The 57,671-nt window shown below is 41.2% G+C and carries 48 protein-coding genes and 1 pseudogene (1 of these 49 only partly in view); 26 read left to right on the top strand and 23 right to left on the bottom strand.

Features of this window, described 5'->3' with window-relative positions:
• The first annotated feature begins 160 nt into the window (after positions 1–160).
• From LX92_RS03580 to LX92_RS03610, 7 genes are all read left to right on the top strand, one after another.
• Complete coding sequence (locus LX92_RS03580) at positions 161–889, top strand: type III pantothenate kinase (protein WP_109648880.1); 729 nt, start codon at positions 161–163, stop codon at positions 887–889.
• Entirely contained in the window at positions 890–2,179 is a 1,290-nt protein-coding gene (locus LX92_RS03585) for a hypothetical protein (protein ID WP_109648881.1), read from the top strand.
• A gap of 35 nt (positions 2,180–2,214) precedes the next feature.
• Entirely contained in the window at positions 2,215–3,585 is a 1,371-nt protein-coding gene (locus LX92_RS03590) for a tetratricopeptide repeat protein (protein WP_170117785.1), read from the top strand.
• Between the two features lies 1 nt (position 3,586).
• A complete protein-coding gene (gene lptC, locus LX92_RS03595) occupies positions 3,587–4,195 on the top strand; it encodes an LPS export ABC transporter periplasmic protein LptC (RefSeq protein ID WP_109648882.1) in 609 nt (202 codons plus the stop codon).
• Positions 4,188–4,391 carry a hypothetical protein gene (locus LX92_RS03600; RefSeq protein WP_109648883.1) on the top strand — a complete coding sequence of 68 codons (204 nt, stop codon included), beginning with the start codon at positions 4,188–4,190 and terminating at the stop codon, positions 4,389–4,391. The genes lptC and LX92_RS03600 overlap by 8 nt, the downstream gene beginning before the upstream one ends.
• Positions 4,392–4,393: 2 nt before the next feature.
• Positions 4,394–5,683 (top strand): hemolysin family protein, encoded by a 1,290-nt coding sequence (locus LX92_RS03605; protein WP_109648884.1) that lies wholly within the window; start codon positions 4,394–4,396, stop codon positions 5,681–5,683.
• Between the two features lie 92 nt (positions 5,684–5,775).
• Positions 5,776–7,896: a SurA N-terminal domain-containing protein gene (locus LX92_RS03610; RefSeq protein WP_109648885.1), complete on the top strand. Its 2,121-nt coding sequence runs from the start codon at positions 5,776–5,778 to the stop codon at positions 7,894–7,896.
• A gap of 53 nt (positions 7,897–7,949) precedes the next feature.
• Here the strand turns inward: LX92_RS03610 and LX92_RS03615 are convergent, their stop codons facing one another.
• Complete coding sequence (locus tag LX92_RS03615; protein ID WP_109648886.1) at positions 7,950–8,858, bottom strand: GYDIA family GHMP kinase; 909 nt, start codon at positions 8,856–8,858, stop codon at positions 7,950–7,952.
• Positions 8,855–10,177 (bottom strand): hydroxymethylglutaryl-CoA reductase, degradative, encoded by a 1,323-nt coding sequence (locus tag LX92_RS03620; protein ID WP_109648887.1) that lies wholly within the window; start codon positions 10,175–10,177, stop codon positions 8,855–8,857. Before LX92_RS03620 ends, LX92_RS03615 begins: the two co-directional genes overlap by 4 nt.
• A 156-nt stretch (positions 10,178–10,333) precedes the next feature.
• Between LX92_RS03620 and LX92_RS03625 the strand changes: the two genes are divergently transcribed.
• From LX92_RS03625 to LX92_RS03635, 3 genes and pseudogenes are all read left to right on the top strand, one after another.
• The gene (locus LX92_RS03625) at positions 10,334–12,502 is read left to right on the top strand and encodes a S9 family peptidase (RefSeq protein ID WP_109649067.1); all 2,169 of its coding nucleotides are present in this window, start codon (positions 10,334–10,336) and stop codon (positions 12,500–12,502) included.
• Between the two features lie 15 nt (positions 12,503–12,517).
• Positions 12,518–13,756 (top strand): annotated as a pseudogene (locus tag LX92_RS03630) (peptide MFS transporter); the annotation flags it as partial.
• Positions 13,757–14,386: 630 nt separating this feature from the next.
• A complete protein-coding gene (locus LX92_RS03635) occupies positions 14,387–16,171 on the top strand; it encodes a peptide MFS transporter (RefSeq protein ID WP_109648889.1) in 1,785 nt (594 codons plus the stop codon).
• Between the two features lie 10 nt (positions 16,172–16,181).
• On the opposite strand, the gene LX92_RS03640 is transcribed toward LX92_RS03635, so the two are convergent.
• The 5 genes from LX92_RS03640 to surE all read right to left on the bottom strand — a co-directional run bounded on the left by LX92_RS03640 (position 16,182) and on the right by surE (position 21,086).
• On the bottom strand, positions 16,182–18,206 hold the full coding sequence (locus LX92_RS03640; protein WP_109648890.1) for a ComEC/Rec2 family competence protein: 2,025 nt from the start codon (positions 18,204–18,206) through the stop codon (positions 16,182–16,184).
• Positions 18,207–18,208: 2 nt separating this feature from the next.
• Positions 18,209–18,766 carry a C40 family peptidase gene (locus tag LX92_RS03645; protein ID WP_109648891.1) on the bottom strand — a complete coding sequence of 186 codons (558 nt, stop codon included), beginning with the start codon at positions 18,764–18,766 and terminating at the stop codon, positions 18,209–18,211.
• Positions 18,767–18,799: 33 nt separating this feature from the next.
• The gene (gene lpxB, locus LX92_RS03650) at positions 18,800–19,912 is read right to left on the bottom strand and encodes a lipid-A-disaccharide synthase (protein WP_109648892.1); all 1,113 of its coding nucleotides are present in this window, start codon (positions 19,910–19,912) and stop codon (positions 18,800–18,802) included.
• A gap of 1 nt (position 19,913) precedes the next feature.
• Complete coding sequence (locus LX92_RS03655) at positions 19,914–20,198, bottom strand: hypothetical protein (RefSeq protein ID WP_109648893.1); 285 nt, start codon at positions 20,196–20,198, stop codon at positions 19,914–19,916.
• 114 nt (positions 20,199–20,312) lie between these two features.
• Positions 20,313–21,086: a 5'/3'-nucleotidase SurE gene (surE, locus tag LX92_RS03660; RefSeq protein WP_109648894.1), complete on the bottom strand. Its 774-nt coding sequence runs from the start codon at positions 21,084–21,086 to the stop codon at positions 20,313–20,315.
• Between the two features lie 205 nt (positions 21,087–21,291).
• Here surE and LX92_RS03665 point away from each other — a divergent pair, with 205 nt between their 5' ends.
• The 4 genes from LX92_RS03665 to cas2 all read left to right on the top strand — a co-directional run bounded on the left by LX92_RS03665 (position 21,292) and on the right by cas2 (position 24,663).
• On the top strand, positions 21,292–23,487 hold the full coding sequence (locus LX92_RS03665; protein ID WP_109648895.1) for a carboxy terminal-processing peptidase: 2,196 nt from the start codon (positions 21,292–21,294) through the stop codon (positions 23,485–23,487).
• Between the two features lie 344 nt (positions 23,488–23,831).
• Complete coding sequence (locus LX92_RS22965; protein ID WP_317047046.1) at positions 23,832–23,963, top strand: GIY-YIG nuclease family protein; 132 nt, start codon at positions 23,832–23,834, stop codon at positions 23,961–23,963.
• On the top strand, positions 23,960–24,172 hold the full coding sequence (locus LX92_RS22970) for a hypothetical protein (RefSeq protein WP_317047047.1): 213 nt from the start codon (positions 23,960–23,962) through the stop codon (positions 24,170–24,172). Before LX92_RS22965 ends, LX92_RS22970 begins: the two co-directional genes overlap by 4 nt.
• 185 nt (positions 24,173–24,357) lie before the next feature.
• On the top strand, positions 24,358–24,663 hold the full coding sequence (gene cas2 / locus LX92_RS03675; RefSeq protein WP_394340337.1) for a CRISPR-associated endonuclease Cas2: 306 nt from the start codon (positions 24,358–24,360) through the stop codon (positions 24,661–24,663).
• 622 nt (positions 24,664–25,285) lie between these two features.
• Here the strand turns inward: cas2 and LX92_RS03680 are convergent.
• Both LX92_RS03680 and msrB read right to left on the bottom strand, forming a co-directional pair.
• A complete protein-coding gene (locus LX92_RS03680) occupies positions 25,286–26,737 on the bottom strand; it encodes a sugar porter family MFS transporter (RefSeq protein ID WP_109648897.1) in 1,452 nt (483 codons plus the stop codon).
• A 503-nt stretch (positions 26,738–27,240) separates the two neighbouring features.
• Complete coding sequence (msrB, locus tag LX92_RS03685) at positions 27,241–27,702, bottom strand: peptide-methionine (R)-S-oxide reductase MsrB (protein WP_109648898.1); 462 nt, start codon at positions 27,700–27,702, stop codon at positions 27,241–27,243.
• Positions 27,703–27,858: 156 nt separating this feature from the next.
• On the opposite strand from msrB, the gene LX92_RS03690 reads away from it, so the two are divergent.
• Positions 27,859–28,671, top strand: a complete 813-nt coding sequence (locus LX92_RS03690; RefSeq protein ID WP_109648899.1) for a DNA/RNA non-specific endonuclease — start codon at positions 27,859–27,861, stop codon at positions 28,669–28,671.
• Here LX92_RS03690 and rodA read toward each other — a convergent pair.
• The 7 genes from rodA to LX92_RS03725 all read right to left on the bottom strand — a co-directional run bounded on the left by rodA (position 28,668) and on the right by LX92_RS03725 (position 36,563).
• Complete coding sequence (gene rodA, locus LX92_RS03695) at positions 28,668–29,951, bottom strand: rod shape-determining protein RodA (protein ID WP_109648900.1); 1,284 nt, start codon at positions 29,949–29,951, stop codon at positions 28,668–28,670. The two genes, LX92_RS03690 and rodA, sit on opposite strands and share 4 nt — an antisense overlap.
• A complete protein-coding gene (gene mrdA, locus LX92_RS03700) occupies positions 29,941–31,809 on the bottom strand; it encodes a penicillin-binding protein 2 (RefSeq protein ID WP_109648901.1) in 1,869 nt (622 codons plus the stop codon). Before mrdA ends, rodA begins: the two co-directional genes overlap by 11 nt.
• A 69-nt stretch (positions 31,810–31,878) precedes the next feature.
• Complete coding sequence (gene mreD, locus LX92_RS03705) at positions 31,879–32,385, bottom strand: rod shape-determining protein MreD (RefSeq protein ID WP_109648902.1); 507 nt, start codon at positions 32,383–32,385, stop codon at positions 31,879–31,881.
• Positions 32,378–33,190: a rod shape-determining protein MreC gene (gene mreC, locus LX92_RS03710; protein WP_109648903.1), complete on the bottom strand. Its 813-nt coding sequence runs from the start codon at positions 33,188–33,190 to the stop codon at positions 32,378–32,380. The genes mreD and mreC overlap by 8 nt, the downstream gene beginning before the upstream one ends.
• Before the next feature lie 76 nt (positions 33,191–33,266).
• Positions 33,267–34,295 (bottom strand): rod shape-determining protein, encoded by a 1,029-nt coding sequence (locus LX92_RS03715; protein ID WP_109648904.1) that lies wholly within the window; start codon positions 34,293–34,295, stop codon positions 33,267–33,269.
• Positions 34,296–34,350: 55 nt separating this feature from the next.
• Entirely contained in the window at positions 34,351–35,880 is a 1,530-nt protein-coding gene (gene purH, locus LX92_RS03720; RefSeq protein ID WP_109648905.1) for a bifunctional phosphoribosylaminoimidazolecarboxamide formyltransferase/IMP cyclohydrolase, read from the bottom strand.
• Between the two features lie 230 nt (positions 35,881–36,110).
• Positions 36,111–36,563 carry a GAF domain-containing protein gene (locus tag LX92_RS03725; RefSeq protein WP_109648906.1) on the bottom strand — a complete coding sequence of 151 codons (453 nt, stop codon included), beginning with the start codon at positions 36,561–36,563 and terminating at the stop codon, positions 36,111–36,113.
• A gap of 131 nt (positions 36,564–36,694) precedes the next feature.
• Here LX92_RS03725 and LX92_RS03730 point away from each other — a divergent pair, with 131 nt between their 5' ends.
• The 5 genes from LX92_RS03730 to LX92_RS03750 all read left to right on the top strand — a co-directional run bounded on the left by LX92_RS03730 (position 36,695) and on the right by LX92_RS03750 (position 42,978).
• Positions 36,695–37,108 (top strand): HYC_CC_PP family protein, encoded by a 414-nt coding sequence (locus LX92_RS03730; protein WP_146197793.1) that lies wholly within the window; start codon positions 36,695–36,697, stop codon positions 37,106–37,108.
• Positions 37,109–37,204: 96 nt separating this feature from the next.
• Positions 37,205–37,771, top strand: coding sequence for an AraC family transcriptional regulator (locus tag LX92_RS03735; protein WP_109648908.1), 567 nt, complete (start codon positions 37,205–37,207; stop codon positions 37,769–37,771).
• Between the two features lie 73 nt (positions 37,772–37,844).
• Positions 37,845–40,340, top strand: a complete 2,496-nt coding sequence (locus LX92_RS03740; protein ID WP_109648909.1) for a heavy metal translocating P-type ATPase — start codon at positions 37,845–37,847, stop codon at positions 40,338–40,340.
• Positions 40,341–40,360: 20 nt separating this feature from the next.
• Positions 40,361–42,604 carry a TonB-dependent receptor gene (locus LX92_RS03745; protein ID WP_109648910.1) on the top strand — a complete coding sequence of 748 codons (2,244 nt, stop codon included), beginning with the start codon at positions 40,361–40,363 and terminating at the stop codon, positions 42,602–42,604.
• 17 nt (positions 42,605–42,621) lie between these two features.
• A complete protein-coding gene (locus tag LX92_RS03750; protein ID WP_109648911.1) occupies positions 42,622–42,978 on the top strand; it encodes a heavy-metal-associated domain-containing protein in 357 nt (118 codons plus the stop codon).
• A 214-nt stretch (positions 42,979–43,192) separates the two neighbouring features.
• Here the strand turns inward: LX92_RS03750 and groL are convergent, their stop codons facing one another.
• The 7 genes from groL to miaB all read right to left on the bottom strand — a co-directional run bounded on the left by groL (position 43,193) and on the right by miaB (position 50,005).
• A complete protein-coding gene (groL, locus tag LX92_RS03755) occupies positions 43,193–44,824 on the bottom strand; it encodes a chaperonin GroEL (protein WP_109648912.1) in 1,632 nt (543 codons plus the stop codon).
• Positions 44,825–44,930: 106 nt separating this feature from the next.
• Positions 44,931–45,209, bottom strand: coding sequence for a co-chaperone GroES (locus tag LX92_RS03760; RefSeq protein WP_109648913.1), 279 nt, complete (start codon positions 45,207–45,209; stop codon positions 44,931–44,933).
• Positions 45,210–45,351: 142 nt separating this feature from the next.
• Entirely contained in the window at positions 45,352–45,711 is a 360-nt protein-coding gene (secG, locus tag LX92_RS03765) for a preprotein translocase subunit SecG (RefSeq protein ID WP_109648914.1), read from the bottom strand.
• Between the two features lie 5 nt (positions 45,712–45,716).
• Positions 45,717–46,664 carry a hypothetical protein gene (locus LX92_RS03770; protein ID WP_109648915.1) on the bottom strand — a complete coding sequence of 316 codons (948 nt, stop codon included), beginning with the start codon at positions 46,662–46,664 and terminating at the stop codon, positions 45,717–45,719.
• 73 nt (positions 46,665–46,737) lie between these two features.
• Positions 46,738–47,259 carry an LptE family protein gene (locus LX92_RS03775; RefSeq protein ID WP_109648916.1) on the bottom strand — a complete coding sequence of 174 codons (522 nt, stop codon included), beginning with the start codon at positions 47,257–47,259 and terminating at the stop codon, positions 46,738–46,740.
• 2 nt (positions 47,260–47,261) lie between these two features.
• Positions 47,262–48,536 (bottom strand): sigma-54 interaction domain-containing protein, encoded by a 1,275-nt coding sequence (locus LX92_RS03780; protein WP_109648917.1) that lies wholly within the window; start codon positions 48,534–48,536, stop codon positions 47,262–47,264.
• A gap of 26 nt (positions 48,537–48,562) precedes the next feature.
• On the bottom strand, positions 48,563–50,005 hold the full coding sequence (gene miaB, locus LX92_RS03785) for a tRNA (N6-isopentenyl adenosine(37)-C2)-methylthiotransferase MiaB (RefSeq protein WP_109648918.1): 1,443 nt from the start codon (positions 50,003–50,005) through the stop codon (positions 48,563–48,565).
• Positions 50,006–50,138: 133 nt separating this feature from the next.
• Here miaB and LX92_RS03790 point away from each other — a divergent pair, with 133 nt between their 5' ends.
• The 6 genes from LX92_RS03790 to porL form a co-directional block, all read left to right on the top strand.
• Entirely contained in the window at positions 50,139–50,867 is a 729-nt protein-coding gene (locus LX92_RS03790; RefSeq protein WP_109648919.1) for a hypothetical protein, read from the top strand.
• Positions 50,868–51,026: 159 nt separating this feature from the next.
• Entirely contained in the window at positions 51,027–52,271 is a 1,245-nt protein-coding gene (locus LX92_RS03795; RefSeq protein WP_109648920.1) for an LVIVD repeat-containing protein, read from the top strand.
• 120 nt (positions 52,272–52,391) lie between these two features.
• Positions 52,392–54,893: a type I DNA topoisomerase gene (topA, locus tag LX92_RS03800; RefSeq protein ID WP_109648921.1), complete on the top strand. Its 2,502-nt coding sequence runs from the start codon at positions 52,392–52,394 to the stop codon at positions 54,891–54,893.
• Between the two features lie 2 nt (positions 54,894–54,895).
• Positions 54,896–56,053, top strand: coding sequence for a formimidoylglutamase (locus tag LX92_RS03805; RefSeq protein WP_109648922.1), 1,158 nt, complete (start codon positions 54,896–54,898; stop codon positions 56,051–56,053).
• A gap of 119 nt (positions 56,054–56,172) precedes the next feature.
• Positions 56,173–57,528, top strand: coding sequence for a T9SS ring complex lipoprotein PorK/GldK (gene porK / locus LX92_RS03810; protein WP_109648923.1), 1,356 nt, complete (start codon positions 56,173–56,175; stop codon positions 57,526–57,528).
• Positions 57,529–57,639: 111 nt separating this feature from the next.
• Positions 57,640–57,671, top strand: partial view of a type IX secretion system motor protein PorL/GldL gene (gene porL / locus LX92_RS03815; protein WP_109648924.1) — the start only. It continues 622 nt past the right edge of the window; 32 of the gene's 654 nt are visible here — the first part of the coding sequence; it begins with the start codon at positions 57,640–57,642; the stop codon falls past the right edge of the window.

Consider the following 57,671-nt stretch of genomic DNA (forward strand, 5'->3'; position numbering starts at 1 on the left):
ATCGAACCAGGGACACATGGATTTTCAGTCCATTGCTCTACCAACTGAGCTAAGGCACCATCTCTTTTAAGAGGGTGCAAATATAATTTCAAATTTAGGATATACAAACAAAAATGAAAAAAAAGGTGATTGTTTTTTTTCAATTGCAGATCTTTGTGTCATGAATCTGATAATTGATGCCGGTAATAGCTTTGTGAAATTGGCTGTTTTTGATAACGGCTCATTGGTTTATGATGTAAGTGTGAAGCTTGTTGATTTCGTTGAAAGTGCAAAGGCTATCTATCATAAATATCCACAAATAGAATGGACCATGGTGTCCTCAGTGGTTTTTTTGGATAAAAAGGATGTTGAGGCTTTAGCCGTTTTTTCAAAAGTCCATGTGCTCGATCATAAAACCAAAACGCCATTTAAGAACCAATACGGTACTCCGGACACTTTAGGGGTAGATCGTATAGCCTTGGCTACTGCGGCGTTTTACCACATGCCACATAAGAATGTTTTGGTGATTGATGCCGGTAGCTGTATTACCTACGATATTCTTAACCATAAAGGGGAATATTTGGGCGGTGCCATTTCCCCGGGTTTGGGGATGCGGTATAAGGCGCTGAACCAACAGACTTCAAAATTGCCCTTATTGACCCCAAAAGCTCCCGGGGATTTGGTAGGGAACACCACCGAATCTAGCATCCATAGTGGGGTGGTGAATGGTATTTGTGCCGAATTGGATGGGGTTATTGATCAATATAAACTTAAATTTGAAGATTTAACAGTCATTTTAACAGGAGGGGATGCCCAATTTTTGTCTAAACGATTAAAAAATACCATATTTGCCCTTTCCAATTTTCTACTAGAAGGTTTAAATAATTTGCTAGACTACAATAAGCGCTAAATGATCAAAAAAATTGTAATTGCAATAGTATGCATTGCGTCGACCGGACTGTATGCTCAAAATGGTTCAGTTTCTCCTTACTCTTATTTTGGTATCGGCGATATACAATCCAAAGGAACTATTGAAAACCAAATGATGGGAGGAATCGGAATGTTTGCCGACAGTATCCACCTAAACCTTAAGAATCCTGCCGCCTATAGTGGTCTGGGTATTAAATATGGGGAGGATTTTGGAAATACAACCTACACCGTCGGATTGTCCCATAATAGGCTGAGTTTTGCAAACAACATTGAAAGTCAGAGCAATTCCGTGACCAATCTGGAATATATTGCCGTAGGTATGGCTCTTAAAAAAGGCTTGGGTATTGGTTTTGGGATCATGCCCTATTCCTCTGTGGGATACGATATGCTATCGGAAAGCACCAATGGTAATGATGATAGGGTATTGAACCGCTACTATGGTGATGGGGGATTGAATAAAGTATATTTTTCCATTGGCTATGAATTTATGGATGACCTGAGCGTTGGGGTTACGGCCAATTTCAATTTCGGTACGCTAGAGAACAATCGTGTACAGACCGTTGAGGATGTGCAGTACGGTACCTTGGACAAACGAAGTTCCAAGGTTAACGGAATGGATTTTAATTATGCGCTGAATTATACCCCGTCTTTTAAGGATAAATACAGGTTGTTCGCATCGGTTAGGGTAAATACACAAGCGAATCTCACCTCCAAAAACACCAAGGAAATAGGGTCCTTTGCTGTAAATTCTGGCGCGAACATCGAAGTGGTTGATGTAAATTTGGACGCTTTAAACCTTAGGCACACTGAATTAAAGGTGCCAACGACAACCACCTTGGGGCTGGGTTTTGGAGAAGATAGGAAATGGTTTGTTGGTGGGGAGTACAGTTTTCAAGGAATGGGTTCTTTTACAAATGATTTTGTTGATGCCCCTAATTTGAGGTATCAGGATGCCAGTTCATTTGCTTTCGGAGGGTTCTATATCCCTGATTATTCGGCCTTCTCGGGCTATTTTAAAAGAATGACATATAGGGCGGGTTTACGTTTTGATAAAACAGGAATGCTCTTAAAAGAACATGAAATAAATAACTTTGGCATAACTTTTGGGTTTGGGTTACCAATGCGCGGAAGTTTTTCTAATCTTAACCTTGGTTTTGAGGTGGGTAGAAAAGGGACTAAATATGATAATTTGATAGAAGAAAATTACTTTAAAGTCAATGTAGGACTATCTTTGAACGATATTTGGTTCCGTAAGCGAAGAATAAATTAAGAAAAATTTGTACATTAACCACTAAAATTAATAATATGAAAACGAAACTTTACTTCACAGCGATGATGCTTTTAGGATGCGTTGGAGTAAGTAGCGCACAGGCACAGAATCAGGAGTGCATGACTAATTTGTCTATTTACGTTGAACACGCGAAAGTCAAGAATTATGAGGCTGCTTATACACCATGGAAAATGGTTTATGAAAATTGTCCGGATATCAACTGGGCCAATTTCGCCTACGGGGAAAGAATCTTGAAAGATCGTATAAAAAAATCAACAGGCGCCGATAAAGACGCCAATATCCAGGAATTATTGACGCTGTATGACAACAGTATGAAGTATTTCCCTAAAAAGGCTTCGTTAGCTCCTGTTATTATCGATAAGGTTTTGTTGAAATATGATAATAAAATGATTGGTGATGAGGAGATTTATAGCCAATTGAGTAAAGCTTTCCATGAGGACAAGCCTAACTTTAAAAACCCAAAGGCGCTTTATCTTTATTTCTCCAGTTTGGTTGATTTGCACAAGGCGGGTAGTAAAGACCTTCAGGAGGTTTTCGATGTTTACGATGATGTAACCGAAAAAATCGAGGATGAGAACGTTAAATTAACCGATAGGATATCAGCGTTACTTCCCAAAGAGGAGGCCGGTACCTTAACAAGTAAAGAGAAAAAGCAATTAAAGGCAGCTACTACCAATTCAGAGTCATTTGGTAAGATCGAAGGTAGTATAGATTCCAAATTAGGTGATTTGGCCGATTGTGGCAACTTGATTCCTTTATATCAAAAAAGTTTCGAAGAGAAGAAAAACGATATCAACTGGGTAAAAAGGGCTGTGGGTAGAATGTTCAACAAAGAATGTACTGATGACCCTATGTTCAAAAAGTTATTTGAAGCCCAAATGGCACTTGATCCATCTGCCGATGCCTATGTGTACGGAGGTAACCTTAAGCTTAAGGCTGGTGACCGTAACGGTGCGGTAGCCGATTTCAACAAAGCCTTGGATTTAGAAACCAATGCTAGAAAAAAATCGAACATTGCCTATAAAGTGGCCACGGTTTTTAGAAGAAGTAGTAAGTCTACGGCTAGGAGTTATGCCCAAAAGGCAATTGATGCCAATCCTTCAAACGGTAGGGCGTATTTGTTGATTGCCAACTTGTATGCAACTAGTGCCAATGATTGTGGTTCAACGCCATTCGAGAAAAGAGCGATTTACTGGAGAGCGGCGGAAATGGCAAGAAAAGCAGGAAGAGTGGATCCTTCACTTAGTGGAAGGGCTAACCAGTCTGCAGCTAGTTACTCTGCAAAGGCACCTTCAAAAACAGATATCTTCAACTCTGGAATGGCTGGTAAAACGGTTACCTTCAAGTGTTGGGTAGGTGGTAGTGTAAAAGTTCCTAATTTGTAAGATGAAACAATCTTTTGGATTTTTCTTAAAGAGCATTGCCCTGGGTTTTTCCGGGGCAATGCTTTTTTTTTCCTGTGCGGATAACTATAAGAGGGTGGGGGAAGAAGCCTTGCCGTTGGTATTCCCACAAGGTGTCGCAGAAAATTTTTCCTTTAGATATTCCGAATCGAATAATGTGATGGGCAATGAGGATATTGACACCACTAGGGTGATATCGGTGTTGTCGGGGCCTATTACCGAGAATTATGAAAATCTGGAATTTCCTTATCGCACGTTCCCAAAAGGGATTGTAGTGGACATTTATGATGAGGATAAGAACAAAAATAAAATAACCGCGGATTATTGTATTCGGTATTCTTCCACAGGATTGATAGATTTGCGTGGTAATGTTGTTTTGGAGACCCATGACGGAAAGAAGTTGGAAACGCCACAATTGTATTACGACCAATCCAACGAGTGGGCGTTTACACAGCATAAATTTAAATATACAAACCCTGAGGAAGGCACGGTAATGGACGGTGAGGGTATGGATTTCAATAAAGACTTCAGTTTTTTAAATGCACATAAAACCTATGGTCTAATGACTATAAAAGAAGAAATCAATGATTAAGATATTAAAATATACAGAGTATTTATATTTGGTAGTAGCCATTTTCTCGATTTACAGAATAGTTACGGATTGGAATGTGAACCGTGAAGGCACCTATTTGTTTATGTTCTTTGCTATTGTGTCTATCGGAATGTTCTTCTTTCGAAGAAATTATCGTAAAAAGTTCGAGCAACGGAAAAAAGATAACCAACTTTAAAAATGGAGACATCCATTGTAATCATACTTCTTTCTTTGGTGTTTTCAGCCTTTTTTTCGGGCATGGAAATCGCCTTTATTTCGGCGAATAAAATCCATATTGAGATAGAAAAGAAGCAAGATAATTTTTTGGCCAAGGTGCTCTCACGTCTAACGAAAAGGCCTTCCAAATTTATTGCAACCATGCTCATCGGTAACAATATTGCACTGGTGGTGTACGGGATGTTCATGGGGGAATTGCTTATGAATTGGTTTTTGGGCATGTTGCCTGTCAACAATAGCTTTTTACAGCTTATATTGACTGATTTCAGCCTGCTTACCCAAACCATCATATCAACCCTTATCATATTGGTTACTGCGGAATTCTTGCCGAAGGTCCTGTTCCAGATCTATGCGAACAACCTTTTAAAGGTGCTGGCGGTGCCTGCCTATTTTTTTTATGTGCTGTTTTCCATTATTTCCGAGTTTATTATCAAGGTGTCCGATTTTATATTGAAAACCTTCTTTAAGACCGAAGGGGATGAGACCCAACTTGCGTTCAGTAAGGTAGAACTTGGGGATTATATCAGCGAGCAAATGGGAACTGTTGAGGAAGAGGATGAGGTAGACTCCGAAATACAGATTTTTCAAAATGCCTTGGAGTTTACTTTGGTCAAAGCGCGGGAGGTAATGGTGCCACGTACCGAGATTACTGCAGTGGAATTACACGAGAACACAAAAAATCTGACCCGGTTGTTTACCGAAACGGGCTATTCAAAAATACTGATCTACAAGGGTACTATCGATAACATCATTGGCTATGTGCATTCGTATGAGCTTTTTAGTAAACCCAAGACCATAAAGAGTATTTTGAGGCCGGTGGAGTTTGTTCCCGAAACCATGCTCATTCACGATATTTTGAATGTATTGACCAAAAAACGGAAAAGTATTGCTGTGGTATTGGATGAATATGGGGGTACTTCAGGAATAATGACCGTAGAGGACATCGTTGAGGAACTCTTTGGTGAAATTGAGGACGAGCATGATACGACCGATTTGATCGAGGAACAACTCGATGAAAATAATTATAAGTTCTCTGCCCGATTGGAAGTCGATTATGTGAATGAGAATTATAAATTGGAACTTCCCGAGAATGATGAATATGAGACCTTGGGGGGGCTTTTGGTCAATGAAACCGGGGAAATACCCGAAAAAGATTCCGAAATAAAAATCGGGAAATACCTGTTTACCGTTTTGGAAGTCTCCAACACAAAGATCGATTTGATAAAACTTGGTGTGGTAGACGATGAATAAACCCGTAGTAACCTCATTTTAGGCATGTTTTACTTTTTAATAATTCAAAAGAAAATGGTAATTTCGCAAACTGATTTTAAACAAACCATATAATGGCAATTTTAGAGAATATAAGAAAGAGGACCACCGTATTGATATTGATCATAGGTTTAGCGCTTTTTGCGTTTGTCATATCCGGGGTATTCACAAAAAACAATATGTCTGGCGGAAAGATAGGTTCTTCTGTTGCGGAGGTAAATGGGGATGAAATCTCGATTGATGATTTTAGAAGAAAGGTGGAAGTGGCATCGAACAGATATGGTTCCTCAGGGTCATCGATGATGGTCGTGAACCAAGTGTACGATCAAGAAGTAAGGAATGCCATTTTAGGCCAACAATATGAGGATTTGGGGATCGATATCGAGAAGGATCAGATCATGAACTATATCAAAACGATTCCTGCCTATAATCAGAATCCACAGTTTATGGATGAAAATGGGATTTTTGATGAGAATAAATTTTTGGATTTTATTGCAGAACTTAAGGCAAATAGTCCTTCACAATACAATCTATGGTTGCAAGACGAGCAATCGATCATTCAAAATGCCAAGCAGCAGACTTATTTCAACTTGGTGAAGGCCGGTCTGGGTGTAACACTTAAAGAAGGTGAATTGGATTATAAGTTGGCCAACGATAAGGTCGATATCAAATACGTTCGAGTTCCTTACACATCGATTGCGGATAGTACTATCGCTATTTCCAAAAGCGAGATACAATCCTATATCAAAGAACATAAAGAGGAATTCAAACAAGAGGATGCCCGTGATATCCAATATGTTTATTTTGAGGAAAAAGCTTCTGTCGAGGATGTGGAAGCAGTAAGACAGGAAACGATTAAATTATTGGATGATACCGTTGAGTACCGTAAGGATACCGACAGAATGGATACCATTCCAGGATTTAGGAATACCAAGGATATTGAGGATTTTCTAGATCGGAAATCAGATATAAAATATGATACCATTTATAGGGCAAAGAAAGATTTACCAACAAATGTTGCCGATACATTGGTAGCACTTGAGGTTGGGGAGATTTTTGGTCCCTACCGGGATGGGGATTATTTCAAGGTGTCTAAAATGATCGATAAAAAAATCAATGGATCGGCAAAAGCCAGCCACATTTTGATTTCTTGGAAAGGAAGTCAAAGTGCCGGAGAGAATATTACAAGAACCAAGGAGGAGGCAGAGGCCAAAGCCAAGGAACTTTTGGCAGAAGCCAGAAAAAAGGATGCTGTGTTCGTACAATTGGCAAGGGATAATTCCGATGGACCTTCCGCGCCTAAAGGTGGTGACTTAGGGTATTTCCAAGAAGGGGCGATGGTAACCACTTTCAACGATTTTGTCTTTAGTAACAAAGTAGGTACCATTGGTCTTGTTGAAACCGATTTTGGTTTTCACGTCATAAAAATCGATGATAAGCAAGATGTATACCGAATAGCAACTTTGGCAAGGGAAATAGAACCTTCGGAGTCAACGATCAATAATTTGTTCCAAGATGCGACCAAATTTGAAATGGACGCTATTGCAGGGGATAAATCATACGCCGATTTAGCCAAGGAAAACGATTATCAAGTTCGTCCTGTGAATAAAATCAAGGTAATGGATGAAAGTCTGCCAGGCTTAGGTTCACAAAGGAGTATTGTACAATGGGCCTTTAAGGAAGATACCGAAGTAGGTGACATAAAAAGATTCAGTGTAAACAATGGTTATGTAATTGCACAAATGACAGCCCAATATGAAGAGGGACTTAAATCCGTTGAGGATGCCTCTGTCACTGTTTTGCCGATTTTGAGAAAGGAAAGAAAGGCAGAGCAGATAATAGCCGCCAATAAAGGTAAATCCATGGAAGAAGTTGCCAAGGATAATAGCCTGTCTGTTTCCAATGCCTCGGCATTGACGGTTAAGGCGCCGACCATTCCAGGAGCCGGTCGTGAGCCAGCTGTAGTAGGTACGGCGTTTGCTATGAAAGTGGGTGATACGTCAGATTTCATCAAAGGGGAAACCGGAGTTTATCTTATTTCAGTGACCAATAAACAGGATGCCCCGAAATTGGATAACTATAGTACGTTTGCCAATGCTGTTAAAAATTCAAATGCAGCAAGGGTAAATACAGCCGTATACAATGCGTTGAAAAATGTTTCGGACATAGAGGACAACAGGTCTATATTCTACTAAGAAATACAGGTTTATATAGAAAAAAAAGTCCCAACCATACGTTGGGACTTTTTTTATAATATCATTTCTGAATAAGGTACAATCGTATGATATCCCTTTTTGCTAAAATAGCGCATTAAGTTAGGGTCCCCAACGGCTAATATGAAGTCTCCTCCCCATGCTCCTAGGCTTTTTATGCTCCTAGGGTAATCCGGGAAAAGTTCTTGTTTTACACTTGGCGTCTGCAATGTTTGGGAAATCACCGATTCGTGAAGGTCCAAAAGGGTTTCAAAAGTAGTTATGTCGGTACACCCCACTATTTTGGAGGTTAGGTCCCCGATAACCCGGACCAATTCATTTTTATTGTACGTTCGACTTCTGTAATCCGATATGCCTTCCCTGCTGTTCTGTTTTTTATTGAGATAAACGAAGAACAGCTGCGTTTTGAAACTAGGATTGAAATCTACTTTTTCCACTAAGGGGGAGACTTCGTCAAGTTGGTACGTTATAGGGGTGTTGTGTTGTGCACATGCAATGTCATAACCGCTACCACCAAAGGTGTTTTCCAGTAAACGGTAAGGGTCTATATGCGCCCATTGGGCAATATTGTTGATAAGGGTTGAAGAAGACCCTAGGCCCCAGTCCTTTGGGAAAGTCAGTTGGGTGTTTAGGTTAAAGCCTTCACCGATAGTTAAAAAGTCGGGGCGCAAATGCTTCGTTTCAACAAGGATTTCAAGTGCGGTTTTCGATATTTTGGCATCGGTGGAACTTATTTCTTCCATCGTTTCCGAATGAAATTCCGCCGTAAACCAAACTTTACCCTCCTTATCCAGACTTTTCCATGAAATGATTTTTGTTTGGGTCGGCTCAACCGTCAGTACCTGTCCATACTTGGTGGGTAGGGCCAAAGCTTTTGCCCCGTCAAGAACGGCATATTCCCCGGTCAGCAATAATTTGCCATTACTGTAAAACTCTTGCCTCATGAATTGTTCCTTAACTTTTTGAAAGCGGCAACTACAGCGCTATGACTAACAGTGTGGTTTTTGAAATGATCGACGATCTTGTTCTTTTCTGGTTCGGTCGCCCCAAGTTGGTTTAAAATATTCAATAAGTGCATTTTCATATGACCCTCCTGAATACCTGTGGTAACAAGGGAACTAACCGCAGCAAAGTTCTGAGCCAATCCGGCAACCGCGACGATTTGCATGAGTTCCTTGGCTGTTGGCTTTTGAAGTATTTCAAGTGCTAATCCCACCAAAGGATGTAGATTGGTCAACCCACCGATAGTGCCCAAGGCCAATGGTATTTCAATCCAGAACTTAAAAATCCCGTTCTCCAAACTGGCGTGGGTAAGGCTTTTGTAGGTGCCGTTTTTTGCCGCAAAGGCGTGGGCCCCTGCTTCCACGGCCCTAAAATCGTTTCCCGTGGCCAAAACTACGGCATCGATGCCGTTCATAATGCCTTTATTGTGGGTAACCGCCCTATGGGGCTCTACGTTGGCAATGTTTACGGCCCTGATCATTTTTTGGGCGAATTCCTCCGGGGATATGGTTTTGCTCAGTTGTAAGTCGTCAATAGCACAAGTCACTTCAGCCCGTACCAAGCAATTGGGGACGTAGTTCGAAAGTATACTCATGACAATTTCAATCTGCTTTTCCGATTCCGTAAAAAACGGGGATGCCTTGGCTTGATTCGCGAAGGTGTCGGCAAATTGTTCCAAACAGGTGTTGATGAAATTGGCTCCCATGGCATCCATGGTATCAAAGGTGCAATGCAATTGGTAATAATCCTTGAGTTCGGAAGTTTTGTTGCGTAGTTCGATATTGGTGATGCCCCCGCCTCTTTTTTCCATATTGGAAGTCAAGGTTTTGGTGTCTTCGATTAGTTTTGGTTTTACCTCGTTGAAAAAGGCTTCCAAATGGGCAGGATTTCCTGAGTACATAAAATGTACTTGGCCCACTTTTTCGGTCCCGATAATCTCTGTTTTGAATCCTCCACGGTCTAGCCAAAACTTAGCGGCCTTGCTCGCAGCGGCGACTACTGAGCTTTCCTCAATGGCCATGGGTATGGCGTACAGCTTGTCGTTGATCAGGAAATTTGGGGCTATACCCAAGGGTAAATAATAGTTGGTAATCGTATTCTCTATGAACTCGTCATGCAATTTTTGCATTTCTGAATCAATATTCCAGTATTGCTTCAGTAATTTTTTGGTTTTTTCCGGGTCATGTGTATATTGTTCGGCAACCCAGTCTATTTTTTGTTGTTTTGACAATTTAGAGAAGCCTAAAATGGGATCGGTCATGGTTAATTTGGTTTGTGGCTGTAAAGATAGTCAATACATGGGTATTCACTGGATGCCTAAGAACCCCGAAAACCCGTAGCTTTTTGGCCTTAAAGTTTAATTAATTGTAAAATAATCACTAAACTTGACTGAATTTAAATGGATATCTTTACAAATATGAACAAACGCCATATGCTCTTGCTTTTAATGGTTGGTTTTGTGACCATTACATTTGGGCAAGGGAAGAAGAAAATCACCATTGAAGAAATTTATAGGGGGGCTTTTAGGACCAGTAGTATGGAAGTGCTCCGATCTATGGAAAACGGAGCGCAGTACACCTTACTGGATTATGATCGATCTAACAGCGCCACGCGTATTGATAAATATGATTACAAAACCTTGGAAAAGGTTGAAACGATCGTAAGTTCTTCCGAAAGTGACCATGTACCCGGTTTTAGCTCTTATACGTTTAGTAAGGATGAAAAAAAGGTCCTATTGGCTACGGAGCTGGAATCAATCTATAGGCACTCTACCTTGGGTATATATTATGTGTATGATATAGGTTCGAAGACTATAGTCAAGGTGTCGAACTCGAAAATACAAGAACCGTTGCTTTCACCTGATGGCACTAAAGTGGCCTATGTTATGGCCAACAATATTTATATTTTTGATATAACGGGCGGAACGACCAAACAAATCACTCAGGATGGCGTAATAAATAAGGTCATCAATGGTGTTACCGACTGGGTCTATGAAGAGGAATTTGCTTTTGTCAGGGCTTTCGCTTGGAATTCAAACGGTACTAAAATCGCATTTCTTCGCTTTGATGAAACTGATGTTCCTGAGTTTTCAATGGATGTATATGGACAGGACCTCTATCAGCGACAGTATGTCTTTAAATATCCAAAGGCAGGGGAGAACAATGCATTGGTTTCCCTTCATATGTTCGATGTAAAATCTGGAAATACCTCTAAGGTCAATTTGGACGACCCGTACTATATTCCACGCATCAAATGGATGAACAATGCAAATCGTTTAAGTGTTATGACACTGAACCGCCATCAAGATCATTTGAAATTATATGCGGTGAATGCTAAGGATAATTCCGTTGACGTGCTTTTAGAGGAAAAGGACAAAGCCTATGTCGATATCAATGACAATCTCACTTTTATGGCCGATGATAGTTTTATCTGGACCAGTGAGAGGGATGGGTATAACCATTTATACCTATACGCATCGGACGGTAAACCAATGAATCAAATAACCAAAGGGGATTGGGAAGTGACCGATTACTATGGGTATGACCAGAATGAGGATAAGATCTATTACCAGTCCACGGAGAATGGATCGATCAACCGGGGGGTATATAGTATCGAGAGCAATGGGAAAAAGAAAAAGGCACTGGCAGTGGAAACAGGAACGAATGCGGCATCCTTCAGTGCGGATTTCTCATACTTCATAAATACATATTCCAGTGCGACAACGCCATACCGATTTACCTTGCACAAGGCGCTGACAGGCGAAAAATTAAAGGATATAAAAGATAATGAAGCGCTGGTCGAAAAACTCAAAGGGTATGATGCCTCCCCCAAAGAATTTTCAACATTGACAGTCAATGGAAATGACTTGAACATGTATATGATCAAACCATCCCATTTTGATGCTTCGAAGAAATACCCCCTATTGTTATTCCAATATAGTGGTCCTGGCTCCCAATCGGTGGCCAATCGCTGGGGAAGTGCAAACGATTATTGGCATCAGATGTTGGCTTCAGAAGGGTATGTCATTGCCTGTGTAGATGGTCGGGGAACAGGATTCAAGGGGCGTGACTTTAAAAAAATCACCCAAAAGGAATTGGGGAAATATGAGGTCGAAGATCAAATCGCCGCTGCCAAACAACTTAGTGCACTTCCTTATATCGATGAGGGGCGTACAGGAATTTGGGGATGGAGCTATGGCGGTTTCATGTCTACCAATTGTATTTTAAAGGGCAATGATGTCTTCGAGACGGCTATTGCCGTGGCCCCTGTTACGTCATGGCGGTTTTATGATACCATTTATACAGAACGTTATATGCAGACTCCACAAGAGAATTCCAGTGGCTATGATGATAACTCTCCGTTCAACTATCCCGAATTATTAAAAGGCAACTATCTTTTGGTACATGGCTCAGGGGATGATAACGTGCACGTTCAGAATACCATGCGAATGGTAGAAGCCTTGGTTCAGGCGAACAAACAGTTCGATTGGGCGATTTACCCCGATAAAAACCATGGGATATATGGTGGGTATACCCGAATTCATCTATTTACAAAAATGACCAATTTCATTAAAGAAAATCTATAACCAAATCAAAGATATATGGCAGTAATTGATAAACCAGGACATCGGAAAGAACTTTTTGGCCACCCAGTAGGGCTCTACATATTGTTTTTCACCGAAATGTGGGAGCGATTCTCATATTATGGGATGCGTGGTATCTTGGTGCTCTATATTGCAACATCGGCGACTGCAATCGATCCAGGATTAGGTTGGTCTAACAAGGATGCAATTTGGCTTTATGGCTGGTACACCATGTTGGTCTATGTCGCTTCAATACCTGGAGGTTGGATTGCCGATAAGTTTTTAGGTCAGAAGAAAACGGTAATGATTGGCGGATTGCTACTTTGTGTGGGTCATGGAACATTGGCCATACCACAGGAATGGGCCTTTTTTACTGGTTTAATTTTAATTATTTTAGGGGTTGGTGGCCTAAAGCCAAATATCTCGACCATGGTCGGTGGTCTTTACCAAGAAGGGGATATTAGAAGAGATAGTGGGTTTACCATATTTTATATTGGCATTAATATAGGAGCCTTCCTTGCAAGTATTTCTGTAGGATTGGTCGCATATTATTATGGATGGCACTATGGTTTTGGACTTGCGGGAATAGGGATGTTATTAGGTCAGGTTGTATTTATTTGGGGGCAGCGTTTTTTAACTGGAGTTGGGGAATTTAGTGGCGGCAAAAATGTTTCTGAGAAGGAACGTATTGCAGCTAAAAGACCATTGAGTAAGATTGAAAAGGATAGGGTCCTTGTACTGTTGATTTCCTTTTTAATCGTGATTGTTTTTTGGGGAGCATTTGAACAAGCAGGAGGTTTAATGAACTTGTATACCGATGCCAAAGTGGATAGGTATATTGGACTAAGTGGGCTACAAGAAATTCCTGCTGCCGTATTCCAATCTCTAAATGCCGGATATATTATCATTTTCGGAACCATAGTAGGTGGTTTTTGGATTAGGTGGAAAAAAAGCGGAAAGGAATCTTCTTCTCTCTTTAAGATGGCTATTGGCACTATTATCATGGGACTTGGTTATGTTTTTATGATGTTCGCATCTAAGGAAGCTAGTGTTGAGGTTTTTGGTAAGGCAGCCATGGTATGGATCTTTTTAGCATATCTTTTCCATACTTTAGGTGAACTTTGTACCTCACCCGTATCACTTTCATTTATCACCAAACTTGCTCCAATAAAGTATGCTTCTATTATGATGGGAGTCTATTTTGCGGCTACAGGATTTGGAAATAAACTAGCAGGAAGTATTGGGGAATCCTCTCAGCTGCATCCTTATCATGGGGAAATGATTGTTAGTAAGGAGAATATTCTTCCTTTTATCTCTAGAGATACAATGAAAATAAAAAATCATGATAAAAAAATTGTCAAGATATATGATTACCCCATTAATGAGGACAAAAATTTTAGTATTAAAAGTGAGGTTTATTTGGATGATGATGCAGTTGTGTTCCAAGAAATGGGTTCAGGGGAATCACTAAATAATCTATTTAGCTTAAATGATAGTGAGAACATATACTTAAATAGATTAAAGGAGGTTTTAAGAGAGAATAAAGCCATTAGTAGTAATCCCTATCACGCCAAACTGATATTTGAAAAAGATAAGGATGCCGCTCAAAATTTAAAAAATAAAGGGGATGGTAATAATTATGAGGTTTCATTTGTTCTTGAAGAGGAACAGAGTGAGCAGGAGTTTAGCACTTTTATGTGGTTAACCATTTTCACTGTTAGTTTTGGAATTCTCTTATTGTTATTCTTGAAAAAATTGAAAAAACTTACCCATGGCGCGGAAGATAATGAACATGAGATTTTGGATAATGAACCTTTTGAACTTGCTGATCCTGATTTTAATGAAAAGGGTTAGCCTTTAATTAGTTGGATTTTAACAAAAAGATGTATGAATACCGATATTGAAAATTTATTCAAGGACAAGGTTCTTGGGCATCCTGCAGGATTGTTTGTTCTTTTTTTTACTGAAATGTGGGAGCGTTTTTCATTCTATGGAATGCGTATTTTGTTAGTGTTGTTTCTTACAGCCCCCATCGTTAGTGATAATCCGGGATGGGAATGGCCTCGTGAGCATGCCTTGGCACTGATAGGCACCTATGCTTCCTTGCTATATTTGACCCCCATTGTTGGAGGTTATATAGCCGATAAACTTACAGGATATCGTATTGCCGTGGTCATCGGTTGTACGATTATGACCCTTGGACATGCTTCCATGGCCTTGGAAACAACCGCAACGTTTTATTTGGGTCTGGCCTTATTGATTATTGGTACAGGGTTTTTTAAACCGAACATTACGTCGATTATCTCTGAAATGTACAAGGGCAAGGAATCCAAGAAAGATGGGGCCTATACGATTTTCTATATGGGGGTTAATGCAGGTGCTTTTTTCGGAATGATGCTTTGTGGTTATTTGGCTGAGAACATTGGGTGGTCTTGGGGCTTTGGCCTTGCGGGTATATTCATGTTTTTCGGTATGCTCCAGTTTCTATTGGCAAAAGATCTGTTCGGTAACGTTGGTGCCAAACCTTCAAAAAAACATGAGGTTGAACTTCCACAGAATATAAATGAGGAAAGTCCAGCTTTGGCAGCGGAAAAAAATGTCGATGAAAAATTGAATCCGTTCACCCTCTTTGACTATATATTAATCGGGGTATCCGCTATTGGTGGATTATTGTATTTGTTCAATGACCCATTGGCTAAGATTGAGGATATAAATTTGATTCCTTTCACCATGGGAGGATTGGACGGGTCTTCTGTTGTTATTTTGACCGCCCTTGTCCTGTTTTTGGTGCTCTTGGTTTCTCGGGTATCAAGATATATCCCCATTGTCCGTGATCGGATTATCGCAGTGGCCATCTTTGGCCTGTTTACCGTATTCTTCTTTGCTGCTTTTGAACAGTCCCTAGGATCAATGACTTTGTTCGCAAGGGATTATACAAATCGGGATTTGGTAGGTTCTTCGGCTATGATATTCAAGGTAATCGATGGGCTATTGACGACGGTGCCGTTGATGATTATCACCTGGGTATTATTCCTGTTGTTTAAAAAGACATATTCAAGAATTGGACTCTCCAATATTGTTTTGGGATTGGCCTTTGTTGGCATATGGATTTTGGTCATTTATAGATTGATGGATAAATTTTCCCAAGAAGGTAACCAAATAGATGCTTCTTGGTTCGGGATTTTAAACTCCTTTTTCATTATAACGCTGGCGCCGATGTTTTCACGCTGGTGGGAAAGTAAGTACAACCCAAGCGCCGCTATGAAATATGGAATGGGATTGATTTTACTTGGATTGGGTTTTGGGATTTTAGCCTACGGTACCATGGGAATTCCACAAGGAGCGAAAACGGCCTCGGTAAGCATGATATTTTTAATATTGGCTTATTTGTTGCATACCATGGGAGAATTGTGCCTATCACCCGTTGGGTTATCCTACCTTAGTAAATTAGTACCACCAAGAATGATCGGTTTTATGTTCGGTATATGGTATTTGGCCATTGCCATTGGGCAAAAGGCGGCAGGGACCATGGGAGGTATGATCGATAAGATTTCGGAGGAATACTCCCTGAGTATTTTCTTTTTGATATTTACCCTCGTTCCGATCGGGGTCGGATTTATATCCATCTTATTGAATCCAGTGCTTAAAAGGTTGATGCACGGGGTACGCTGATTTATAAGGCTTAGTCTAGATCCAATTCAAAACAACCCTGTTCCCCAGTATAGTGGATGGGTAGTTTTCGTTGTGCACAGGTGGCTTTCCATCGATTTATATAGCTGCGGTAATTACTTCCATCGGCAATCACGGCCTTGGGTTGTAAGCTGTCGATGAGCCTCTCAAGATTTATTTTTGGGGATTGGGTCAACAATACATAATCGGGTTGCTTATCCCATTGGGGATATACACCCAAACTATCGATTATGAGGAATTTTCCATTCTTCAGATTGAAGGAATTTACGGTAGGTTGAAAGTTTATAGCTGCGATATTTTCCCCTATCTTATAATCGGTCACGATTTTTGCCGACGAAAGACTGTCCGTTGTATAAACGGTGAGACAATCCCCAAAACGATGCATCACAATCGAATTCTTTGTTTGATGGGCCACCAAAAGTTGTTCCTTACGCTGGGTTTGGTGTTGCTTGTACAGAGACCAAATCTGTAAGGGGATAATACAGACAAGAACCGCACATAGTTTTCGGTAGGTGTATTGGTGTAAGAGCCAAATCAATGCGATTAAAAAGGCATAGGTCAAAACCAGTTGTACCAAATCAAATGAAATATTTCGAAAAATAAAAGCCTCCTGTTGGGCTACCCAATCGATGACCGTGTTCATTAATCGAATCATATTATTGTACAGGATTATTGATTGGTCTGGTGCCAGGTCCATGATCACCAAGGCAATTACGATTATCCCCATGCCCAATATCAATCCTAGGAAGGGTACGATCAGGATGTTGGATAGAAAGAAAAGTCCTGGAAATTGATGAAAGTAATACAGGCTGATGGGTAATACCCCGAGTTGGGCGGCAATACTGACAGAAAGCAATTGCCATATTTTCTTCGCCAACCAGTGCTTGGGGCGCCAGATTTTTTGTAAAAGGGGATATACCCATACAATCGCCAATACGGCGGCATAACTCATCTGAAAGCCAACATGGAACAAAAGTAGGGGGTTAATGACCAAGAGGATGAAAAACATGGATAAGGCAAGGATGTTGAACGTGTTACTTGGTCTGTTCAAGTAGAGGGCATAGGCTACAAAAGAGAACATGGTTACCGCCCTGATCACTGATGCCGATAAGCCGGCGAGAAAAGCAAAACCCCATAAAAGCACAACAATGACAAAGAGTTTTACTTCCTTTCCCTTTCGAAGTAGCTCCAGCGGTCGAAGAAGAAACTCCAAGAACAACAGGAGTATTCCGATATGTAGCCCAGAGACGGCCAGTATATGAACGGCACCCGCATTTTTATAAGAGGTATAGGTACTTTCCGATATATGACTTCTTTGACCTAAAAATAGGGCTTGGATAATTCCATATTCATCCTTTCCAAAATTAGCCTGTTTTAGTTTGGTGCTTATGGTATTCCTCAAGGTGGTTATACCTCCTAAAAAGGTCTTTTTCGGATGCTTTAATACGAACGAATTGTAGGGGCCTGTTTTTAATTGGTGGTAGATTCCCTGAAGCTCCATGTAATTTTTATAATCGAACTGATGCGGGTTCAGGGATGGGGTTATTTCCTCCTTTTTTGCCAGGACAACTAGTTCGTCGTCCACGTTCAGGGACTTTAGGGTTGAGTCTCTCGGTACGGTTAAGAGTATCTTTCCGGATACCTTGGTTGAATTCAATTCCAGTACGTCGGCAACAAACCGTTCTGAAAAAGACGAAGGGGCGAGTACTTGGGTCACCTTTAATTTCCATGTTTCTTTTTTAGTATCATGGACATTCGAATAATGATGAACGTCGTTTTTGGGTTGGGCAATACCAATGATAAACACCCCAAGGCATAAGGTTGTTATAGCCGCAAATAGGCCGAAGACCGGGTTTTTGGGGTCCTTTTTCCCGAAAAACAGAAAACCAAGGATGGTAAGGGACAATAGGGTTAAGGTTAGGGGAAGTGAAACCCCCATATCAAAAAAATAGCCAGTTGTGATCCCTAAAATCAAAAGCAGTGTCAGCTTTATAGGGATAAATTGCAACAGTTTCATTTTTATAGCACCCTAGTTGCTTTTACGAAAGCATAATTCCAATATCCTTCACGCAGCGAGGAAACAATGACCCCTCGTGAGGTTGAGGCATGTATAAATTTAATATCGTCATTATCAACAGCGACCACCAAGCCTACATGGTTTATTTTTTTTGCCTTGCGGGAGGTTTTAAAGAATAGGAGATCTCCTTTTTCAACTTGGTTTACCCGTATTCGTTTTCCTTGGTTGGCCATGGCTGAGGAAACCCGGGGAAGGGCTACATCATTTTTCTTGAAGGCAACATAAAGAAGTCCGGAACAATCCATGCCTTTTTTGGTTGTACCGCCGTATTTGTAACGTACCCCCGAAAAAGTTAGGGCTGTATTGATGATCCGGTTGACCTTGGATTCGGATGAATGGTTTTCGGTGGTTTTGGTCAGTTTGTTATCCGCTTCAGGGGAGGTGATTTCGGGAGAGGCTTCAACGGTGATTTTGCGCTCCTTGGAATAGGTGGTCTTTTTTTTGGCAACACAGCTGCTTAAAAAAAGAAGGAGCACAATAAAGGGTGATAATCTTTTCATTCGGGGTAGGCAAATGGTCTATGAATCCCAAATTTAAGCATTTTCTATGATTAGCTTGGCCACTTTACCACTGGCACCCCTGCCACCCAACTTTTGTTCCAATTGGTCATAGGCCTTCAATTGGTCTTCACGGCTACTGCCTTCCAATATTTTGGCAAGTTCGTTTTTTAGGTTTTTGGTGGTCAAATCATCTTGGATCAGCTCCCTAACGATTTCCTTATCCATGATCAGGTTTACCAAGGAAATATACTCTAGGGTTATGATGCGTTTTGCGATTTGATAAGATATCCAATTGGCCTTATAGCACACGACCTGTGGTACTTTAAACAATGCGGTTTCCAAGGTTGCCGTACCGCTGGTGACCAATGCGGCATGGGATACGCTCAAAAGGGCATAGGTCTTATTGGAAACAAAACCCACATTCGTATTTTTCAAAAATGGGGCATAAAACTCGTTATCCAAACTTGGGGCCCCAGCGATGACAAAGTAATAATCGGGAAAATCGTCGGTTACCGAAAGCATGGTCATGAGCATTTTTTTGACTTCCTGTTTACGGCTACCCGGTAGCAGGGCGATGATGGGTTTGCCGTTGTCAAGCTTATTCGCTTCCCTAAATGACTTTTCGTTTATTTCACCTCGGTTTTCAATGGCATCGATTAAGGGGTGGCCCACAAAATGGACGTGAAAGTCATGTTTTTTTTCATAGAAATCCTTCTCGAAAGGAAGGATTACATACATCGCATCGATGTTCTTTTTTATTTTTTGGATCCGTCCTTCCCTTGAAGCCCAAATTTGGGGTGATATATAATAATTGGTACTGAAACCCTGTTGTTTTGCCCATTCGGCAATGCGAAGGTTAAATCCGGAATAATCGATAAAAATGATGATGTCGGGGTTAAAGGCGGCAATGTCGTTTTTACAGAATTTGATGTTGGCAAAAATAGCGCCCAAGTTCATAATGACCTCAATAAAACCCATAAAGGCCATTTCCTTATAGTGCTTCACCAAAGTGCCACCGGCGGCTTCCATAAGATCGCCACCCCAACATCTGATTTGGGCATCGGGATCTTTTAGTTTCAATGCCTTGATCAAATTGGATCCATGAAGATCTCCGGATGCTTCCCCTGCGATGATATAGTATTTCATTTTAAAATACTTTGTAATAAAGAATGATCAATGCAGTGAGCAAAGTGGCGATTAAAACCCCTTTGGCACGTTGATCCCTTCGTATTTTCAAAAACCCAAAAAAGGCCACGAGGTTCAGAATCGCACCAAGTGCCAACAGACTTCCAACATGTCCTTGTTTAATGGCGGCTTCAAAGGTTTCGGAAATGCTGAAATCCGAAAATAGTACGATATAGGCCATCGTGCCTATGGTATTGGCGATAAGGCCTATTATAAAGCCGATAATAATTTCTTTTTTAGTGTTCATGGTTCAAATTTCAAGTACAAATTCAAGATTTGTCCAAATAGTTTTTTTCGATTGTACGAGTATGCCAAAATACAAAATACCTTTTACTCAAAAAGGACATCCTGTTGGAAACAATTACAGGTCCCAACCGTTCAGTTCCTGTATGGCATGGTGCGCCGTTAGGTCGAATTGGGTGGGTACGATGGATATATAATCATTCGCCAAAGCCCATTCGTCGGTATCTTCCCCTTTGTCGAGAAGTTCAAATTCACCGGTAAGCCAATAATATTCCTTACCCCTGGGGTTTGTTCGTTTGTCAAATTTTTCCTTCCAGTTGGCCCGGGCCTGTCTGCATATTTTTATTCCTTTTGGCAGGCTTTGATCTATTTTCGGTATGTTCACATTGAGAACCACACCTTTGGGAATTTTGTTTTTAAGGGCCTCGTTAACGATGCTTATGATGGCCTCCTTGGCCGATTCAAAATCGGCATACCAGGAATAGTCGCATAAGGAAAATCCAATGGCCGGAACCCCCTCGATACCAGCTTCGATGGCAGCACTCATAGTACCCGAGTAAATAACGTTGATCGATGCATTCGAACCATGGTTTATGCCGCTGATGCAAATGTCGGGTTTACGGTCCAAAATTTCCTGAAGGGCAAGTTTTACACAATCAGCGGGTGTGCCACTGCAGCTGTATTCGACTAGGGCACCATCGGTTTGGTCTATATCTGCCTTCGAGGAATACAAGGTATTGTCGACGGTAATGGCATGTCCCATACCGGATTGTGGACTATCAGGTGCGACAACAACGACCTCCCCGATTTCAGACATAAAACGGATTAAAGCCCGCAGTCCAGGGGCGGTAATACCATCGTCATTGGTCACAAGGATAAGGGGTTTTTCCATATCACATACTTTATTAGGTAAAAATACGTTTAAAAAAACAGAAGTTCCCAAATGGTGTTTAACAAAAATTTAATGTCACGGACTTAAGTGCTGGCACGGTTTTTTCAGTATATTAGGGAATCTGATTGACCCATTCGCAGGTTAATGCGGAATCTTAAAATTTAGAAAGAAGAAAAGGTTATTAATAAATAACAAAGAATATTTTATGAGAAGGAACTTAGCCTATGCCCTAACCGTGATGCTCGTTGCAGTCGCATCTTGCAGTTTCACCAATAAATCCTACGAGTTTGAGGGTGATGACAAGGATAAATTGTTGTTGGACCTGATTACTTACGTTTTGGAAAAAGGGCATTACGAACCCAAACAGATTGATGATGATTTTTCGGTGAATGTATTTGAGGATTTTATCGATGTCCTTGACCCCACAAAAAGATATTTTTTAGAGAGTGATATCATGGAGTTTGAAAAATATAAATTTCAAATCGATGATCAAATCAACAATACCGACATCACTTTCTTTAACGTGGTCTACAACCGGCTCATAGAACGGATGAACGATGCCAAATTGATCTATAAGGAAGTATTGGATGTTCCCTTTGATTATTCCGTTGAGGAAAGCATTAGTATAAAATATGAGGAAGAACCTTTTGCCGCTTCCAGGGATGAGCTTAAGGAACGATGGAGAAAACAATTGAAGTATGCTACCTTAGGTACCTATGATTCTAAATTGACCCAATCTGCAAAACAGCCAAAGATTACCAAAAAGGTAAAAAACGAACAGGTTGAAACGACCATAGAGGATCCTGGGGTTTCAGAAGAGGAATTGGGGAAGGCTTTAACACCGAAAGAGGCGGAAAAAGAAGCAAGGGAGACGACAAAGAAAACCTTGGATGAGTTTTTTGATTTTATCGATGATTTGGAACGTAAGGATTGGTTTGTACAATATATCAATACCATTGTTGATGAATTTGATCCCCATACCTATTATTTTGCTCCTGAGGATAAGGAAAAGTTTGATGTGAGCATGTCGGGTAAATTTGAGGGTATCGGAGCACGATTGCAAAAGAAACCCGAAGGGGCCAAGATCGTGGAAATCATTTCCGGGGGACCGGTTTGGAGAGACCAGCGTATGGAAGTTGGTGATGAGATCATCAGGGTAGGCCAAGATGGTAATGATCCCGTAGACATTGTAGGTATGCGATTGGATGATGCCATTAAATTGATCAAAGGCCCAGAAGGCACCGTAGTTGATTTAACAGTGCGTAAAGTCGATGGTTCGATCGAGGTCATTTCATTGACAAGGGATGTGGTTGAATTGGAGGAATCCTATGCCAAATCGGCCAGTATCATTAAAGGGGACCAGAAATTCGGTCTTATCGATCTTCCTAAATTTTATGTCGATTTCAATGATTATTCTGAACGGAATGCAGCGACCGATGTGGCCAAGGAGGTTGATCGTTTAAAGGAGGAAGGTGTTGAGGGATTAATTCTTGATTTACGTGATAATGGAGGTGGTTCATTGAAAACAGTGGTTGAAATGGCCGGATTGTTCATTAAGGATGGTCCGATCGTACAAGTGCGGTCCAATGGAAAAGGCAAGGATGTTTATGACGATAAGGATGAGCGTATTCAATGGGACGGACCTTTAGTGATCTTGGTCAATGAGTTATCGGCCTCGGCTTCCGAAATTTTGGCGGCTGCAATGCAGGATTATAAACGGGCCATAGTAATTGGTAGTAAGCAAACCTTTGGTAAAGGAACGGTCCAGAATGTGATTCCTTTGGAAAATATTGTACGTAGTAATGAGCATGGCGATTTAGGGGCCATAAAGTTAACGACCCAGAAGTTTTATAGGATCAATGGTGGTTCTACCCAGTTGGAAGGCGTGAAGAGTGATGTTGTGGTGCCGGACAAGTATAGCTATATCGATTTGGGTGAAAGAGATCAATCGAATCCATTGAAATGGGATAAGATCACCCCAGCGGAATATAATATCTGGAACGGGTATATCGATTATGAGCAAACCATAGCCAACAGTGAAAAGCGAATGGCAGCAAACCCTCAAATAAAATTAATCGAGGAAAATGCCAAATGGATCAAAGATCAACAGGATGAAAATCTTATTTCATTGAACTATGATGTTTATAAAGAAGAAGAGACAAAGGACAAGAAAAAATCCGATTACTTTAAATCTTTGACCGAATACGATTCTAAATTGACTTTTGAATCATTGAAGTATGAGGAGGAATTGTTTACCAAGGATGCGGACTTAAGGGAGAAAAGAGATCGTTGGCACAAGAATTTAGCCAAGGACGTATATGTGGAAGAGGCTGTGAATGTGCTACAAGACCTTAAAATGAATAACCTGAAGCATGCCAAATTAGCAAGTGTAAAGGGTTAGAAAGCCTATAAAAAACGATTATACATTAACCCTGACCTTTAGCGTCAGGGTTTTTTTGTGCTCTTGATTATCGTAGAAATACGGTATGCCCTACCTCGTTTTTCCTATAAATGGGATGTATCTGTTTTTGGCGCCACGAATAACTTGTATGGATGTTTTTTAGGGAGTAGTGGAAGGTTGTTGTATCAAGAGTTTCTATAAATAAATTGTCAGTTCGAGCGCAGTCGAGACCTCATTCGTAAAGAAGGGACCAATAATTTGTCAGTTCGAGCGCAGTCGAGAACTCAGCAACAAGGGTAAAACATTAATTTGTCAGTTCGAGCGCAGTCGAGAACTAAAAAACCATGAAAACATATTACGTGTATATATTGGAATGCAAAGACGGCTTATTGTACACAGGTGTTGCGAACCACCTGGCCAGACGTTTCGATGAACATCAGTTGGGAAGGAACAAGACCTGTTTTACTTATAAGTGAAGACCGGGCTTATTGGGCATGAAGTGTTCAATGATATAGGACAGGCCATTGCCATTGAGATACAAATAAAGAAATGGAGTAGTACAAAGAAAGGGGCCTTGGCGAATGGTGATGAAGAAATGATACGGATTTTGGCCGAATGCAGGAATGCAAGCCATTACAAATTTAGACCTGAAGGAGGTCTCGACTGCGCTCGACCTGACAGATAAAACTCGTATGAATGTGTTGACCATGGATTGTGTTCGGATTGACAAACGCATATCCATGCCAATGTGGTGAACTTAGACTTCGTTTGATATGATAAAGTTAGACTCTGGTTAACCCGATTAATCGATTATACTGATAATTTAAGATGAGTGTAAACCATTTTAACCGTTTAAACCAATATAGAAGTATGTGGGTACTTGTATTCTTTGATTTGCTGACCGAAACACGAACCGACTGTAAGGTAGCGACACGGTTTCGTAAAAATCTGTTTGATGATGGTTTTACTATGTTACAATTTAGTATATACCTTCGTTTTTGCGCTAGTCGTGAAAATGCCGAGGTGCATATTAAACGGACTAAAATGAATTTACCGAAAAAGGGAAAGGTCTGTATTATGCAGATTACCGACAAACAATTTGGGATGATTGAATTGTTCCACGGACAAAAAGAAACAGAACCCGAAACCCCCACCCAACAATTAGAACTTTTTTAGCATTCAAAATGTCAGGTCGAGCGCAGTCGAGACCTCATTCGTAAAGAAGGGACCAATAAATTGTCTGTTCGAGCGCAGTCGAGAACTAATTAAAAAGAAAAAAGGACAGATAATGTAAGATCGAGTGCAGTTGGGAACTCGTCTAGATGATAAGAACCAGCTTGTCAGGTCGAGCGCAGTCGAGACCTCATTCGTAAAGAAGGAATCAATTAGGTGTCAGGTCGAGCGCAGTCGAGACCTTGATAGGGGCTTTATATTTCTACAACACCCTCTAAAAATTAGGATACCAGCTTATTATGTCGGGATAACCATGTGAACTATCCTTAACCCTTCGACTACGCTCAGGACATGAATCAAAGAACGGGCACCTAAGTCCCAAATAAGGAAGTTGGAAATAATATAGTGTGTTACGCTATATTTAGTAAGGCAACGAAGAAAACCTTGAGGAAAATCGGATTCAAATTCGCAGCGGGTCATTGCTATGCGCCATATTTTTATACTTCATGGTTGGGAAGAACCTTTTGCACGAAAGGCTAAAATAATAAGATGCCCCGATTTTTAAAAAGCGAGGCATCTTAAACATGATTTATGCACTATATGAAAATAGACATGGCACAAGTGTTTATTTCTTAGCAAATAAGGCTTCCATTTCTTCCAATGTCTTGCCTTTGGTTTCAGGGATGTATTTGTAAACAAACACAATAATGATTATGATAAAGAAAGAGAACAGGAAGTAGGGTAGGGCATTGTTCCAAGTACCTCCGTTCATGATCAAGCCATTGGACTCGCTTTCAACCACTATAGGGAACGTCTGTGAGACAAAATAGTTGGCCAACCACTGTACGGCCACGGCTACTGCCATCGCTGTACTACGTATTTTGTTGGGGAACATTTCTGACAATAATACCCAAACAATAGGGCCCATAGACATGGCGAATGAACCTATGAAAATCAAGACTCCAATCAAACTGACAATACCTTCACTGGAAGATATGGTTGGTAGGCCAGCAGAATTCACACCGGCATAATCACTGAAATAAAGTGTAAAGCCCATCAATAAAAACCCGATTAGCATTCCAAAACCTCCAATGATCAATAGTGGTTTTCTACCTAGTTTATCCACAGTGAACATGGCGACAAACGTAAAGATAAGATTTACGGAGGCCAATAATATCTGTTGTAAAAGAACATCATCCTGTCCAAAACCAAGGGCTTGCTCAAATATATCGGCCCCATAATACAGTACTGCATTGATTCCGGTAAATTGTTGCAACGCCGATAATACCGTACCGATAATCACAATAGGAAGCATGGTTTTATTGAAGATGGATGCTTTTACCTTGGTGCTTTCCGCTTTTATGGAATCTTTGATCGCTTTTATTTCCTTTACAGCGATTTCTTCACCGTGTATTCTGGTCAATATGTTTTCTGCTTCTTCCTCTTTTCCTTTGATCATTAGCCAACGTGGACTTTTAGGCACAAAAAACAAGAGCACAAAGAAGAAACCTGCTGGCACCAATTCTGACCAGAACATATTACGCCATCCAAAGGCTATATTCTCACTTTCGCTCAATTCTGAACCAATAAAATAAGTGACCAAGAAGACCACAAAGAAACCGATGACCACTGCGAGTTGATAGAAGGTAACCAAAATACCCCTATTTTTTGCCGGGGCAATCTCTGCAATGTACATTGGGGCGTTCATTGAGGCCATACCTATGGCAATACCCCCGATGAGCCTAAAAATGACCAATAAGGTGGTCGATTCCGGTAATATACTGGGTAATCCTGATCCCCACGCTGAAATTAAAAATAGAACAGCGGAAATAATCAATGAATTCTTACGGCCAATAGCCTTACTAATAAGTCCTGCCGAAGCTGCGCCGGCCAAAGCCCCTAAAAGGGCGCTACTAACAATAAAGCCTTTTAAGGCTCCGGTAAGTTCGAAATATTTTGAAAAATAGAACTGGGTGCCATTGATGACCCCTGTATCATAACCAAATAATAACCCGCCTAGGGTTATTACAATGGTGATAAAATAGATGTTGATTTTTGCGGTAGATGTTTTACCCATGGTTGTTTTGATTTTAATTAGTTTAATCTTTTACTGCTGCTACGACCTAAAACATTAGAGGCAAATGTCCCAAAAGAAGTCTGGGATATTTGCCAAATTATAATTCATAAAGCACCAGTCGAGGTTTGGTTTTCCTAATGTCTTGTTTTGATTTAGGATCCTAAATCACATAAAACATCGGTATATCAAATATAGTTTTTTGTTCTGTAAATGACCCCTGTATTCCTCTAAATTTTATAACTAAAACGCAGGATTCCGTGGTTTGGGCAGGGCTATTTTTTTTCGTTCCAAGAAATATCGTAGATTATCGTTTAAGGGGGTATAATCCAAAAATGATGGATTTTAGTACACTACCGTATTCGGGAACTGTCCGTTGTATAAATTGGGGAGGATTGACAAGTTTTTATTGGGTTAGGGCATCTGTTGTCAGGCGGCAGACCCATGTAGCTCCTGTTTAGGGTCATCCTACTGAATATACAGCTTCCATTCGCTATGGAGTCGTTCTAATCGATATCGGCTTCCTTGGTGTTTAGAACCAGTGATTCGGAATTGACACAGTAGCGTAAGCCACTCGGTTCGGGTCCGTCAGGGAATACATGGCCCAAATGGGCGTCGCAGGTGTTGCACATTACTTCGATCCTGATCATGCCAAACGAGCTGTCTTTTTTGTATTGGATTGCGTTTTCCTTGTACGGCTGTGTAAAACTGGGCCAGCCTGTGCCGGACTCAAATTTTATGGTAGAGTCAAATAAGGGGGTGCCGCAGCAGACACAATTATATTTCCCAGCTTCATGTATGGCACAAAGCGCTCCTGAATGGGGGGGTTCCGTGCCCTTTTTACGGGTAATCCTATATTGGTCCGGAGTAAGGGTTTCACGCCATTCGGTATCGGTCTTTTCGATCCTGCGATCTGGTTTTGGGTTTCCTTTGACCGTAAAATTGATGATATCTTTCCAGGTGAGCATAGCTTATTTTCCTTTCTTTAATGGTTCGTATCTATTTCCTTTTGCATAGTAAGGATTGAATACAACTTCGTGAAGTTCCATGGTTAGTCTTTTTCCTAAATGGAACCTTACAGGATTAAAGGTTGGGGCTTTGCTAAATTAATTTAAATTTGCCAAGTGAGCCGAGCCCTGAATAATAAAAATCTTTATGCGATATTAATTGCACTATGTGTCATTGGCTTTTGGCTGTTCGATAATTTTTATACGCCGGATACCTATTCGACGTCTTCGGATGACGGACTGGAAACGGAAATACCAACCTATTTTTTGCCGAGTTCGTCAACGGGTGATGTGGTGGCACATGATCATTTTATGTTGTCTTATAATGAACCTTTTGAGCAGGCCGAATGGGTGGCCTATATGCTCAAAAAGAGTCATCTGACCTATGACGATAGAAAGCGGCCTTATTTTATTGAGGACCCTAAAGTGAAAACGAAATCTGCCGATTGGCGTAATTATAAGGGGTCAGGATATGACAGGGGACATTTGTGTCCTGCTGGCGATCGTCGTTTTTCCGAATATGCCTATAATGAAACCTTTTACACGAGTAATATAAGTCCGCAAGACCGGGATTTCAATTCCGGGGTTTGGAATGAGCTTGAAATGCAGGTCAGACGTTGGGCAAAACGGTATGGCGAACTTTTTGTGGTCACGGGGGGTGTTCTTGGGGAAGGTCTTGATCAGATTGGGGAAGAGGATGTTGATGTGCCTGATTATTACTATAAGATCATAGCAAGGGGAAACGCCAAGGACCTCAAGGTTATCGCTTTTTTGATGCCCAACCAGGAGAGTTCCAAACCAATACAACATTTTGTTGTTTCGGTAGATCAAATTGAAAAGTTGACAGGTATAGATTTTTTTGAACAACTGCCTGAAAGTAAGGAGACTGCTGTGGAAGCGAAATCAACATTATCCGGATGGAAGTTTTAATTCCCCTCCTTCAACCTATTCGAGTCCAACTTTAGGAAGATGAACAACAGGATGGTGAAAAAGAGTAGACCTGAGCCTCCGTAACTAAAAAATGGCAGTGGTATGCCGATGGTGGGTAAAACGCCGATTACCATTCCGATATTGATGAAATAGTGGATGAATAAAATGGAGATGACGCCGTAGCCGTACATTCGGGCAAATGGGTTTTTCTGTCTTTCCGCCAAATACACCAATCGTAAAAATAGGATGGTAAATAGAAGTATCACCGTAGCGGTACCAATAAACCCCCATTCCTCACCTACCGTACTGAAAATATAGTCGGTATGTTGCTCAGGCACAAAATCGCCTTTGGTACGGGTGCCTTCCAAAAATCCTTTACCAAAAAAGCCTCCGGATTCAATGGCTTTTTCAGATTGATAAGTATTATATCCTATGGTTTTTCGTATTTGATCGAGCTTTTGAGGGTCTTTTTCCAAACGAAGCCAAAGTCCGAAACGATCTCTGTGCCGTTGCTCGAAAACGTTGTTGAAAACAAAGTTAACCGAGAGTGAGAATAGTATGGTTGCCGCGATAATTATGGTCAATGGGAAAACCGGGACTTTGAATGTTTTCTTTTTCAACAGGAAGAATAGCGCAATGACCAAGCCTAGAAAAATGACGATCCATATGGTACCAAACATCAACGTAGTGATGAAAACCAATATGGTCAGTAGGCCAATGACCAAATAATAGAGGGGTAGGCCCTCCCTGAAAATAACGAACATTAACGCGAAAAATACCAATGCACTGCCAGGGTCTGGTTGGGGTATGATCAATAGTGCGGGCAATAGGATGATGCCTACGGCAAATATTTGATCCTTTTTCCTTTTGATATCGGTCTGAATGTCACTCAAGTACTTCGCTAAGGCCAAGGCCGTCGCTACTTTGGCAATTTCTGAGGGTTGTAAATTGAAAAAACCTAGATTATACCATGAGGTAGCACCGGCTATTGTCTTGCCAAAAACAAACAGTCCCAGCAGCAATACCATGGAAATCACATAAAATAGACTGGAGAACCGTTCGAAAAAATTCGCCTCAAGCGCCAAAATTATAATTATGGTTACGATGCTGACCCCAAAAAAGAATAATTGCTTACCGTGAAGTGAAGCGAAATTAAAAATGGAAGGGTCGGTATCGGTAAAGGTGCTCGAATAGATATTTATCCAGCCTATCCCTACCAAGGCGACATAGATGGTAATGGAGAGCCAGTCGAGACGTTTTAGAATGCTTTTACCAGACATATTCGTTTATCTTAAACTCTTCGCCACTGTACGGTTTAGCGTATTCGTGATCTAAGGTTTTATCAAGCATTCTTTTTTCCAGGTCTTTTCGGGTAATTTCCCCCTTAATGTATTTTTCGATCATCAATGATGCGATATGCCCTGCATAACGTGAACCGAAATATCCATTTTCAATGTACACGGCTATGGCTATTTTTGGGTTGATTACGGGTGCGAAGGCAACGAAGAGCGAATGGTCGGTCAATTGGGTCTTGACCCCATCAATAATCGTAAAGTTCTCAACGGTTCCCGTCTTGCCCGCGATTTCTATATCGGGTATCTGCAACCACCTCGCGGTACCCTTGTGGTATACATCGGCCATACCATCGATTACAGGTTCAAAATGCTTCCGATCAATGGTAGTATGCTTCATTTCCGTAAATCTGGGTATCGTAATATCCTTTCCGTTGACCTTTTTTAGGATGTGGGGCGTATAATAATACCCGCGATTTGCTATGGCAGCCGTCATATTGGCCATTTGAATGGGGGTTACCGCGATTTCCCCTTGACCAATGGAATTGGATATGATATAGGAAGAACTCCATCGATTGTCTCCATACCATTTGTCGTAATATTCTTTTGAAGGAATACGACCAGGCCTGCCCGTATGTAAATCAGACCCCAAGTACCCGCCAAGGCCAAAACTGCGCATGTGTTTTTCCCAAACATCCATGGCTTCGTCCGTAGTATCGAATTTATCATATATTTTTCTGAATGCCCCGGCAAAATAGGCATTGCAGGATTTGTATATACCCACGTGCAAATCGCGAAGCCCACCACCACAGTGGCATCCACGTTTTGTTTTGCCTACATAAAAACCGTGATAACACATTATTTTAGTGTCCGGTGTTATGGCACCTTCCTGTAGCGCAATCAATGCATTTAGGGTTTTAAAAGGGGAACCGGGAGAGGGTTCTGCCAAAAGGGTACGGTCCCAAGTAGGATTTGCTATGGAGTCGTTATAGAGTTTCGTGTAATTTTTAGATCGTTTTCTTCCAACCAAAAGTGAAGGGTCATAGGTAGGTCCGGAGATCATTGACAGGATTTCTCCCGATGAAGGTTCTATGGCAACGATTCCGCCACGTTTTCCATTCATTAGCAATTCCCCGTATTCCTGAAGGTCCTTGTCTATGGTGATGCTAATTTCCTTTCCTTGTTCAGGGGGAGTGTCCAAGGCACCATCCTTATAAGGTCCAATATCCCTATTGAATCGATCTTTTTGAATGTATTGCACGCCTTTTTTTCCTCGTAAGGTGTCTTCATAGGTTTTTTCAACCCCGGTCCTCCCTTTCAATTCCCCTTGGACATAATAGGGGTTCTCGGCCAAATCCCGCTCATTGACCTCGCTAATATAGCCTAAAACGTTGGCGGCACTTTTTGTGTCATAATAGCGGAGTGATCTTTTTTGTATGTAAAAGCCCTCAAAATGACGCATTTTTTCTTGAAGTTTCGCGTAATCTTCTTTTGACAGTTGGGGTACCAATACCGATGGAAGCCTAGGGGAGTAAACCCTGGCTTTTTTAAGCTTTTTGATAAAGGTATCCTTGTCCAAGCCAATAAGATTGCAGAACATCAAAGTGTCTAGGGGTTTAACCTCCCTAGGAATGACCATTACATCGTAGGCTGGGTCATTACCTACCAATAATTTGCCGTTACGATCATAAATGTATCCTCTTTCGGGATAGTCGTAAATAGCCTTAATGGCAGGATCTTCCAAAACCTGGTCCGGGGAAAAACTGAATATCTGTAAGTAAGACAACCTACCGATAAAAACAATTCCAATAATCAGGATAATAGATGATAGAAGAATCTTCTTCATTGAAGATGATGATTTTTAAGCTTAAGGAAATCAATCCTTTTTTATATTCGACAAATAGTTATAAAAACCTTATTCCTTTTTCACACTGAATAAAGTACTGAACAATAAACACAAAATTAACGAGGCAAGGCCATTAGACAATACTTTTTTCACAATTAACAGCAAATTGGCAATGCTGAAAATCTCCATTGAAAAGTAAACCGAATGGTGTACCAATATTAATAACGCCAAAAATGTAAATTGTTGTGCCTTAGTAGTGTTACTTAATTTAAAACTTTGAAATTCATAATTTATGCCGAATACAAAGCGCATAATGGCGGGCCTTAAGTAGGCAATGGTGGTGGTTGCGGCCGCATGTATGGCCATTGTGTCTGAAAGGAAATCGACAGACAGTCCCAAAAGAAAGCTCAATCCAATGAAAACGGCCCTGTTTTCCTTGATAGGGTACCAATATAAGAACATGATATAGACCATGGGGTTGATAAACCCAAAAAAGTTGAGTCTATTGAACACCAATACCTGTACTAGGACTAGTAGTATGAAGCGTATAATATTTATGAAAATACCTCTATTCATTGCTTGTGGCTTCTTCCAAATCCAGGATTTCCTTTCGGTCTAAATTTTTGATGATATATACATTTTTGATATTGGTCATGTCATTGAAGAGGTTTACATCTATTCTGTAAAAGCTCTTGGAAATGTCGAGATCGAATTTTTTAATGGTACCAATAGGGATGTTTTCGGGGAAAATGCTACTCATGGCTCCCGTAACGATGGTGTCCCCAATGTTCAAGGGTACCAAACGGGGAATATCTATCAATTGCACCGTGTTATAGGTTTTGGTGTCCCAAATCAAAGAACCAAAATGATTGGTGTTCTTTATTTTGGCATTGATATTCGATTTTGTGTTGAGTATACTTTGGACGGTAGCGAATTTATTGGAAGTATTTTCCACGATGCCAAGGATCCCCAAATCGGTAATGACGCCCATATCCTGGGAAACACTGTCGTTTTCGCCCCGATTTATGGTAATATAGTTTCTGGGATCGGCATAACTATTTTTGATTACCTGTCCGGAAATCACCGTGTATCTTACGCTGGAGTCAACTTCCACACTCGGCGATGTGGTTGTATTGAATAGCTTATTGCGTAATCTTTCGTTTTCCTTAAGCAAACGTTCATTCTCATCATCCAAGTCAAAATAGGTATTGAAACTATGGGAGAAGCCGTAAATATTCCCAGCGACCCAGCTAGAGGAATTAAAGAATCGTGATTGATGGTATGAATGCGATTGAATCGTGAAGGCCAAGGAGATAATCATCAATAGGATATAAAGAAGTAAATTCTTATATCGAATAATAAAATTGATAATCTGCTGCATTCACTTTTATTGATTTAGTACCTCGGTCGAAAATCTTGATAATGAGCCGTACGGTCTACTTGCTAGTCTTTGGATTTTATTTGATTAAGATACTCTTGTATCGCTCCAAATTTTTCAAGGCTATTCCGGTCCCCCGAACAACGGCACGCAATGGATCTTCGGCAATGTAGACGGGAAGGTCTGTTTTTTGCGAGAGTCTTCGATCCAACCCTCTCAACATAGATCCACCACCTGCAAGGTAAATACCGGTATTGTATATATCCGCGGCCAATTCCGGTGGAGTTTGCGATAATGTTTCCATTACAGCATCCTCAACCCTTAGAATGGACTTGTCCAATGCTTTGGCGATTTCCCTATAGGATATCTGTACCTGCTTTGGTTTCCCGGTAAGAAGATCACGCCCTTGTACTGATTTTTCATCAGGAGGGGTTTGTAGATCTTCTGTAGCCGAGCCTATTTCTATTTTAATGGCTTCCGCAGTGGCTTCCCCAACATAGAGGTTGTGCTGCGTACGCATATAATAAATGATGTCATTGGTAAATACGTCACCCGCAATTTTCACCGATTTGTCACAGACAATACCCCCTAAGGCGATTACTGCGATTTCGGTGGTACCACCACCTATATCAACAATCATGTTTCCTTTGGGTTGCATGATGTCCAAACCGATACCTATGGCCGCAGCCATGGGTTCATGTATTAAGTACACCTCTTTGCCATTTACGCGTTCCGCGGATTCCTTTACCGCTCGCATTTCAACTTCTGTAATACCGGAAGGAATACATATAACCAGTCTTAGTGCAGGGGGAAACCATTTTTTCTTTAAGGCAGGGATGTTCTTTATAAACATCATCAGCATCTTTTCAGATGCATCAAAATCCGCAATAACCCCATCTTTCAATGGTCTAATGGTCTTAATGTTTTCGTGTGTTTTTCCCTGCATCAAGTTGGCTTCCTTGCCAACGGCGATGATCTTCCCAGAAATACGATCTCTGGCAACGATTGACGGACTGTCTACAACGACTTTGTCCGCATGAATGATGAGGGTATTTGCCGTACCTAGGTCAATGGCAATTTCCTCGGTTAAGAAATCAAAAAATCCCATTTTAAGTTATTTGGTTTCGGTTAAAAGGTGTATTTCATCGACAAAAGTAATGAAATTAATGCTTAAAATGACGTGTGCCTGTCATTACCATCGCAATATTATTCTCATTACAATAATCGATACTCAATTGGTCCTTAATAGAACCTCCTGGCTGTATAACGCTTGTAATGCCACTTTTATGCGCAATTTCAACACAATCGGGGAAAGGGAAAAAAGCATCACTGGCCATAACCGCACCGTCTAAATCGAAATTGAACGATTTTGCTTTGTGGATTGCCTGGTTTAAGGCGTCTACGCGTGATGTTTGACCTGTTCCACTCGCGCACAGTTGTTTGTTCTTCGCAAGTACAATAGTGTTCGATTTCGTATGCTTACATAATTTTGAAGCGAAAATCAGATCCTCGATCTCACGATCTGTCGGTGCATTGTTGGTTACTTTGGACAAATCGGCCACAGTATCTGTTTTGTGGTCTTTTTCCTGAAGTAGCATACCGTTCAAACATGTTCTTACAAACATGTCTGGCATTTCGACATCATTCTGGATCAAGATGATCCTGTTCTTCTTGCCTTTCAATATTTCAAGGGCATTATCGGCATAGCTTGGTGCTATGACCACCTCACAGAATAGTTTGTGTATTTCCTCGGCAGTTGCTTTATCAATTTCCTTATTACTGATAAGGACCCCGCCAAAAGCGGAAACGGGATCTCCTGCCAAAGCATCCACATAGGCTTGGTGCAGGGTGTCCCTCATTGCCAGGCCACATGCATTATTGTGTTTTAGAATGGCGAAAGTGGGACCGTCGTTTTTAAATTCGTTCATCAGGTTTACGGCCGCATCAACATCCAGAAGGTTGTTGTATGAAAGCTCTTTACCGTGAAGCTTATCGAACATGGCATCGAAATCGCCAAAGAAGAACCCTTTTTGATGTGGGTTTTCGCCATAGCGAAGAACTTTTCCTTGGGTCTCGCTAACCTTTAAGGCAGCTATTTCGTGGTCTGCATTGAAATAATTGAAGATTGCCGAATCGTAATGGGAAGAAACGTTGAAGGATTTTGTGGCAAAGCGTCTTCGGTCTTCAAGGGTGGTTGATCCATTTCCTTTGGTGATCAGTTCCAAAACTTCGGCATAATCCTCCATTGAGGAAACACAAAGTACATCCTTGAAGTTCTTTGCTGCCGCACGGATCAGTGAAATACCACCTATATCTATTTTTTCAATGATATCTTGTTCTGAGGCACCACTCGCTACAGTTTTTTCAAAAGGATAAAGATCAACGATAACAATATCCAATTGTGGAATTTCAAATTCTTCCAATTGGGCGAGGTCGCCCTCGTTGTCCTGCCTGTTCAGGATTCCTCCAAAAACCTTAGGGTGAAGGGTTTTTACCCTGCCCCCAAGAATGGAAGGGTAGCTGGTTACCTCTTCAACCGGGACAACATCTATACCCAGGTCCTTGATGAATTTTTCAGTACCACCAGTTGAATAGATGGTAATACCAAGTTCATTGAATTTTTTTACGATAGGTTCAAGTCCGTCTTTATGAAAAACTGAAATTAAGGCCGAGGTCGCTTTTTTGGTGCTCATTTTTGTGTTGCTGGGATTAAGTTTCTAAAGCACACAAAAGTAATTTTTTTGAAGCGAACAAATGCCGCAGGTTATCAACAAAACCATGAAAGTTTTAACCAAAATTATATTAGGGCGTCGTAAACGGATATTTTTTGAAGGCAAATAGCCCTTTTCTTGCGGGATTATCAACAAGGTCATCCGAAAACAGAATACCCCAATGTGATACTGGACCTGGAATGAAACTTCCTTTAAAGGATCTTGGCGATTTCCGCATTAATATATTCCAGCAATTCCTCGTCTTTCTCGGTAAAAGGATCGGCTGTGTTCGAATCAATATCGATTTGCCCTATGTTTTCGCCATTCACAAAGAGGGGGACAACGATTTCGGCCTTTACGGTAATGCTACAGGCAATGTAATTATCCTGCGCCTTGACATCGGGAACCACAAAGTTTTGATTGCTGACGGCTACTTGTCCGCATATACCCTTTCCAAAAGGTATTATAATATGGTCGGTGGGTGCCCCGGCGTAGGGCCCAAGTTTCAGTTCTTCCTTATCCCCATTCTTAAAATAAAACCCTACCCAATCGTAATGGGTGACACTTTCTTTTAAAAAGTCACATATTGCTTGCAGGCGTTCCTCTGTACTAGCGGTTGAATCGGAAAGCAGGGTGTTTATCTTCGGCTGTAGGTCTTTCAGCATATCAAAATTTTTGGCTAAGATATTAAAATGTACTGTTTATTCGGTTGGATGTCTTAATCGTTTAAACCCAAAAAAGCGTTAATTATCCAAAGGGCAAGTCATGCTGTTTCAATAATTTGTAATTTTGCAGCGTGAAAGCTATCGCATATAAAATAACGGCAGTGTCAATGGCGCTCTTGCTCTTGGCTACTACTACCTCGTGGAAGGTGGAGAAGCACTTTTGTATGGGGCATTTGGTCGACATGGCTTTTTTTGTTGATGCGCAGGATTGTGGTATGGACATGGTTTCGGAGTCCGATTCGGTGGCTACGATAGATAAAAAATCTTGTTGTGACGATGAGGTGATTGCCATAGAAGGCCAAAATGACGTTAGACCTTCTTTTAATGATATTGATGTAGAACAGCAACCGTTCTTGGTTGCCTATACCTATACGTATCTTGGATTGTTTGAGCCTATAGCGGTTCAAAATATTCCACACAAACAATATATTCCCCCCAAAATTGTCAAGGATATCCATTTGCTTGACGATGTCTTCTTGATTTGATTCATTTTTAGTTTTTTTCTTATCACTCTTTTAGAGGTGTTTCGGTGTGTTTATATCGATACGTTCCTGTAATTTTTAATAAGCTTAAACCATAAAATGAAAACAGTATTTCATATTAAGAATATGGTCTGTGACCGTTGTAAGATGATCGTTTCCCAGTCGTTGGAAGAACTCGGTGCCACATGTGTCGATGTAGAACTCGGTACGGTAACTGTGGCATCCGATACAATACCCGATTATGAAACAATGCGTCAGGTATTGGAAAGTAAAGGTTTTGAGCTTATTGCCGATAAGAATGAAATTATCGTAGAAAGGATAAAAACGAATCTCATCGATTTTGTCGACCCCGAAAAACATGTAAAGGAAAGGAATGTCTCTGCCTTTTTATCAAAGGCATTGAACCGGGATTATTCCCTGTTAAGCAAGCTTTTTAGCAAAACCCAAGGTATTTCCATAGAGAAATATGTTATCCATCTAAAAATAGAAAAGGTCAAGGAATTCATTCAGATGAATAATTTGGGTTTTTCTGAGGTAGCCTATACAATGGGTTATAAAAGTAGCAGTCATTTGGCGCGACAATTTAAGATGGTAACCGGTTTGTCGATGTCTGAATACAAAAATTTGCAGGAATGGGGGCGTAAGTCCTTAGACCAAATTGTATAAGTCTTAACCATAACTTGTCAAATATTCACGGACGTTGTATTGTAATTTTGCAAAGTACAAAAAGTAGATACCAATGAAACATACCTATCATATTCACGGAATGAGCTGTAATGGTTGTCGGGCTCATGTTGAGCAAATCTTGGCAGGGGTAAAGGGTGTGACCAGTGTTGTGGTCGACTTGGAAAAAGCCGAAGCCGTTATAGCATCTGAAAAGGAGGTTTCCTTAAAAACATTGCAAGAGGCAATGGAAAAAGACGGTGGGCATTATTCCATTCATGGGCAAGGTGACCACCAGCATCATGAAGTAAGAAAAGAGGAAAAGCATGTCAATGGCAATGGTGTTTTTTATTGCCCAATGCATTGCGAGGGGGAAAAGACCTATGACAAACCCGGCGATTGTCCCGTATGCGGAATGGATTTGGTAGAGGAAGTAAATGCGACTAGTGCTACACCCCAAAAGTATACGTGCCCCATGCATCCGGAAATTGTACATTCTGAACCTGGCGATTGCCCCATTTGTGGTATGGACCTGGTGCCAAAACAGGTGGATGTATCGGCTGAGGATAAGAGTTACAACAGGCTTTTGGGCAAGTTTAAGATGGCAGTCGCCTTTACCCTGCCGATTTTTATCATCGCCATGTGGGGAATGTTGCCCAATAACCCCCTTCATGATATGCTACGTGTGAAGTATTGGAACTGGATTCAATTCGTACTGTCACTACCCGTTGTTTTTTATGCAACATGGATGTTCTTTGAGCGTGCTTATCGTTCGGTAAAAACATGGAACCTAAATATGTTCACGCTAATTGGCATTGGTGCCGGGGTAGCATGGTTGTTCAGTGTATTCGCCATATTGGTGCCGGACTTTTTCCCGAGTCAATTTAAAACGGATGAAGGTACGGTGCATGTATATTTTGAGGCTAGTACGGTTATACTGACGTTGGTGCTCTTTGGGCAGATGTTGGAAGCCCGGGCGCATAGTAAGACCAATTCAGCCGTTAAGGAGCTTTTGAAATTGGCACCCAACACGGCGATACGAATCACGGATGGAAAGGAAGAAACCATTGCAATAGATAAAATTTCAAAAGGGGATTTATTGCGAGTTAAACCGGGTGACAAAATTCCTGTGGATGGTGTCATCTCTGAAGGGGAAAGTGCGGTTGATGAATCCATGATTACCGGAGAACCTGTTCCCGTTCGAAAAGTAGAGGGCGATAACGTAAGCTCGGGTACCATAAACGGTAAAGGTTCTTTTGTGCTGAAGGCTGAGAAGGTGGGTTCGGAAACGTTGTTGTCGCAAATTATTGATATGGTGAACAAGGCAAGCCGAAGTCAGGCCCCTATCCAAAAATTGGCGGACAAGATCTCCGGTTATTTTGTGCCCACCGTGGTTTTCGTTTCCGTGGTCACTTTTATTGTTTGGGTCTTTTTTGGTCCTGAACCTGCCTATGTGTATGCCTTGGTCAATGCGATTGCGGTTTTGATCATCGCTTGCCCATGTGCCTTGGGACTGGCTACACCAATGTCCGTTATGGTGGGTGTGGGCAAAGGTGCGCAATCGGGGGTCTTGATCAGGAACGCCGAGGCATTGGAGCGCATGGACAAAATCGATACACTGATAATTGATAAAACAGGTACCATTACCGAGGGAAAACCATCGGTTGAAAAAGTTGGTGCCGTTGCTGGTTTCGATTCACAAAAAGTGGTGCAATATATAGTTTCATTGAACCAATATAGCGAACACCCCTTGGCCGATGCGATTGTCAAATACGGGGAGTCCCAAAATGTCGGGCTCCTAAAGGTGTCCGATTTCAACGCTGTTGCGGGCAAAGGGGTTACCGGTGAAATCGGGGGCGATTCCATAACCTTGGGTAATGGTAGGCTTATGGCTGATGCGAAGGTCAGTATTCCCGATACTTTGCAATCGGATGTTGCATCCTATCAAAAACAAGGAAAAACGGTTTCGTATTTGGCAATCGGTAAAAAGGCCGTCGGTTTTGTTGCCGTAGGGGATAAAATAAAGGAAACAAGCAAAAAGGCGATTCAAGAATTGCGATCTTCAGGTATTGCGGTGATTATGTTGACAGGTGATAACCATGACACGGCGAAGGCTGTGGCCAACGAATTGCAGTTGACCGATTTTAAGGCCGAAATGCTGCCACAGGATAAACTTGCCGTGGTGGCGCAATTGCAGGCCCAGGGTAAAAAGGTCGCCGTTGCCGGTGATGGCATCAATGATGCCCCTGCATTGGCAAAAAGTGATGTGGGTATTGCGATGGGGACAGGAACCGACGTAGCGATTGAAAGCGCTTCGATTACCTTGGTAAAAGGGGACTTGCATGGTATTGTAAAGGCATATAGGTTGAGTAAATCGGTAATGCGGAATATTAAACAGAATCTATTTTTCGCATTGATATATAATACTATTGGTATACCCGTTGCGGCCGGAGTCTTATTTCCATTGTTTGGAATACTACTGTCTCCCATGATCGCTGCGTTGGCCATGAGTTTTAGTTCGGTGTCGGTAATTGCGAATGCATTGCGATTACGTACCGTAAAAATTGATTAATAAAGTTAATAAAGAAACAAATGAATAAATATATCATAGTAATGGTTTCCGCACTTATGCCTTGGCTGGCTTTCGCTCAAGAGAAGGTGGAAGGAATGGTCATGGAGGTAAGTGAAGGGAATGAACATTTGGGATTGTCCGGGGCCAATGTGTATTGGATGGATTCCCAAATAGGAACAATGACCAATGGCGATGGCTTGTTCTCCATTCCATATAAAAAGGAATATAATAAATTGATTATAAGTTATGTAGGGTATGAATCGGATACATTGACGGTAAATTCACCTAAAACGATACATCATACTTTAAAGGCGTTGAATGCGTTGGATGAGGTCGTGGTTCATAAGAAACGGGATGCCATACAGAAAACATTCTACAGTGCCCAAAATGTGGTAACGGTGAATAGTGCTGAATTGTTAAAGGCGGCTTGTTGTAACCTTTCGGAAAGTTTTGAGACCAATCCGGCAATCGATGTCAATTTCTCCGATGCCCTGACAGGGACCAAACAGATTCAGATGTTGGGTTTAACGAGTCCGTATTTATTGATTACCCAAGAGAACATCCCGATGGTTCGGGGTGCCTCCCAGGCTTTCGGATTAACATTTACCCCGGGTACCTGGGTAGAGAGCATACAAATTACCAAAGGGGCAGGAAGTGTCGTCAATGGCTATGAAAGTATTTCGGGCCAGATCAATACCGAGTTGGTAAAACCGCTAACCGATAATGGCATTTTTGTCAATGGTTATGGCAATCAAAATGGTCGGTATGAATTGAATACCCATTTTAATAAAAAATTGACTGATACATGGAGTTCGGGCTTGTACATCCATGCAAACCGAAGGGATGAAAAAGAAGATAACAATGGAGACGGATTCCTGGATGCGCCCTTGGCAAATCAAATCAATGTGATGAACCGTTGGCAATACCAAAATCCAGAGACAGGATGGGTAAGTTTTATCAATGTCCGTTTTTTAAAGGATGAAAAGCAGGTGGGTCAGACCGATTTCGACCCCTTTACAGATAAGTTCACAACCAACGCATGGGGAGGTGAGGTTGATACCCGAAGGTTCGATTCTTCGGTGAAGTTAGGTTATGTTTTTCCTGAATTACCGTATCAGAGTCTGGGTATCCAGGGTTCCTATAGCATGCATAAACAAGATTCATACTATGGTTTCAATCAATACAATATTGATCATGAAAGCATCTATTCGAATTTTATCTTCAACTCGATTATCGGTGATACGCAAAATAAGTTCAAGACAGGATTTACCTTTGCATATGACGGATACAATGAGTTGGTGAATGTGGATAATTACGTCCGCCATGATAATTCGGTAGGAGCCTTTTTTGAATATAGTTATGACAATCTGGACAAAGTGAGTTTAACCGCCGGATTAAGGGTCGATAACCACAACCGTCTAGGTACCTTTGTAACCCCTAGATTCCATATTCGCTACACTCCGTGGGAATTGGGTAGTTTAAGGGGGTCTTTTGGAAGGGGTAGGAGAGCGGCTAATATCTTTGCCGAAAACCAACAGATTTTCGCTTCCTCAAGACAAATAAATTTGATAGGGGCCAATGGAGGAGGTATTTATGGTTTTGAGCCTGAGGATGCTTGGAATTACGGGGTTAGTTTTCTGCAAGGTTTTCTTTTGTTCGAACGCAAGGGGAATGTCACCGTTGATTATTACAGAACCGATTTCAAAAACCAGATCGTTGTCGATTACGAAAACCCCAATGAAGTGGCATTTTATAATTTGGACGGAAAAAGTGAAGCCAATAGTTTTCAATTGGAAGTGAATTATGAAGTGGTGAAGAATCTGGATTTTAGGACGGCATATAAATATTATGACGTACAAACCGATTTTAGAACGGGTCGATTGCAGAAGCCTTTACAGGCCAAGCATCGGTTTTTCGCGAATCTGGGCTACGAAACGACAGCAAGGAAGAATGGTTCACAGTGGCGTTTTGATTATACCCTGCATACCTTGGGGGAACAGCGTTTGCCTAGTACCGAAAGTAATCCGGAACAATATCGGTTAGGGGATTATTCCAAGCCCTATAGCTTAATGAATGCACAGATAACGAAAGTATTCAATAGTAATTTTGAGGTATATATTGGTGGTGAAAACTTGTCGAATTACACTCAAGATAATCCTGTTTTAGGGGCCGATGATCCATTTGGCCCAAATTTTGATACCAGTATTGTATATGCACCCATAATGGGGAGGATGTTTTATGGCGGATTTAGATTTAAACTATAACAATTAATCAATAAAAAATGAAAAGAGCGATTTTGGCAATAACCATGATGGTAATAGCTACGATGTCCTATGCACAGGAGAAGAACAAAAAAATGACCATGGAAGTCGATGGCAAATGTGTAATGTGTAAAGCGCGCATTGAAAAGGCGGCATTGGGGGTAAAAGGGGTTAAATATGCTACTTGGGACATTCCGTCACATCAATTGTCGCTCATTATTGATGAGCGTAAGACAGATCCAATGAAAATAAAATCAGCTATAGTGGCTGTAGGTCATGATACCAAGGAGTTGAAAGCCACGGAGGAAGCGTATAATTCTGTGCACCCGTGTTGTAAGTATCGGGATGATGATACCGATGATAGTCATGCACACTGATTTGTAATGGTGAGTGAAAGTAGTGAACCCATTTCCAAGATGAAGTAGGGAAATTACTTTTTAGGCAGAAACCTTAATATAGGGATACAACCATCTTTTTGGCAAAAGATGGTTTTTTTATGTGTAAAAAATAGGGGCAAGAAACGAAAAAAGCCCCATTGGGGGATTCCCAATGGAGCTTTTTAAAAGTATTAGTGTTTTGTATGCCTTAGGCTTACATCATACCTGGCATTCCGCCGCCGCCCATTGGAGGCATGGCAGGTGCATCTTCCTTAATGTCGATCAAGGCACATTCTGTAGTCAAGATCATTCCTGAAACAGATGCGGCATTTTCCAAAGCAATCCTTGTCACCTTCATTGGATCAATGATACCTGCTTTGAACATTTCGACATATTTTTCTGATTTGGCATCATAACCATAATCACCTTTACCGTCCTGTACTTTAGCTACAACAACAGAACCTTCACCACCAGCGTTTTCAACGATGGTTCTCAATGGGGATTCAATAGCCCTAGCTACGATTTGTAGACCAGTTTCCTCGTCTGCATTTTCGGCTTTTATTTTCGATAGGACGCTTTTTGCGCGAACCAAGGCAACACCACCACCGGCAACAATACCTTCTTCCACTGCAGCTCTTGTAGCGTGCAATGCATCATCTACACGGTCTTTCTTCTCTTTCATTTCAACTTCAGAGGCAGCACCAACATATAATACGGCTACACCACCGGCCAATTTGGCCAAACGTTCTTGAAGTTTTTCTTTGTCGTAGTCCGAAGTTGTAGTTTCGATTTGGGATTTAATTTGGTTCACCCTAGTCTTGATGTTTTCGGTAATACCACCACCGTTGACAATTGTTGTATTGTCTTTGTCAATGCTCACTTTTTCACAAGTACCCAACATGTCAATTGTGGTATTGTCCAAAGAGAAGCCTCTTTCCTCGGCGATAACGGTACCATTGGTTAAGATGGCGATATCTTCGAGCATTGCTTTTCTTCTGTCACCGAATCCTGGAGCTTTTACAGCGGCAATTTTCAGGGAACCTCTAAGTTTGTTCACTACCAAGGTAGCCAACGCCTCTCCATCAACATCCTCTGCGATGATCAAAAGTGGTTTTCCCGATTGTGCCACTGGCTCCAATACAGGTAGTAAATCTTTCATCGAAGAGATTTTCTTGTCGAATAAAAGAATGTATGGGTTTTCCAATTCGGTAGTCATCTTTTCAGAATCGGTCACGAAATAGGGAGACAAATATCCTCTGTCGAATTGCATACCTTCAACAATGTCAACATAGGTATCGGTACCTTTGGCTTCTTCAACAGTAATGACACCTTCTTTACCTACTTTTCCAAAAGCTTCGGCAATCAACTCACCAATAGTTTCATCGTTATTGGATGAAATTGAGGCAACTTGTTTGATTTTTTCCGAAGAATCACCAACTTTTTTTGATTGTTTGCGCAAATCGTCAACAATAGCTTCTACGGCTTTGTCGATTCCTCTTTTCAGATCCATTGGGTTTGCACCGGCAGCAACGTTCTTCAAGCCTTCTTTTACGATAGCTTGTGCAAGAACGGTGGCGGTAGTGGTACCATCACCTGCAAGATCATTGGTTTTGGAGGCCACTTCTTTTACCATTTGGGCTCCCATGTTTTCCAATGCATCTTCCAATTCAATTTCCTTAGCAACGGAAACCCCATCCTTGGTCACTACAGGAGCGCCGAAAGATTTGCTGATGATTACATTCCTACCTTTAGGGCCCAATGTTACCTTTACTGCGTTGGCCAAGGCATCAACACCTCTTCTAAGACCATCACGTGCTTCAATATCGAATTTTATTTCTTTTGCCATAATTAAAATTTTATTTTAAAATTTTAAATTCCAATAGCGAAATCCCAGTTCGCAATAAAGATTGCTTTTTGGAATTTGCGATTTATTTAGTTGGAATTTACGTTAATTAAATAATTGCTAAAATGTCACTTTCCCTCATCATCAGGTAATCGGTACCTTCTAATTTCAACTCAGTGCCAGCATATTTACCATAAAGAACGGTATCCCCAATCTTTACAGTAATTTGCTCGTCCTTTGTTCCGGGACCAACTGCAACTACTTTTCCTTTTTGAGGTTTTTCTTTAGCGGTATCTGGAATATAAATACCGGAAGCGGTTTTGGTTTCTGCTGCCATTGGCTCGATTAAAACTCGGTCTGCCAATGGTTTAATGTTAACTTTAGCCATATTTATTATTTTAAGTTGATTTTTATAACTGAATGTTATAGTCAGAAATTATGCCATTTCTTGAAAACTGACATATTGTAAAACAAAAATGCCAGCTTGTCATTCAAGCTGGCATTTTTTTGTGTTTTAAGAAACAGATAGGTTAAAGACTATCTGAAGTATTATTGGTACTTGTAGGAGCAACAGGTACTTCCTCAGGTACCGCTTCTGGAACGGTCTCCTCGATATCGCTACCTTGGAGTAGTTTGGATTCCGAATCGCTAAAGTTTCCTTTAAGTGCTATGTTGGAAGCCAAGATCAAGACAATCAGTAATGCGGAAAGAATCCATGTACTTTTATCCAAAAAGTCCCCTGTTTTCTTGACACCACCAACGACTTGGCTGCCTCCACCTCCAAAAGAGGAAGATAATCCGCCGCCTTTTGGGTTTTGAACCATAATCACTAACACCAATAGAAAGCAAACTGCGATGATAAGAATCAAAAATATTGTAAATGTGCTCATCAGTACTATGTATTTTCTTGTTGTATTTTTTCTGCCGCTTTAATACGGTCTGCAAAGAAACCACTTTTTTCTGGATATTTCAAACTTAAAATCTTGTAAGCTTGAATGGCTTTTTTATACTTTTTCTGTTCCAAGTAAACCTTGGCCAAAGTTTCGGTCATCAATTCGTTTTTATCCAATTTCAAGGATTCGGTGATGTCGATTTTCTTGGCGGTCTTTGGGGTCGGTGATATCTTGGGATTGTTTTCGATGAACTTGTCTATAAGTTCGAACTTTTTCTTTTTTAGAACATCTTTCTCCAATTGGAAATCAATATCCCCATCGTCGGGTTCTTGGGGTTCGGTTTCCGCTGGTTTTCCTTGTTCCTGGGGTTTGCGTTCAATGGTTTTTACGGTGGCCAATTGCAACCATTCACTGAAGGAATGTTTCTCTTTCTGTGTAAAAGGCAAAGGTTTTCCGATTTCAAGTTCTTTTTCGGCAATTTCCTTTTCCGCCTTGATGACCTTATCAATTTCCGGGTCTTTTGATTTAAAAAGTTTTGGATCCAGAATTTGATCGGCATCCTTTAGGTCTTGCGGTAGGGGTTTGTCCGTGGAGTTTACTATCAGCGGTATTTTTTCCTCCGTAGGGTCATTCTTTGTTTCGGCTTCCGTATGCTCTTGCCCTACGTCTGGGGTTTTGCCGGATATCGTATCCGCAATCGTGTTTTGCAAGAAATCCTTGGAGGTGATGAAATCGAACAGAATGTCGCGATCTGTGGTGTAGGCGGCAGTCTTCTTAAGGGCGTTGTTGTATTTGAAACTGTTGAGGTTCCGAAGCCCTTTTAAATGGAGAGCCCTGGCCGCTTGGAAATAAGGGTATTCTTTCAATACGTCTTCTAACTGTTTGGTCTGTATTGGAGTAACGACCTTTTCAGGGTTTTGTAATAGATATGTAAAATCCTGTACGTTCATTGTTTTATGTCAATAGCAGAGCCTTTTATGTATTCCGATTGGGTGCGGGGTGCTTTAATCGCAAACCGTGCAATTACCAATCTGCAAGGGACTCATTGAAAATATCTTGGGTAATCCGTTCAAAAATAATCTCATGCGCTTCCGATTTTACGGATGATAATTGTGCATCGGCATCATAGTCATAGAAAAACGAAAAGCGTTTTTCAAAATCGGCATCTTCCTTGGTTTTATTGTAGAATCGCACATTGACAGCAATCGACAACCTGTTTTGGGCAGCGGTTTGCTGGGCAGTTGCACTCATAGGTGAGATTCGGTATTCCACAATTTCCCCTTCGTACAATAGATCGGCATTGTTGTTATTTACCAAATCCAAACTCGTTTGGTTAAGAATCCTATCCTGCAACGCCAAGGTAAATTCCCGGTCCATACCCGGTTCAAAGGTAGAGCCTGGACTTTGGGTCGCATAGTTTTGAAAATAGTTCACTTGAAAAGTAGTGGCCGTACCCACATCGCCCCCAGTAAAATTATAGATGCCACATCCTATCATTGGGATACAAATGGCAACCAACAATATTATTTTTTTGAAGTCCTTCATGCTTACAGGTCGTATTGTTTTATTTTGCGGTAAAGCGTACGTTCCGAAATGCCCAGTTCTGCAGCTGCGGCTTTTCGCTTGCCCTTGTTCCTTTCCAATGATTTCTTGATCAATTCCACTTCCTTTTCCTGTAAAGATAGGGTTTCTTCCTCTTCTATTTCCTCTGCGAAATGGTACTTGTCTTCCACAGGGGGTGGATCATAACTCTGTTGTTCAACAATGGGTTCTGGAAGTCTTAAGACCTCCATGGTTTCGTTTTCCTGCTCTTCGTAATCCTCATCACTATTTGAACCGTAGATTTTCTGGATCAGGCCTTCATTCTCTTTCTGCACCTTTTGGGTGTCTTTGTTCTTCAGTAATTCCAAGGTCAATTTTTTCAAATCGGTAAGGTCTCCCTTCATATCGAATAAAACCTTGTACAGGATTTCCCGTTCGTTACTAAAATCACTACCGCTCTTACTTTGCCCCACCACGGCAGGTAAACTGGAGTTCCCCGTATTGGGTAGGTAACTGTTTAAGGTGTTGGCCGAGATGATTCTTTCCCCTTCCAATACGGATATCTGTTCTGCTATATTCCGCAATTGTCGAATATTCCCAGGCCAGCGGTATTTGAATAGTAATTGTACGGCATCGTCCTCTAAGCGAATGGTGGGCATTTTGTATTTCTGCCCAAAATCGGAGGCGAATTTCCGAAATAATAAATGGATGTCTTCCTTGCGTTCGCGAAGGGGGGGTATGTTGATTTCGACCGTACTTAATCGATAATATAAGTCCTCCCTGAATTTTTCCTTTTGAATAGCCTTGATCATATCCATGTTGGTGGCCGCAACTATACGAACATCGGTTTTTTGGACTTGGGAGGATCCCACTTTCAGGAACTCCCCATTTTCGAGTACCCTTAAAAGTCGAACTTGTGTCGTCAAAGGTAACTCCCCGACTTCATCCAAAAAGATGGTGCCCCCATCGGCAACCTCGAAATAGCCGCTTCGGGTGGAGGTTGCTCCTGTAAACGACCCTTTCTCATGGCCAAATAGCTCACTGTCAATAGTTCCTTCAGGAATTGCACCACAGTTTACCGCGATGTATTTTGCGTGTTTTCGGTGAGACAGGGAGTGAATGATCTTAGGAATCGATTCCTTACCTACCCCACTTTCCCCAGTGACCAGGACGGAAATATCGGTAGGGGCAACCTGTATGGCCTTCTCTAAGGCCCGGTTGAGTTTGGGGTCGTTCCCAATGATTTCGAAACGTTGTTTTATTGCTTGTACACCTTCCATAGTATTCCTGTGACTCAAGTATATTATTAATTTTCACTAAGACCTACCGCTTCGCCGATTAGTGTGGCAGAGGTACAGTCATTGATCTTGACATTTACAAAATCCCCCAACTTATAATTTTCTTTAGGAAAAACAGCAACTACGTTCTGTGAGTTACGACCCCTCCACATGGTGTCATCCTTCTTAGAGGTACCTTCGATCAAGATTTCCTGGATCTTGCCTACATGCCTCTTTGTTCTCAACATGCAATGTTCCCGTTGTAGGGCAATGATTTCTGAAAGCCTACGCTGTTTTACTTCATTGGGCACATCATCCTTCATTTTTCGGGCGGCCATAGTGCCTGGGCGTTCTGAATATGAGAACATATAGCCGTAATCGTACTTGACATAATCGAGGACGGCCAAGGTAGCTTGGTGGTCTTCTTCGGTCTCGGTAGGGAAACCGGAAATCATGTCATGGGACAAGGCCATATCGGGAATGATTTTTTTGATATCGTCGATCAGCGCAAAATACTCTTCTATCGTATGTAAGCGATTCATCTCCTTTAGGATTCGATTACTTCCGCTTTGTACTGGCAAATGAATGTGGTTACAGATATTGCGATGCTTTGCCATGGTCTTAATGACGTCCAGATTCATGTCCTGTGGGTTCGAAGTTGAAAACCGGATACGCATTCCAGGTTGTGCCAAGGCGACCATGTCCAATAGATCGGAAAAATCAACCGCTGTTGCAATTTGCATCTCGGAAGCCTTTGCAAAATCTTTTTTGAGTCCACCACCATACCATAGGTAACTATCGACGTTCTGTCCGAGTAAGGTTATTTCCCTGTAGCCCTTATCCCAAAGATCGTTTACCTCGTCGATTATCGATTGGGGGTCTCTACTGCGTTCACGCCCCCTTGTAAAAGGTACAACGCAAAACGTACACATATTATCACAGCCCCTGGTAATCGATACAAAAGCACTTACCCCATTGGAGTTTAGTCTTACCGGGGAAATGTCTCCATAGGTTTCATCTTTGGAAAGAACCACATTGACAGCATCGCGGCCCTCATCGATTTCTTGGATGAGGTTGGGTAGGTCTTTATAGGCATCAGGGCCTACGACCATATCGACGATCTTTTCCTCTTCGAGCAATTTGCTTTTAAGACGCTCGGCCATACAGCCCAAAACACCTACTTTCAAATGGGGCCTGTCCTTTTTTATGGCATTGAATTTCTCGAGCCGTTTTCGTACAGTGGCTTCGGCCTTTTCCCGAATTGAGCAAGTGTTCACCAATACCAAATCGGCAAGTTCCAATTCTTGGGTGGTATTGAATCCTTCATTGGCCAAGATCGAGGCCACGATTTCACTATCTGAAAAATTCATAGCGCACCCGAAACTCTCTATATATAGATTTCTTGTGTTTTTTTTATCCTTTTTTAAGGAGAGGGCATCCCCCTGAATTGATTCATCAATGATTTTCTCCATATATTGACCCCTAGCTTAATAATGGGGGCAGCAAAGATAGTGCTTATTCCAATTTAATGACAATATGACAGTATATTTTAGTACTATTTTAGGTTTTCAATCGTTTAAACCACTGCTTTAAATTGAAGTCATCATGAATTTCACAACATTGTCAAATACAATTGAGGAAAGTAATCCGTTGGATTTTGGTTCCATATTCAGTAAATCCATTGAATTGTTCAAAAATGTCTGGTTACAGGGATTTATAGTGGTTATACTTACCTTTGTGACCATTATCCCTTTCTATGTTTTGGTTTATGTTCCGTTATTGATTGCCGGGATATCAGATCCTGAAATGTTGAAAAGTGAACAGGTGCCCCCGGTACTTTTAGTATCCATGGTGGTGTTGGTACCTTTAATGCTTTTAGGTATCATGACAGTAAGTCTTTTGCTTAATGCGGCATTCTTACGCATTTGTAGGAATAAAGATTTGAACCTGACGTATACCGACAATTACTTTTACTACTTTAAGAAATCATATGCCTTAAAAGCATTCTTTCTTTCCTTGATTATGTTGGGGCTGATCTCATTGGGGATGTTGGCCTGTGGCTTGGGTATTTTTTACTTGATAGTGCCCATCTCATTAATGCCGGCATTCTTGGCCTTTGATGGGGAGTTGACGGCAATGGAGATCGTGAAATCAAGTTTTTCCCTTGGCAACAAAAATTGGTTGGTGATCTTTGGGTTGATCATCATCATGGGGTTGGTGGCTGAATTAGGGATTTTGCTCTGTTTTGTTGGGGTCTTCTTTACGGCTATGTTAGCCAAGATCCCTGTTTATTTTATGTATAAGGATGCTATTGGGTTTTCTTCAGAGCCCTGATTTTTTTAGTCGTAAGTTTTTTTACGCAACGCTACTGCCTAGATTGTATCTAATGGATATAACCATAAAATGATTATGAAATGGCCAAATAGATTCCCGATGTCTTGTAGGGTCTTTGTTTTTGCGTTATAGCTGATCTTTTATACTAAAAATTTTCCCATGAAAAAGAATTTGTTGCTACTTCTGTTTGTAGCCTCATTGGGCTTGGTGTCTTGTGAAAAATCCGATGACGGAAAATATGCCGATTATTTGGTGGCCAAACCCTTGACCATAAGCAAGTCTGAATTTAAGAACAGTGTTGATGTCGTGGCCCCGGCACCTATAAAGGAATCCGGGAAAATCTATGCCTATCGGGATTATATTTTTGTGAATGACAAATATCGGGGCGTTCATGTTATTGATAACAGTGACCCGTCTGCCCCAAAAAAGATCTCGTTCATTAAAATTGCGGGTAACGTGGATATCTCGATAAAGGATGGGTATCTATATGCCGATAGTCTTATGGATTTGGTGGTTCTCGATATTTCGGATATCACCCATATCAAAATAGTCACACGTTTGGATAATGTACTTCGGGACAACGTGGTATGGCCCGCTGCTGATTTTTATGAATATGATGGTTTAGATTATGATAATGAGGTTTTGTTGGGTTGGGAAACGGTGACCGAACGAAGGCTGGTCACGGAATTTGAGGAAAGATTCACCGTGGACGGGGAATTTTTCGCAAATGCCGAAACCGTCAGTGATGCCTCGGTAGGACAAGGGGGGTCATTGGCCCGTTTTAAGATCGTGGGGGATTATCTCTATGCCGTTGACAGCCATACGATCAATGTTTTCAATATACAGGACTTGGAAGCCCCTCAAGACATGGAAGACGTTTATGCCGGTTTTGATATTGAGACTATTTTCAATCGGGATCAGTATTTGTTTTTGGGAAGCATGCGCGGAATGTATATCTATGACATATCCTCCCCGGCCACACCGACTTTCGTTTCTGAGTTTCAGCATGGTACTGCCTGTGACCCCGTGGTGGTCGATGGGGATTATGCCTTTGTGACCTTGCGGGGTGGTAATCGGTGTGGGGCAACCGAAAGTGGACTTTTCATCGTAGATATCTCTGATATTGCCAACCCTGAATTAACGATTAGCTATTCTTTGGATGGCCCCTATGGTCTTGGTGTTAAAGGAGATAAGCTGTTTGTTTGTGATGGTGATTCCGGATTAAAGGTATACGATAAGTCCAATGTTGAGGATTTGGTAAGCTTGAATCATTTTAAGGATATCAATACCTTCGATGTCATTCCATTGGAAAATTCGTTGCTTATGGTGGGTGAGGATGTGCTATATCAATATGAATATCTAGAGGATGATATTAAATTGATAAGTACCTTGGAATTGGATTGAAAATTGAATTGTTTATACATTTAAAAGCCCGGTAATTCTTGGGCTTTTTTAGTACATATATATAAGGTAGCGGCTGTAATTAAAAAAATCAACTACTTTTGTGTCACGAAAAATCGATGAATGGCAAAGAATTTAGTTATTGTAGAGTCGCCGGCAAAGGCAAAGACCATAGAGAAATTTTTAGGTAAGGATTTTAAGGTAGAGTCAAGTTTTGGACATATTGCCGATTTACCTTCAAAGGAATTGGGTGTTGATGTTGACAATGGTTTTAAACCCAAGTATATAGTCGATAAGGAAAAGAAGGCCCTTGTAAAAAAACTAAAGGATTTAGCGAAAAAAGCCGAGACCATCTGGTTGGCGAGTGATGAGGACCGGGAAGGGGAAGCCATATCATGGCATCTTTCCGAGACCTTGGAATTGGACAAGAGCAAGACCAAAAGGATCGTTTTCAATTCGATCACCAAATCAGCGATACAGAAGGCCATTGAGAATCCACGGGAGATAAATTATAATCTAGTGAACGCCCAACAGGCCAGAAGGGTGTTGGATCGTTTGGTAGGGTATCAGTTGTCCCCGGTACTTTGGAAAAAAATAAAACCAGGACTCTCTGCAGGTCGTGTACAGTCGGTCGCTGTGCGATTGATTGTGGAGCGCGAACGTGAGATCGAGGCATTTACCCCAACAGCTTCTTTTAAGATCTCTGCTGAGTTTAAAACGGAAAGTGGTAGTGTGTTTACCGCTAAATTGGGGAAAACGTTTGCGACTAAGAAAGAGGCTGAGGCCTTTTTAAAGAAAAACATCGAAGCAGGTTATTCCATAGGAAACTTGGATAAAAAGCCTGCGAAAAAATCGCCATCCGCGCCATTTACCACATCGACCTTGCAGCAGGAAGCTGCACGGAAACTCTATTTCTCAGTGGGTAGGACCATGCAGGTAGCACAACGTTTGTATGAGGCGGGACTTATCACCTACATGAGAACAGACAGTGTCAACCTTTCCGGTGAGGCGATTACTGCGGCAAAAGATGCTATTGTTGATAATTACGGGGAGGAATACAGCACTGTAAGGAACTTCAAGGGGAAGACCAAAGGGGCACAAGAGGCTCACGAGGCCATTCGACCTACGGATATGACAAGACAATCCCCTTCGTTGGAGCGGGATCAATCCAAGTTGTACGATTTGATTTGGAAAAGGACCATTGCATCGCAAATGAGTGATGCCCAATTGGAACGTACCAATGTAAAAATAAAGGCTACTACACATAACGAGGAATTCACAGCGAATGGTGAGATAATCAAGTTCGATGGTTTTCTGAAAGTATATATGGAAGGGCTCGATGACGAGGATATCTCCGAAGAGCAAGAGGGAATGTTGCCCCCGATGAAAGTGGGCGATACGCTATATAATAATTTTATTACTGCCACTGAGCGCTTCACCAGGCCTCCATATAGGTTTACCGAAGCTACCTTGGTTAAAAAGCTTGAGGAACTTGGGATAGGAAGACCTTCTACCTATGCGCCAACCATATCAACCATCCAGAATAGGGGTTATGTTGAAAAAGGCACTGTTGATGGTGTCGAAAGAAAATATATCCAGTTTGTCCTTAAGGCAGGTGCGGTAAAAGAAAAGGAATTGGTTGAGGCCGTTGGGTCCGATAAAGGTAAAATGGTGCCAACCGATATAGGAATGATCGTCAATGATTTCCTTGTCAGCCATTTTTCGAATATCCTGGATTATAACTTTACAGCCAAGGTCGAAGAGGATTTTGATGAAATCGCGCACGGTGAAGAGGATTGGCAAAAAGTGATGAGTGATTTCTACAAGGATTTCCATCCTACGGTTCTCGATGTTGAGGAAAATGCCGATAGGGCCAGTGGAGAGAGGGTATTAGGCAAGGATCCGAAGACAGGTAAACAGGTCTCGGTTCGTTTGGGAAGATTCGGGCCAATGGTGCAGATAGGTACCGTTGATGATGAGGAGAAACCACAATTTGCCAGTTTGGCCCCGGACCAATCCTTGAATACGATAACATTTGAAGAGGCGATGGACCTGTTTAAACTCCCTAGGAAGTTGGGTGATTTCGAAGGTGAGGAAATTGAAGCCAATGTAGGTCGTTTTGGTCCCTATGTGAAATTTGGTAAAAAGTTCGTTTCATTGGCCAAGGGTGAAAGTGCCATGGATATTTCCTTGGATCGGGCCATAGAGCTGATCAAGGAAAAACAGAAAGCCGATGCACCGATTGCATCCTATGAGGATAAGGATGTGGTTAAAGGGGTTGGGCGTTTTGGACCGTTTATCAAATGGGATGGCATGTTCATTAACGTGAACAAGAAATATGATTTTGATAATCTTACCCAAGCTGATATAGAGGAGTTGATCGAAGCCAAAAAGCAAAAGGAAATCGATAAGCTCGTACAGGAATGGCCCGAAGAGGGAATCCGTATCGAAAAGGCTAGATGGGGAAGACATAATATATTAAAAGGAAAAGTAAAGGTTGAGCTCGCAAAAACCGTTGATGCGGCAAAGATGTCCTTGGAAGAAGCAAAGGCGTTGATTGAAAAGAAATCCCCTAAACGAAAAACAAAGGCGAAACCTAAAACAAAACCTAAAGCTAAAAAATAAGTATGGCATTCGATTTTTTGGTTCCTGTAGAAGATAGGGTATTGGCCCATACCGAATTACTGCCCCCACAGGCCCTTGGAAGACATATTTACCCCCACACCAAGAAGGAAGGCCTACCTGTTCTTGCGAATGCCACCATCGCCATCCTGGGCGTTAAGGAGTCTCGCAATGCCTTCGAGAAAAAAACCGAGAAATTAGATGTTTCCGCGATTAGGATACAGTTGTACAAGCTATTGTTGGGCAATTGGGATTCAACCATAGTTGATATGGGTGATATAGAGGAAGGTGAAACCGTTGATGATACGTATTTCGTCGTAAAGGAAATAGTGGCCGGCTTGCTTGAAGAGAATATTATCCCCGTTATTTTAGGAGCGACCCAAGATATCACATATCCCGCATATCGTGCTTTTGACGGTATAAAGGATATGGTCAATTTAGTGGCTATCGATAGCCGTTTTGATTTTGGGATGGAAGATGAACTGATATCTTCCCATTCCTATATGAGTAAGATTATTACGGATAAGCCCAATAATCTCTTTAATTTCTCGAATTTAGGGTATCAGAGTTATTTTAATGCCCAAGAAGAGAAAGATCTAATGGATCGCCTTTTTTTTGATGCCTATAGGTTGGGTGAATTAATAAACGATATTTCCCTGGCAGAACCTGTTTTGCGTAATGCACACATGGTAAGCTTGGATACGCGGTCTATCAAATCGAGTGAAATAGGGGTGTCTCCCAATTTTTCACCCAATGGTTTTGATGGTCGTGAAATTTGTGCCATTGCAAGATATGCAGGGTTAAGTGATAAGGTCAGTATCTTTGGTATCTATGAAATGGAGAACATTGACCAATCATGCCAATTATTGGCACAGATCATATGGTACTTCATAGAAGGGGTGAATTTTAGGATCGAGGAATCCCCTTATTCAAGAACAGACGATTTCACAAAGTATACCGTACCAACCGATACTGAGCAGTTGGTCTATTATAAGAGCCATCTTACCGAAAGATGGTGGGTAGAGGTACCTTCAATTTTGACTTCACATACTAAAGCCAATTCGGTTGCGTTATTACCTTGCACCGAACAGGACTATTTTGATGCATGCAACGAGATTATTCCTGAAAGGTGGTTTAAGGCTTACAGAAAAGGCTTTAACTGATTAAAAAAAAGTAGACGATAATTGTATAACATACAATAATTTACCCAAAACGTAGTTTTAGAGAGTAGAATAATAATTGTGTTTGCATTTATAACCTTAATCGAAATTTAACCTAAAGTATGAAGAAGCTATTGTTATCATCTATAGCATTTGTTTTTTTGCTCACCAGTTGTGGGTCCAAAACAAAAGGAGAGCTAGTCGGCGTCCAGGGTAAGAAGTGGTACCCGGAAAAACCTTATGGAATGGAATTAATCCCACGCGGATCTTTCATCATGGGTAAAAGTGAGGAAGACCAAGCCAAACTTCTCAATGCACCTACCAAAACAGTTACTGTACGGTCGTTCTATATGGATGACACTGAGATCACGAATAGTGAGTATCGTCAATTTGTTGAATGGGTCAAAGATTCCATTGCAAGAACAAGGTTGGCTATTTTGGCCGATGAGTTGGGGCTAGGACCAGAAGATGGCGGAATTGGTGATTATGCCTTCAAGGATGCGGATACTACCAAGGCATCGGTGTATGACAAATATATGTTGGACAACTACTCAGGAATGGGTGAAACAGGTTATGAAGGTCGTGCACTCAATAAGGATGTGGATCTGGTATGGGACACTTCGGAATATCCTGATGAATATTATACCGAGGTAATGGATTCGCTGTACATTCCTGAAGATGAGTCATACAATGGTCAAAGGACTATTGATGTTACTACCTTGAAGTACAAGTATAGTTGGATGGATATAGAGGCTGCTGCCCGGTCTAGAAACGGTAAAAGAAAAGACTTTATAAAACATGAGGAGTTGGAAATCTATCCAGATACCACGGTTTGGATCAGGGATTTTGAATACTCCTACAACGAGCCAATGCACAACGATTATTTTTGGCATGATGCCTATAGTGAATACCCAGTTGTCGGTATTTCTTGGAAGCAAGCCAAGGCTTTCTGTAATTGGAGGACCAAGTTCAAAAATGATGACCAGAAAAGTAAAGGCAAACAATTCGTGAATAAATTTAGATTACCAACCGAAGCGGAATGGGAATATGCCGCAAGAGGTGGTATAGAAGGAGGTACATATCCTTGGGGTGGTCCTTATGTTATTAGTGATACGGGTTGCTTTATGGCAAACTTTAAACCGCAGCGTGGCGATTATGCCGCTGACCAGGCACTATACACTGTAGAGGCCAAATCATATGAGCCCAACGATTTTAACCTGTACAATATGGCAGGTAATGTTTCGGAATGGACGGATTCAAGTTATGATCCCAGTTCTTATGAATTTGTATCTACCATGAATCCCAATGGAGGTGACGAACAAAATGCTAGAAAGGTAATCAGGGGAGGTTCCTGGAAAGATGTTGCCTATTTCTTGCAAGTCAGTACAAGGGATTATGAATATGCCGATTCTGCCCGTAGTTATGTAGGGTTTAGAACAGTACAGGATTATATGGGTGAGGAAGATTCAACACAATAAAATATCATAATACATTATAAATACATTTCAATTCCTACTAAGGAAGGAGAAAGAAATCAAACGTTAACCAAATACTTATTATTAACATAAACTAAAATTAAATTTAAAATTATGGCACAGTCAAAATCAACAAAAAAATTATT

The organism is Maribacter polysiphoniae (assembly GCF_003148665.1).
Lineage (GTDB): Bacteria > Bacteroidota > Bacteroidia > Flavobacteriales > Flavobacteriaceae > Maribacter_A > Maribacter_A polysiphoniae.

Coding starts and splice junctions, on each gene's coding strand:
- LX92_RS03580 (WP_109648880.1), top strand. CDS start 161: ATGAATCTGATAATTGATGCCGGTAATAGCTTTGTGAAATTGGCTGTT.
- LX92_RS03585 (WP_109648881.1), top strand. CDS start 890: ATGATCAAAAAAATTGTAATTGCAATAGTATGCATTGCGTCGACCGGA.
- LX92_RS03590 (WP_170117785.1), top strand. CDS start 2,215: ATGAAAACGAAACTTTACTTCACAGCGATGATGCTTTTAGGATGCGTT.
- lptC (WP_109648882.1), top strand. CDS start 3,587: ATGAAACAATCTTTTGGATTTTTCTTAAAGAGCATTGCCCTGGGTTTT.
- LX92_RS03600 (WP_109648883.1), top strand. CDS start 4,188: ATGATTAAGATATTAAAATATACAGAGTATTTATATTTGGTAGTAGCC.
- LX92_RS03605 (WP_109648884.1), top strand. CDS start 4,394: ATGGAGACATCCATTGTAATCATACTTCTTTCTTTGGTGTTTTCAGCC.
- LX92_RS03610 (WP_109648885.1), top strand. CDS start 5,776: ATGGCAATTTTAGAGAATATAAGAAAGAGGACCACCGTATTGATATTG.
- LX92_RS03615 (WP_109648886.1), bottom strand. CDS start 8,858: ATGAGGCAAGAGTTTTACAGTAATGGCAAATTATTGCTGACCGGGGAA.
- LX92_RS03620 (WP_109648887.1), bottom strand. CDS start 10,177: ATGACCGATCCCATTTTAGGCTTCTCTAAATTGTCAAAACAACAAAAA.
- LX92_RS03625 (WP_109649067.1), top strand. CDS start 10,334: ATGAACAAACGCCATATGCTCTTGCTTTTAATGGTTGGTTTTGTGACC.
- LX92_RS03635 (WP_109648889.1), top strand. CDS start 14,387: ATGAATACCGATATTGAAAATTTATTCAAGGACAAGGTTCTTGGGCAT.
- LX92_RS03640 (WP_109648890.1), bottom strand. CDS start 18,206: ATGAAACTGTTGCAATTTATCCCTATAAAGCTGACACTGCTTTTGATT.
- LX92_RS03645 (WP_109648891.1), bottom strand. CDS start 18,766: ATGAAAAGATTATCACCCTTTATTGTGCTCCTTCTTTTTTTAAGCAGC.
- lpxB (WP_109648892.1), bottom strand. CDS start 19,912: ATGAAATACTATATCATCGCAGGGGAAGCATCCGGAGATCTTCATGGA.
- LX92_RS03655 (WP_109648893.1), bottom strand. CDS start 20,198: ATGAACACTAAAAAAGAAATTATTATCGGCTTTATAATAGGCCTTATC.
- surE (WP_109648894.1), bottom strand. CDS start 21,086: ATGGAAAAACCCCTTATCCTTGTGACCAATGACGATGGTATTACCGCC.
- LX92_RS03665 (WP_109648895.1), top strand. CDS start 21,292: ATGAGAAGGAACTTAGCCTATGCCCTAACCGTGATGCTCGTTGCAGTC.
- LX92_RS22965 (WP_317047046.1), top strand. CDS start 23,832: ATGAAAACATATTACGTGTATATATTGGAATGCAAAGACGGCTTATTG.
- cas2 (WP_394340337.1), top strand. CDS start 24,358: ATGTGGGTACTTGTATTCTTTGATTTGCTGACCGAAACACGAACCGAC.
- LX92_RS03680 (WP_109648897.1), bottom strand. CDS start 26,737: ATGGGTAAAACATCTACCGCAAAAATCAACATCTATTTTATCACCATT.
- msrB (WP_109648898.1), bottom strand. CDS start 27,702: ATGCTCACCTGGAAAGATATCATCAATTTTACGGTCAAAGGAAACCCA.
- rodA (WP_109648900.1), bottom strand. CDS start 29,951: ATGTCTGGTAAAAGCATTCTAAAACGTCTCGACTGGCTCTCCATTACC.
- mrdA (WP_109648901.1), bottom strand. CDS start 31,809: ATGAAGAAGATTCTTCTATCATCTATTATCCTGATTATTGGAATTGTT.
- mreD (WP_109648902.1), bottom strand. CDS start 32,385: ATGAATAGAGGTATTTTCATAAATATTATACGCTTCATACTACTAGTC.
- mreC (WP_109648903.1), bottom strand. CDS start 33,190: ATGCAGCAGATTATCAATTTTATTATTCGATATAAGAATTTACTTCTT.
- LX92_RS03715 (WP_109648904.1), bottom strand. CDS start 34,295: ATGGGATTTTTTGATTTCTTAACCGAGGAAATTGCCATTGACCTAGGT.
- purH (WP_109648905.1), bottom strand. CDS start 35,880: ATGAGCACCAAAAAAGCGACCTCGGCCTTAATTTCAGTTTTTCATAAA.
- LX92_RS03725 (WP_109648906.1), bottom strand. CDS start 36,563: ATGCTGAAAGACCTACAGCCGAAGATAAACACCCTGCTTTCCGATTCA.
- LX92_RS03735 (WP_109648908.1), top strand. CDS start 37,205: ATGAAAACAGTATTTCATATTAAGAATATGGTCTGTGACCGTTGTAAG.
- LX92_RS03740 (WP_109648909.1), top strand. CDS start 37,845: ATGAAACATACCTATCATATTCACGGAATGAGCTGTAATGGTTGTCGG.
- LX92_RS03745 (WP_109648910.1), top strand. CDS start 40,361: ATGAATAAATATATCATAGTAATGGTTTCCGCACTTATGCCTTGGCTG.
- LX92_RS03750 (WP_109648911.1), top strand. CDS start 42,622: ATGAAAAGAGCGATTTTGGCAATAACCATGATGGTAATAGCTACGATG.
- groL (WP_109648912.1), bottom strand. CDS start 44,824: ATGGCAAAAGAAATAAAATTCGATATTGAAGCACGTGATGGTCTTAGA.
- LX92_RS03760 (WP_109648913.1), bottom strand. CDS start 45,209: ATGGCTAAAGTTAACATTAAACCATTGGCAGACCGAGTTTTAATCGAG.
- secG (WP_109648914.1), bottom strand. CDS start 45,711: ATGAGCACATTTACAATATTTTTGATTCTTATCATCGCAGTTTGCTTT.
- LX92_RS03770 (WP_109648915.1), bottom strand. CDS start 46,664: ATGAACGTACAGGATTTTACATATCTATTACAAAACCCTGAAAAGGTC.
- LX92_RS03775 (WP_109648916.1), bottom strand. CDS start 47,259: ATGAAGGACTTCAAAAAAATAATATTGTTGGTTGCCATTTGTATCCCA.
- LX92_RS03780 (WP_109648917.1), bottom strand. CDS start 48,536: ATGGAAGGTGTACAAGCAATAAAACAACGTTTCGAAATCATTGGGAAC.
- miaB (WP_109648918.1), bottom strand. CDS start 50,005: ATGGAGAAAATCATTGATGAATCAATTCAGGGGGATGCCCTCTCCTTA.
- LX92_RS03790 (WP_109648919.1), top strand. CDS start 50,139: ATGAATTTCACAACATTGTCAAATACAATTGAGGAAAGTAATCCGTTG.
- LX92_RS03795 (WP_109648920.1), top strand. CDS start 51,027: ATGAAAAAGAATTTGTTGCTACTTCTGTTTGTAGCCTCATTGGGCTTG.
- topA (WP_109648921.1), top strand. CDS start 52,392: ATGGCAAAGAATTTAGTTATTGTAGAGTCGCCGGCAAAGGCAAAGACC.
- LX92_RS03805 (WP_109648922.1), top strand. CDS start 54,896: ATGGCATTCGATTTTTTGGTTCCTGTAGAAGATAGGGTATTGGCCCAT.
- porK (WP_109648923.1), top strand. CDS start 56,173: ATGAAGAAGCTATTGTTATCATCTATAGCATTTGTTTTTTTGCTCACC.